The following is a 56,419-nucleotide window of genomic DNA, read 5'->3' on the forward strand; positions in this document are numbered from 1 at the left end:
CCCCACCTGGGGGGGGGCCCCGTTTGGGGGCCGGTCGGGGCCCCATAGCGGGACCAGCCTCCTGTTCGGCGGCCGGAAAGGGTCAGCCGCGGCGGCGGAAGGTCACCGGCTCCTCGACGTACGGCACCCACGCGGCACGCTCGTCCGGGGCGATGCGGCGCGGCTTCCCGGTCGCGGCGTCGACCACCACGATCGTCGTGACGGCCTTGACGTACGGCCGCCCGCCCGAGGCCGCGCCGAAGCGCGGGAACCCACCCGGGACGCCGTCGTGCACCTCGTAGCAGACCTCGAGGCTCGCCCCGCCGATCGTGCCGATCCACATCTCGACACGGACGGGCGTGCGCGTGAACGCGAGGGGCTGGAGGTACTCGATCTGCTGACCGGCGATCAGGGTGTGCGACGTTGCGTGCGGGCCGGTGTCGAGGATCGCCGTCGGCCACTCCTCGCCCAGCGCCGCGTCGTCATGCCGCCAGAACGCGGTGATACGCGCGTCCTCCAGCAGCCGGAGCATCGCGACGTTGTTGACGTGCTGGTAGGCGTCGAGGTCGGACCAGCGCAGAGGGACGGGCACGTGCAGACGAGTCATCCCGGCATCGTCGCACGGCGTCAGCGCAACCGGCCGCCGGCGGGGACATCTGCCCGGAGGGGGCCTCAGGACGCGGCGATCGACGCCGCCGTACGGCAGTCCGCGAGCGCGGCGAGCTCGTTGCCGACGGGCAGCCGCACCAGCCGGTCGCCCACGCGGGCGACGGCGTCGCGCAAGGCCTTGCGCACCCGCGCCGCCCGACGCCGGGCACCCCAGGCCGCGATCCCGCGGCTCACGAGGGCGAGCAGCAGCCCGCCCAGCAGCCCGCCGAGCGCGAGCAGCGTGGGCCACGGCACCTCGAGGACACCCCCGCCGGACGCGGTGAGGTCGACCGTGAGCACCGGAAGGATCAACGACGGCAGCCGGAAGTACTCCACCGCGGCCGCGGCCGCGAGCCACAGCAGGCCCGCGACGGCGACCACGAGCAGCAACCACTGCACCGCACCGGCCACGGCCCACCAGCGCGGGCGGCGTGCCGCCTCCAGGCGCGTGCCGACCACGGCCTGGTCGAGCTCGCCGGGCAGCCGGTCGATCGGCTCCTGGCCGCGCTCGCGGACGGCGAGCGCCCACGCGTCGGGCAGCTGGTCGGTGACCGAGTCGACGTACCGGCGCACGGCGGTGGCGGCCGCGGCGCGGACGGCCGGCCGGGCGGTGGGCAGCGAGCTGCGGATCAGCTCAGGACGGTCCTCGGCCGGGCCGTGCCCACCGCCCCCGGCCGTCACGACAGTGCCACCCGTGCCACCAGGGCCACCAGGGCCACCAGGGCCACCGCGGCGCAGGCCCAGACGACGCAGCGGGTCGCGTCGCAGGTGCGACACCCAGCGCGTAGGGGGCCAGCCCGTGGCCAAATGCGCGTCGCGGCGGTGCGTCGCGGCCACGGCGTCGACGACGGTCGGCACTCCCGCGGCGTCCTCCAGCGCGTCCACGAGATCCGTCGCCGCCCTCCCGGAAGCCGTGACGCGCGCCCCCGGCCCGCACGCCGCCTCGATGCGCTGCGCCACGGCGCGCAGGTCGGCGGTCAGCCGCGCGGTCGCCGCCTCGCGCCGCGCCGCGGCCTCGGCGAGCAGACCCTTGAGCTGGTCCACCCCCTGGCCGGTGCGTGCCGACAGCGCGAGCACCCGGGCGCCGTCGAGCCCGTCGGCGACGACGAGACGCCGCAGGTCGGCGAGCAGCGCGTCGACCTCGTCCGCCGCGAGGCGGTCCACCTGGTTGAGCACGACGACGACCACCTCCGCGCGACCCGCCAGCGGGCGCAGGTAGCGCTCGTGCAGGGCTGCGTCGGCGTACTTCTGCGGGTCGACGACCCACACCAGCAGGTCCGCCCGCTCGACGAGCCGCTCGGCGCGCACCCGGTGCTCGGTGACGACGGAGTCGTGGTCGGGCAGGTCGAGCAGCACGAGGCCCGTGGTGATGCCCGCGGGCGGCGACGTGCGCCTGAGCCGGGCAAGTCCCGTGCGCAGAGGGGTCGGCCGAGGTGGCGGGGCGGGATCGCTCGCCCCGGCGCCGTCGTCCAGCTCCGGCGCCTGCACCTCGTGCCGTCGCCGCACCTCGAGCCAGTCGAGCAGGGGGCCCGCCCCGTCCCCCCACACGGCCGCCACGGCGTGCGCCGTCGTCGGACGCCGCACGCCGACGGTCGCGACCGCGGACCCGGCGACGGCGTTCAGCACGCTCGACTTGCCGGACCCGGTCGCTCCCGCGAGCGCCACCACCGTGTGGTCGGCCGAGAGCCCGCCGCGCTCGCGGGCACGCTGGGCGACGGCGCGGGCGTCGTCGAGCAGCGGCACGTCCAGCCGGCCCTCGGCGGCACCGACGGCGGTCTCGAGCGCGGACGTCCGGTCGGCAAGGTCGATGTGCGCTCCGGTGCGGCTCACGACGCCCCGTCCTTGCGCCGCAGGACGCGGCGCCAGAAGCCTCGCCCGTGCGACGTCGTGTCCGCCGCGTCGTCGGCCGTGGTCACCGGCACGCCGTCGATCGTCGGCGGCGCCACCGTGCCCGCCCCGCGCAGCAGGCCACCGCTCCACGGACGGGTCGTGCCCTCGGGGTCGGGGCGCCCGGCCCGCTCGGCGCGCGCGGCCGCTGCGACGGCGCGGGCGGCCTCGCGCAGCCCGTCGCCGCCCGCGTCGGCGGTCCCGAGGGCGTCGAGCTGGGCCGTGTACCGCGCCGACTGACCCCGGAGCACCGCGTCCATGCGCCCGGACAGCCGCTCCTTGGCCTGGGCCGCGAGCCGGCGCACCGCCTCGTCGCCGAAGACCGCCTCCAGCACCTTCTGCGCGACGATCGCCGTCCCGCCGGCGATGCCGATCTCCGCGCCCGTGAGACCCGCGGTCGACGCGAAGACGAGCACCATGAGGCTCACCCCCAAGGCGTTGACCCCGAACGACACCGCGCGCGCCGTGCCCCGGCGCGAGGCCCCCTGTTCCCGCACGAGCGCCAGCACGTCGTCCTGCCAGCCGCGGATCTGGGCGGCCACCTCCTCGCGCAGCGTGGCCGGCGCGCGCGACAGGTCGAGCCCGCTCACGAGCGCGGCACCCGCGGCGTCCCCGCGCCACGCGGCGTGCGTCCGCTCGGCCGCCTGCTCTGCCGCATCGAGCACCACGGACTCGAGCCCGTGCGCGATGGCCTGCTCGACCTGCGGCCCCTGCTGGGGACGGGCCCGGAAGAAGCCCGCGACGGCGTCGCGCACGCGCCCTACGCCGGCCTCGAACGACCGGAAGAACTCCCCCGTACCGACGAAGTCCTGCCAGCGCGCGAGGACCTCGCCGCGCAGCAGAGCGCCGTCCGACGTCGCGGCCTCCACCTGGGCGAGGGCGTCGGCGTGGTGGCGGCGCACGACGTCGCGCAGCCGGGCGTCCGCCGCCTGCTGGGCGTCGGCCGCGTCGGCGAGGTCGACGGCGCGGCGCACGAGGTCGTCGACCACGCCGTCCCGGGTCGCCGCCACGACCCGGGTTCGAGCGTCCGGGTCGCCGCCCAGCCCCGAGAGCCAGGTCGCCACCTCGGCGACGGCGTGCTCGGGCAGGAGGCCGTCGACCAGCGCCCCCGAGCCCGCCTCGGTCGCCTCGGCGAGGACGAACAGCTCCGCGTCGCGCAGACCGCGCTCGCTCATCATCCGGCGCAGGTCCTCCGCCACCACCTCGGATCCCGGGTCGACCCGGTCCAGGACGATCGCGACCTGCGCCCGCCGCCGTGCCCCGGCCGCCAGCAGGTCCCACGGCACGGCGTCGGCGTACCGCGCGGCCGTGGTGACGAACAGCCACAGGTCCGCCGCGGCGAGGAGCTGCGCGGCCAGGTCGCGGTTGGCCACCTCCACCGAGTCGACGTCGGGCGCGTCGACCAGCGCCAGACCCTGGGGCAGGGCGTCGCTCGCCACCAGCCGCAGCGCGGCTGCGGCGGCGTGCTCCGGCGGAACGCCCGGGGCTCCGCCCGAGCCCGAGATGCGGGCCAACCCGGGCAGCACGCGGTCGGTGCTGAACCAGCGCGCGTCGAGGGGATGGTGCACGAGCACCGGAGCACGCGTCGTCGGGCGGAGCACGCCCGGCGCCGAGACCGGCTCGCCCAGCAACGAGTTCACCAGGGTGGACTTGCCCGCCCCCGTGGAGCCACCCACCACGACGAGCAGCGGGGCGCTCTCCGCCCGCAGCCGGGGCAGGAGGTAGTCGTCGAGCTGGTCCAGCGCCCGCTGCCGGTCCGTGCGGTCCGGGCCTGACCCCGGCGTCTCGAGCGGCAGCCGCAGCGCGGCGAGACGAGCGCGCAGGGACTCCAGCGCGGCCGCCAGCGGCGCGGTCCCGGACGGACCCTCGGGACCGTGCCCGGCGTCGTCCCTGTCCTGCGGGGCGGGCACGGGGTCCGGGTCGGTCATAGGCCCAGTGTGCCCATCAGGGACGATCCGTGCAGACCGGCCCGCCGGGCCGGGCGCCGTCGCGGGCGGGAGATCAGGCGAGCCGGCGCCGCAGCCACGCCACACACACCTCGCCCTGCGCACGCTGGAAGGCGCGCACGTGCGGGATGCCCGGGGGCGGCGGCTGGAGCGACGCGTGCACGAAGTACCCCGCGAGGGCCACCAGGTACGCCGTCACCGCGTCCTCGTCCGTCCCCGTCGGCAGAGGACGGCGCCGCAGCGCCTCCTCGGGCGGCGGCCCACCCTCCACCTGGACGGCGGGCAGCATGCCGACGAGGTCGCAGAAGCCTGCGCCCCGCCCCGGGTACGCCCAGTCGACGGCGACCGCACCGCCGCGCCCTGGCCCGCCGCAACCTGGCCCGTGGTCACCTGGCCCGTGGCCCCGCGCACGGCTCGGACCACCAGCGACGATCACCGCGTTGTCGCCGCGCAGGTCGCCGTGGACGAGCCTGTCGCCGGCCACCGCCGAAGCCGCGTCGCGCTCGATCGTCGAGAGCCGGTCCAGGTGCTCGGCCAGCCACGGGTCGAACGACGCGAGCCCCGCCGGCCGCTCGTCCGCGAGCCTCCCGGCACGGTCGACGGGCAGCTCGGAGGCGAAGTCGGGCAGCACCCCCACCTCGACCTCGTGCTCGCCTACCTCGACCGCGAGGTCGAGCACGGCACGCAGCTCGTCGTCCCGCCACGGCTGCGCCGGCACGCGGCCCTCGATCGCGTCGAAGGCCAGCACGACCCACTCCGGCCCCTGCGCGAGGCCGATCTCCGTCAGCCAGCGCAGGCGCGGGGCGGGCACGCCCTCGCCGAGCAGCGCCGACCGCTCCGCCTCCTGGCGGTACAGCCGTGCGGTGAGCTCGTGCTCCGTGGGAACCGCCTTGACGAAGACCGGGCCCCGGTCGGTACGCAGCGTGGACGCCAGCCCCTGGGAGTACCCGCCGTCATGGCTCGTCCAGCCGGTGACCGTCGCCCCGAGCCGCGCCTCGATCCCCGCGCGGACGCCGGCGGGCAGATCGGGCCAGGTGGGGCGGTCGCGGGTGGTCGTCGCGGTCATGGCCGAAGTATCCCGGGACCAGGCGGCCTCCCCCAGCCTTTTCCTGTCGGGGCGCCTGTCCGACGGCCGAGTCCGACCCCCGGCACGACCACCGGCACGACCACCGCAGCACGACGCCCCCGGCACCGTGAAGGTGCCCGGGGGCGTCGGGAGCAGGCTCGTCGCGGTCAGTCGCGCGTGAGCTTGCGGTACGTCACGCGGTGCGGGCGGGCGGCGTCGGCGCCGAGGCGCTCCACCTTGTTCTCCTCGTAGGAGGCGAAGTTGCCCTCGAACCAGTACCAGTTGGCCGGGTCCTCCTCGGTGCCCTCGTAGGCGAGGATGTGCGTCGCCACGCGGTCGAGGAACCACCGGTCGTGGGAGACCACGACGGCGCAGCCCGGGAACTCGAGCAGCGCGTTCTCGAGCGAACCGAGGGTCTCGACGTCGAGGTCGTTGGTGGGCTCGTCGAGCAGCAGCAGGTTGCCGCCCTGCTTGAGCGTCAGCGCCAGGTTCAGGCGGTTGCGCTCGCCACCGGACAGCACGCCCGCGGGCTTCTGCTGGTCCGGGCCCTTGAAGCCGAACGACGCGACGTAGGCGCGCGAGGGGATCTCGACGTTGCCGACCTTGATGAAGTCGAGCCCGTCGGAGACGACCTCCCACAGGGTCTTCTTCGGGTCGATACCGCCGCGCGACTGGTCGACGTAGGAGATCTTCACCGTGTCGCCGACCTTGAGCTCGCCGCCGTCGAGCGGCTCCAGGCCCACGATCGTCTTGAACAGGGTCGTCTTGCCGACGCCGTTCGGGCCGATGACGCCCACGATGCCGTTCTTGGGCAGCGTGAAGCTGAGGCCGTCGATGAGCTGGCGGCCGTCGAAGCCCTTCTGCAGGTTCTTCGCCTCGAGGACCACGTTGCCCAGGCGCGGGCCCGCGGGGATCTGGATCTCCTCGAAGTCGAGCTTCCTGGTGCGCTCCGCCTCGGCAGCCATCTCCTCGTAGCGGGCCAGTCGGGCCTTCGACTTGGTCTGGCGGCCCTTCGCGTTCGAGCGGACCCAGTCCAGCTCCTCCTTGAGGCGGCGGGCGAGCTTGGCGTCCTTCTTGCCCTGGACCTTGAGGCGCTCACCCTTCTTCTCCAGGTACGTGGAGTAGTTGCCCTCGTAGGGGTACAGGCGGCCGCGGTCGACCTCGCAGATCCACTCCGCGACGTGGTCGAGGAAGTACCGGTCGTGGGTGACGGCCAGGACGGCGCCCGGATAGGTGGCCAGGTGCTGCTCGAGCCACAGCACCGACTCGGCGTCCAGGTGGTTGGTGGGCTCGTCGAGCAGCAGCAGGTCGGGCTTCTCCAGCAGCAGCTTGCACAGCGCGACGCGGCGGCGCTCACCACCGGAGAGGACGCTCACGTCGGCGTCCGGCGGCGGGCAGCGCAGCGCGTCCATCGCCTGCTCGAGCTGGGAGTCGAGGTCCCAGGCGTCGGCGGCGTCGATCTCCTCCTGCAGCGTGCCCATCTCGGCGAGCAGCGTGTCGAAGTCCGCGTCCGGCTCGGCCATGAGGGCGGAGATCTCGTTGAAGCGGTCGATCTTCGCCTTGATGGGGCCGACGGCCTCCTCGACGTTCCCGAGGACCGTCTTCTCCTCGTTCAGCGGCGGCTCCTGCAGCAGGATGCCCACGGTGTAGCCCGGCGACAGCCGCGCCTCACCGTTGGACGGCTGCTCGAGGCCAGCCATGATCTTGAGGATGGTCGACTTGCCGGCACCGTTGGGGCCGACGACGCCGATCTTGGCGCCGGGCAGGAAGTTCAGCGACACGTCGTCGAGGATGACCTTGTCGCCGTGCGCCTTGCGCGCCTTGTACATGGAGTAGATGAACTCAGCCACTGGCTCTGCTTCCACCGTTCGATCGCACGGAGTTGTCTGCGGGGCCGGCGCGTCGTGCGCGCCGGGTCACCCGGGCTCCAGCGGGCGCGCTGGAGGACCGGCTACGCGGCCGGTCCCCCAGCCTACGCGACCCGACGCGGGGCTGCGCCGGGTCCGTCACGCGCGCGCCGGCTCCTGCTCCTCGGCGTCCACCCCGTCGGTGGTGCCTGCCGTGCCGGGGCCGGCGGGACTCGCGGAGGCGTCGGGGCCGGCCGTGGCCCACGGGTCCGGCGGCACGAGCGACGACGCGTCGTCGGGCACGGCGACACCGCGCTCGAGGCCTCCGGGCTCGTGGTCGCCCCGCTCCTGGTCGCCTCGGTCGGGACCGGCGTGCTTCTCGACCCTGGCAAAGCGCACCATGCCGCGGGTCGCGTCGACGCCGACCTGCTGGGCGTCGACGACCAGCCGGGACCGCCGCTCGGTGATCGTCGTGGTGCCGCCGCCCGGGAGCTCGTGCACGCGCTCCGTCTCCCACTCCTCGAGGCCGAGGCGCCCGACGACGACGACCGGGTCGCCCTTGCGCAGCGACAGGCTCACGTGCCGGGCCCGGTCACGGAACAGCTTGACCGTGAACCAGAGCGTGTCGCCGTCCTTCCACTCGCCGGTCCGGGGGTCCCGAACCCGCCGGGTGCTCGCGAGGCGGAAGGTGGTCCACTCCGTACCGTTCGCCGAGGTGGCCAGGGCAGGCTCCGTGCCCGCGTGGCCGACGACCGTGACGTTGACGTCGCTCATGCGTCCTCCTGTGCTCGGGGCCGGCGAGGTGCCGGCCGACCGGCCCAGGATCAGCCGCGCGAGCCCGCGGGCGCCGCCCCCGCCGTCCCCTCGGTGGACGACGTGCCGAGCGCGTCGGCTGTGGGCAGCCTCAGGGCCCCGGTGAGCGGTGCTGCGGCAGGAAGCTCCGTGGCCGCCTGCGCGAGCTCGCGCACCCTGCGGTGCTCCACCAGGAGCTTCTGCGTCGGCTCCCCCAGACCCTCGGTGAGCACCCGCTCGAGCGCGGCACGGCCCGCCGACGCGACGGCCTGCTCGCGCCGGCTCGCCAGCTTCCGGCGGGTGCCCACCCCGACGAGCGCCGCCACCGCGGCGCCCGCGGCCAGCAGACCGGCGAGGCAGAGGATCACCACGGGCCACGGGTCGGCGAGGTCGAGCACTCCGGTCATCGCCAGCACGCCGGCCACGGCGACGAGCACCGCGAGACCCGCCAGCGCCCAGGCCGTGCGGCGCAGCAGGCGCGCCCGCGCCGGCCCACGCACGTCGAGCGAGACCCCGCGCAGGGCGCCCGCCACCGCCGTCCGGAGCTGGTCGGCCCCTGCGACGGACTCCGCGAGCGATCGCTGCCAGCCCGGCCGCAACGAGGCACCGGCGCGCGTCAGCCAGCGCGCCCGCGACAGCGCCACGGCGTCACGGTCCGGCGGGGGCACCTCCGGGTGCCCGTAGCCGTTGCGCACCGCGTTGCCGACCTGGCTCGCCACCGAGCGGAGGCCGGTCGCCGCCACCAGCGCGTCCAGCTCGCGCTCGACGGCCGGCCCCATCTGCCACGGCACCTCGGCGGGCGTCTGCGCCAACAGGACCCGCGCCGCCGAGTCCAGCTCCGCGGCAGCACGCCCCGCGGCGACGGACCGGCGCGAGCAGGCCTCCTCCAGCAGCGACCGGAACTGCTCCACGCCCTCGCCGCTGCGCGCGGACACCTCCTGCACGACGACCCCGGTGAGGCCGTCGTCGGCCAGCAGCCTGCGCAGGTCGCCGACGAGGTTGACGCGCTGCGCCTCGGGGACCGTGTCGACCTGGTTGAGGAGGACGACCATCGACGCCTCCGACCCGACGGCGGACCGCAGGTAGCCGGAGTGCAGGGCGTCGTCGGCGTACTTCTGCGGGTCCACCACCCACACCAGCAGGTCGACCAGCGGCAGCACCCGGTCCACCACCTCGCGGTGGGCGGGCTCGACCGAGTCGTGGTCGGGCAGGTCGAGCAGCACCAGGCCGGCGAGCAGGCGCTCGTCGCCACCGTCGAGCTCCCCGCTCTGGACGATCCGTCGCTCGCGGTCGACGCCCACCCAGTCGAGCAGCGCCTCGGCGTCGTCGGACCAGGAGCACGCGGTGACCCGGGCCGTCGTGGGCCGCTTGACCCCGACGTCCGCGAAGCTCAGCCGGGACACCTTGTTGAACAGGCTCGACTTGCCCGACCCGGTGCCGCCCGCGAACGCGACGACCGTGTGGTCCACGCCGAGCGCGAGGCGCTCGCGCACCCCGGAGACCGCGGTCGACACCCGTCGGGACGTCTCGTCGTCGAGACGCGGCCCGGCGATGCTCAGGGCCTCGGCCAGGTCCTCGGTCCTGGCACGGAGCGTGGCGTCGTCGGATCGATGCCCGGTGGCGCTCATGTCAGTCTCCTCAGCTCGGCCAGCCGCACCCGGAGCCCGGCAGCGGCATCGTCCACGAGGTCCGTCGACCCCAGCTCGTCGAGCACCGCCTGCACCTCGGCGTCCACGACGCCGGCGGCGCGGTCGGCCAGGTCCTCGCGCAGGGTGGCGACGGGCCCGTCGGCCAGCGTGCCGAGCACGCGGGTCAGCACCCTGGCGGCGTCGTCGCTGCCCGCGGCCGCGGCGAGCAGGAGCGTCGCGAGCCCGTGCTGCCCGTACGCCTTCACCGCCGCCGCGAGCCGCGCCGCGTCCTGGGGCGGGGCGTCGCCGTCCTTCGCGGCCGCCGTCGCGACGAGGGCGTCGGCGCCGTCCGCCCACTCCTCGACGACGGGTGGCACCGACTCCTCGCGGGCGGCCGACCGTGCGGTCCCGTCGGGGGCCACCGACTCGCCGCCCTCCGGTGCCCCGGGGCCGGCGAGCACGCCCCGCAGACGTTCCTCCACCCGTGCCCCGGAGGCGACCAGGGTGCGGGCGGCGGCCGCGACGACGTCCCCGCGCAGGCCGTCGAGCGCCTCGGAACGTGCCCGCCCGGCACGGCGCGTGCTGCGCGCCCGGTCGCCACGGACCTTGACCCGGTCCACGCCGACCGCGCCCGACAGCTCGCGCCAGCGCGCCTCCACCGACGCGCCCGCCACGACACCTGCCCCCACGGCGTCCCGCGCGAGCCGCCGCGCGGCGGGGATCTCCCCCTCCACGGTGCGGCGCAGGGTGTCCGCGGCGTCGCGCTGCCGGTCGACGGCGTCCGCGAGCGACGTGACCCAGCCCGGCAGCGCGCCGAGCGCTCCCTTGAGGGTGCGCACGATGACCGCGCGGGAGCGGTCGGGGCCCGCGAGCAGCGAGAGCCAGCGCCGCACCGGTGCCACGACGGCGGGCTCGAGCATGCCCTCGTGCGGGCCCACGTCGGGGACGACGAACAGCGGGACGTCGGTCATGCCGTGCTCCCGCAGCCGCTGCAGCAGGTCCCCGCGGACGGTCGTCAGCGTCTCCTTCGGCACCCGGTTGAGCACCATCGCCACCGAGGCGCCGCGCTCGGTGGCCCGGGCCAGGGCCTGCCACGGCAGCGCGTCGCCGTAGCGGGCCGCGGTGGTCACGAAGAGCCACAGGTCAGCGCCCTCGAGGAGCTGCTGCGCAGTGGACCGGTTCTCCTGCACGAACGAGTCCAGGTCCGGGGCGTCCAGCAGCGCCGTGCCGCGCGGGACGGCCTCGTGCTGCACCACCCGGGACAGCTCCACGAGCGGGCCGGCGCTGAGCAGGTCCGCGTCCAGGGGGTGCACCGACAGGACCGGCTCGCGCGTCGTGGGTCGCAGCACGCCTGCCTGGGACACCTCCTCGCCGAGCAGCGAGTTGTACAGCGTCGACTTGCCCGCGCCGGTGGAGCCCGCCACGACGACCACCGCAGGCGAGGAGAGCTCCGCCATGCGCGGCAGCAGGTGCTCGTCGAGCTGGGCCAGGAGCCGGTCGCGCGAGGCCTCGGCGTCGGCCGCGCCCGCGACGGGGAGCGGGAGTCTCACCGCCGCGACGTCGCGGCGCAGGTCGCTGGCGACGTCGTGCACCGTGAGACCGATCTCCTCCGCGACGGCGGCGTCGGCTTGGCGTGCGGCACGTCGCGACGCACGCGTTCCCAGAGAAGGTGTCACGGGCACATCCTTGCCGGTGTCACGTGACCTGCCAAACGCGCGCGCCGCACGGGGGTGCGATCGCTCGCACAGCCCGCCGCCGAGCCGCCACCGAGGTGCCGCCGTCGTCGACGGCGGCCGCCTCCAGGACGCGCTCGTGGCCTGCCGTGGCCACTGCCCGCTGGGCTAAACTCTGCTCGCTTGCCTCCGTAGCTCAGTTGGATAGAGCGGGTCACTTCTAATGACCGGGTCGCGGGTTCGAATCCTGCCGGGGGCACCCATCTGTCGCAGCGGCGGAGCGACGACGCTCCACCTCGGATAAAGCCGTGCGCGCGGTGCACGGACCTCGGCATGATCTGTCCTGCACCGCGGTGACGCGCGACCGGCCCCATGCCGGTCGCACGGGTGGTCCCTGGCCCGGACCGACCAGCCCACGTCACGAAGGAAACCCGCTCACCATGAGTACCCCCGAGAACCTGCTTCTTGCGCAGGTCATCATGCGCGAACGCCACGACGAGGCGGAGCGCGAACGCACGTACCGACGACTGCGGGAGCAGCAGAAGCTGCGCCGCACGCCGCACGCCCGCCGGCGCCGCACCGGGATCGCCCGGTGGCTGCCCGGCAGGACCACCGCATGACCGTCCCCGCCGCACCGTCCGTCAGTCCGGGCGACGGCGGCCACGACCACAGGGCCCCGGTGCCCGGACCGCCTCCGCACGGAGCGCTCCGGAGCACCGGGGCCCTCGTCGTGCGCTGGCCTGTCGGCGGCGCGGCGCGAGGCGGGTGGACCGTAGGCTGGGGCCCGTGAGCGCGAACCCCAACGAACGCATCGTCTGGATCGACTGCGAGATGACCGGGCTGGACACGCGCGCGGACGCGCTCGTGGAGGTCGCCGCCGTCGTGACCGACTCCGAGCTGCGCGTGCTGGGCGACGGCGTCGACGTCGTCATCAGCCCGCCCGCACCGGCGCTGGAGCAGATGAACGACTTCGTGCGTGACATGCACACGACGTCGGGACTCATCACCGAGCTGGCCGGCGGCGTCACGCTCGCCCAGGCGGAGCAGACCGTCCTCGACTACGTCCGCGAGTGGGTGCCCGAGCCGGGCAAGGCGCCCCTGGCCGGCAACTCCGTGGGCACGGACAAGATGTTCCTCGACCGGGACATGCCCGAGCTCGTCGGCCACCTGCACTACCGCATCGTCGACGTCTCCTCCATCAAGGAGCTCGCCCGCCGCTGGTACCCGCGCGTGTACTTCGCCTCCCCGAAGAAGGACGGCGGGCACCGCGCCCTGGCCGACATCCTCGAGAGCATCGACGAGCTGCGGTACTACCGCGAGGCCCTGTTCGTGCCGCAGCCCGGCCCCGACACGAAGACGGCACGCGCCGTCGCGGGGCGCATCCACGAGACGTCCGTCACGCGCAGGCCCGAGGCGTCCTGACCGCCTCGCGGACCATGTACACTTTTCGACGGCCCGGTACTTCGGCATCTGCCCGAGTCACAGGGTCGTGGTGGCTATAGCTCAGTCGGTAGAGCGCCTGGTTGTGGTCCAGGAGGTCGCCGGTTCAAGCCCGGTTAGCCACCCCACCACGCACGAGGCCCGACCCCCCGGGGGGTCGGGCCTCGTCGCGTCTGCGGACCCTGCCGGATCGCCTGATCTGCGACAGGACCGGGAAAGTCGCTCGCGCGCGGCGCCCGGATGTGGTCGGCTAGGGCGGCGCCGGGAACGTCGACACCCCGGGTCTGGAGGCCGCGCCCATGATCGAGTTCCGCTCGGTGACCAAGACGTACCCCGACGGCACCGTCGCCGTCGCGGACTTCGACCTGGTGGTGCCACCGCACCGCACCACCGTCCTCGTCGGCTCCTCCGGCAGCGGCAAGACGACGCTGCTGCGCATGATCAACCGGATGGTCGAGCCGACGTCGGGCAGCATCGAGATCGACGGGACGCCGGTGGGCGAACGCGACCCCGTCAAGCTCCGCCGCAGCATCGGCTACGTGCTGCAGAACGGTGGCCTGCTCCCCCACCAGAAGGTGATCGACAACGTCACCACGGTGCTGCGGCTCGAGGGCACGCCCAAGACACGGGCCCGCGACCGCGCCCACGAGGTGCTCGACGTCGTCGGCCTCGACCGGGCGCTCGCGGAGCGGTACCCGAGCCAGCTCTCCGGCGGGCAGCAGCAGCGCGTCGGGGTGGCACGGGCGCTCGCCGCCGACCCGAACATCCTGCTCATGGACGAGCCCTTCGGAGCGGTGGACCCGATCGTGCGCGCGGAGCTGCAGACGGAGACGATCCGGTTGCAGCAGGAGCTCAACAAGACGGTCGTGTTCGTCACCCACGACATCGACGAGGCGTTCCTCCTCGGCGACCAGGTGGTCATCCTCTCCGCCGGCGCCCAGGTGGCCCAGGTCGGTTCCCCGAGCGAGATCGTCGAGAACCCGGCCAGCGACTTCGTGGCGAGCTTCATCGGGGTCGAGCGCGGCAGGCGGGCGCTGCGGCCGAAGTCCACCGCGCGCGGCACCGTCCTGGTCGACTCCGCGGGACGCACCCAGGGCGTGCTCGTCGAGGGCAGCCAGTGACCTGGGTCGCCGACAACCTCGACCTCGTCGGGCGGCTCACGGTCGAACACCTGCGCCAGAGCGCGGTGCCGATCCTGCTCGGCTTCGTGCTCGCGATCCCCGCCGGCTGGCTCGCGTTCCGGTTCCGGCTCACCCGCGGCCTGGTGCTCACCCTCGTCGGGCTGCTGTACACCATCCCGTCGCTGGCCCTGTTCGCCCTGCTGCCGCCGCTGCTGGGCATCAGCTTCCTGTCCGAGGTCAACCTCGTCGTCGCGCTGACGATCTACGCCGTCGCGATCATGACCCGGTTCGTGGCCGACGCCCTCGCCTCCGTCGAGCCCGCGGTGCGCCAGGCGGCGGTCGCCGTCGGGTACGGGCCGTGGCAGCAGTTCTGGCGGGTCGACCTGCCCCTGGCCGGGCCCGTCGTCCTCGCGGGGCTGCGCGTCACCGCGGTCTCCACCATCTCGCTGGCCACCGTCGGCATCCTCATCGGCATCGACAACCTGGGCTACCTGTTCACCAACGGGTACCAGCGCCAGATCGTCGCCGAGATCGGGGCCGGTGTCGTCGCCGTCGTGGTGGTCGCGCTGGTCGTGGACGGGCTGCTCGTGCTGCTCGGCCGGGCGGTCCTGCCCTGGACCCGGCGGGGGGTCGCCGCGTGAACCTCTTCGCCGACGCCATCGCCTGGATCTTCTCCCCCGACCGTGCCGCCGGCTCGCTCCCCCTGTCCCAGGCGGTCTGGACGCACCTGGCGTTCACCGCCGTGGCAGTCCTCGTCGCAGCCCTGGTCGCCGTCCCGGCCGGCTGGGTCATCGGCCACACAGGGCGTGGGCGCGAGATCGCCGTCGCCCTGTCCGGCGCCGCGCGGGCCGTGCCCTCGTTCGGGCTGGTGCTGCTGCTCGTGCTGGTCCTCGGCGTCACGCACAAGGTGGGGGCCGCCACGACGGCGTTCGTGCTCCTGGCGATCCCGCCGATCCTCGCGGGCGCGTACGCCGGGGTCGAGGCGGTGGACCGGCGGGTCGTCGACGGCGCCCGGGCGGTCGGCATGACGCCCGGCCAGGTGCTGGGCAGGGTCGAGGTGCCGTTGGGCCTGCCCCTGCTCATCGGCGGGCTACGCTCCGCGACGCTCCAGGTGGTCGCCACGGTGACGCTCGCCGGGTATGTGGGCAGCTGGGGCCTCGGGTTCTACATCGTGCAGGGCATCCAGCTGCGCGACTTCTCCCAGATCCTGGGGGCCGCACTCGTGATCGTCGTCCTCGCCGTCGTGCTGGACCTGGCGTTCGCGCTCCTGGAGCGCGCCGTGGTCCCCCGCGGTGTCGCCGCGGTCCGCCGCACCTGACCCGCTCCCCTCTCACCCGCTCCTCCTCCATCACCGGCGATCCCCGACCGGGGACGCCCCGCAGAAAGGCAGACACATGAGCACCACACGACGCTCCCTCGGCCTCGTCGCGGCGACCGCTGCCGCCGCCCTCGCCCTGGCCGCCTGCGGCGGCGGCTCCGACCCGCTGGAGCAGGACGACGGCGACAGCCCGGCCGCGTCCGGCACCATCGTGGTGGGCTCGCAGGCCTACTACTCCAACGAGATCATCGCCGAGATCTACGCCCAGGCCCTCGAGGCGGAGGGGCTCACCGTCGAACGGAACTTCAGCATCGGCCAGCGCGACGCCTACATGCCGGCGCTGGAGAGCGGTGAGGTCCAGCTCTTCCCCGAGTACACCGGGAACCTGCTGCAGTTCTTCGACCCGGAGACCACCGCGACGTCGCCCGACGACGTGTACGCGGCGCTGACCGACGCCCTGCCGGAGGGCCTGGCGGTGCTCGACCAGTCGCCCGCGAGCGACCAGGACTCCTACACGGTGACGGAGCAGTTCGCGACGGACCACGGGCTGACGAGCATCGCGGACCTCGCAGGCGTCGACGAGGAGCTCGTCCTCGGCGGCCCGGCGGAGCTCGAGCAGCGTCCCTACGGCCCGCAGGGGCTCAAGGAGGTCTACGGCGTGGACGTGGCGTTCGAGGCCACGGGTGACACGACGGTGCAGGACCTGGTCGCGGGCACGGTGAACGTGGCCAACGTGTTCACCGCCGACCCGCGCATCCAGACGGAGTCCCTGGTGACCCTCGAGGACCCCGAGGGACTCTTCCTCGCTTCGAACGTGGTGCCGCTCGTGGCCGACTCCGTCGCCGACCAGGTCGCGGACATCATCAACCCGGTCAGCGCGGCCCTCACGCCCGAGGGCCTCGTCGCCCTCAACGTGGAGTCGACCGTCGACCAGCGCTCCACCGAGGACATCGCGGCGGACTGGATCGCCGAGAACCTCGGCTGAGGCTCGTGGCGCGGCGGGTCAGCCCAGCCGCGCCACGATGGCGTCGGTGAACGCCTCGAGCGTGCCGGCGCCGCCGTCGTGCGTCATCCACAGCGACGGCTCGGTGAGCTCAAGCTCGATGACCAGCGGGGTGCCGTCGTCGCGGGTGACCAGGTCGACCCGGGCGTACAGGAGAGGTGCGGTGAGCCCGAGCGCCTCGGCAGCGACCTCGAGCGCCCGGGTCGCGACCTCGACCTGCTCCTGGGTCGCCTGCGCGGGCCCCATCTGCTCGCGCAGGTACGGCTGGTCGTTCCGCTGGCTGGGGCCGGTGAGCAGCGCCTCCTTGCGCACCGCGTGACGCAGCGTGCCGTCGACGAACACCAGGCCCGTCTCCCCGGCCGTGTCGACCGACATCACGTACGGCTGGATCATCACCGCGCGACCCGTGTCCAGGAGCTCGACCGCGTGCTTGATCGCCAGCGCCCGCGACTGCGCGCTCACGGGCTGGTAGCGGCCCGCGTCCTTCGCGCCGGCGCTGACCACCGGCTTGACGACGAAGTCGCCGAAGGCGGGCATGCGGGTGTGCACGGCCCGCTTGGACAGGTGCCGCTCCGGGTCCAGCCAGATGGTCGGGATGACGGGGACGCCGGCGTCCTCGAGGACGCGCAGGTAGCCCTTGTCCGTGTTCCAGGCGATGACGTCGGCCGGGTTCGCCAGGCGCGGCACGCGCTGCGTCCACGCGAGGAACTCGTCGCGGCGAGGCGAGTAGTCCCAGGTGGAGCGCACGACGACGAGGTCGAACGCCGCCCAGTCGATGTCCGGGTCGTCCCACACCACGGGCTCGGCACGCACGCCGCGCTCCGCGAGCGCGTCGAGCAGCAGGCGGTCGTCGTCGTCGAGATCGGGCAGTGCGGAGCAGGTCGCGAGTCCGACTCGCGCGTTGGTCGTGGTCACCCGCCGAGCCTAACGTCCGCCCTCGGCGCGGCGATCCGCGTCAGAGACGCACGAACTCCAGGTCCGTCGCCGAGCGGCCCGCTGCCGTCCCCTTCGTCTCGAAGCTCGTGAGCACGCGACCCTCGAAGCGCGGCGCCGCCGCACGCGGACCGTGCACGTTGCGGAAGTCGTCGCTCGCCTCGAGCACGTCGAGCATCTTGCCGGCGTACTCGGCCCAGTCCGTGGCGAGGCGCCACGTGCCACCGGGGCGCAGCACCCGGGCCGCGAGCGCCGCGAAGGCGGGCGTGACGAGCCGGCGCTTGTGGTGGCGGGACTTGTGCCAGGGGTCAGGGAAGAACACCCACAGCTCGTCCACGCTGGCCGGCGGCAGCGACGTCGCGAGCAGCTCCGCGGCGTTGGCCTCGACCAGGCGCAGGTTGCCGAGCTCGGCGGGCTCCCCCGCCTGCCGCGTCGCCGCGTGCCCGGCCCGCACGATCGTCTGCGCCAGCCCGGGCAGGTACACCTCCACCGCGAGGTGGTCACGCTCGGGGTGCAGGGTCGCGGCGTGCACCACCGCGTCGCCCTGCCCGGAGCCGATCTCCACGACGAGCGGCGCCGTCCGGCCGAACTCCGCGGCCGCGTCGAACTGCCACGCGGGGTCCACGGACGTCACCGCGACGTCCCGCGGGACGTCGACGACGTAGAGCTGCCGCCGGGTGTCCCAGGCCCGCTGCTGCCCCACCGTGAGGCGGGCGCTGCGGCGCACGAAGCTCAGGGGGACGCGGCGGTAGCGCGGCCCGTCCGGAGGGACGACGGCGTCCGAGGGGTCGAGGGCCGGGTCCGGGGAGCGGCCGGCGGCGGGTGAGGGGGTCGCGGGTTCGGGCACCTGTCAAGGGTAGAAGACGCCGGGGACGACGAAGCCCCGCCCGGCATGGCCGGACGGGGCGTGCGCGGTGCGCCATCAGGGACTCGAACCCCGAACCCGCTGATTAAGAGTCAGCTGCTCTGCCTATTGAGCTAATGGCGCGTGGTGCCAGACAGCGCCCGAGGCGACCCGGGCGGCGCTCGCATCACGAGACCCTCGCTGGGCGAGGGCCTCGTGGTGGTGCGCCATCAGGGACTCGAACCCCGAACCCGCTGATTAAGAGTCAGCTGCTCTGCCTATTGAGCTAATGGCGCTGGCGGGGTGAAACATTACCAGCAGCACGGCGTGCTCCGGTAACCGATGGCCGCCGGTGCCCCTGTGACCTGCGCGACAAGCGGCGGCGGCTCCCCGCGCCGCTACAGGTAGAGGCCCGTCGCGCCCGCGTCCTGGGCGGTCTGCGCCACGCCGTGCACGTCCCGTTCGCGCAGCAGGACGTAGTCGGTGCCGCCGAGGTCGACCTCGGCGCGCTCCTCCGGGTCGTACAGGACGCGGTCCCCCACGGCCACCTGGCGCACGTGCTCGCCCTTCGCCACGACCGCGGCCCATGCGAGCCGCTTGGGGCCGGCGGCGGTCGCCGGGATCACGAGCCCCGCCGTGGACTGACGCTCGGCCGAGTCCACCTCGGGCTCCACGAGGAGCCGGTCGTGCAGCATGCGGATCGGCAGCGGCGCGGTGCGCGCGGGAGCGGAGGACGGCGCTTCGGGAGTCACGGCTCCACGCTAGACGACGCGGCGCACTAGGCTCGACGGCGGCGGCGCGCCCGGCCGCGCCACGCCTCTGCCGCCCGATCTCCGACCGTCATCCCAGGAGCACCCCGTGACCCGTCTCGCCGTCGGCGACACCGCGCCCGACCTCACCCTGCCCGCCGTGCTGCCTGACGTGCTGCCTGACGTGCTGCCTGACGCGCTGCCTGGCGCGCCGACCGACCCCGCCGGTACGGGCACCACGACCGGGACCTTCTCGCTGGCCGCCGCACTGGCGGAGCCCGGCCGGCAGGGCGTCGTCGTGTACTTCTACCCGGCGGCGATGACGCCCGGCTGCACCACCGAGGCCTGCGACTTCCGCGACTCGCTGGCGGCGCTCCAGGGCGCGGGCTACGCCGTCGTCGGCGTCTCCCCCGACGGCGTGGACAAGCTCGCGACGTTCGCCGAGCGCGACGCGCTGACCTTCCCGCTCGCCGGGGACACGGAGCACAGCACGCTCGAGGCATGGGGCGCGTGGGGCGAGAAGAAGAACTACGGCAAGACGTACGTGGGAGTCATCCGCTCCACGGTCGTGGTCGCGCCGGACGGGACCGTCGCGCTCGCGCAGTACAACGTCAAGGCCACCGGCCACGTGGCGCGCCTGCGCAAGGCGCTCGGGCTGGACTGAGCACCGCGGGCTCCGGCGCGCCCGTAGAATGCCGGGGCGCGCGAGTGGTGGAATCGGTAGACACGCGGCACTTAGGCTGCCGTGCCCCTGGGCGTGCGGGTTCGAGTCCCGCCTCGCGCACCGCTGATCTGCACGGACCGCTTGCCACCGGTGCACGCCTGCGGCAGGGTGGGGTCCACTTGGGAGCGTTCCCACCCGCCGGCAGCGTCGCCGCCGCGGGCAGAGCGCGGACGACGAGGTGCCGCGCGCGAACTCCAGAGGTGTTTCGACGATGGCCACACACGGTCCCGAAGTGACACGTGTCATCACCCGCTCGACCACCGAGGGACCACCTCGGCCGCACCGACGACGACGGCGGATCACCGCCTCCACCGCCGCGCTCGCCCTCGCCGCCGCGGGCCTCACCGCGGTGCTCGCGCCGTCGGCGGCCGCCGACACGGTCCCCGTCGGGTCGGGCAGCTACACCACCGACACCGTCGGCGCGACGCCGCGGGGCTGCGACGCCGTCACCGCCGACCCCCGGGCCTTCGTCACCGACGACGCGCCCAGCACCCCGCTGCCCACCAACGACTGGTGGTCGTCGCTGGCGTTCAAGGTCTTCGACTGCGCGTTCAGCGGCCCGCTGCACGCGCACCCGGCCTCGTACCAGCCGTCGGCCGGCGGCCTCGGCATCTCCTACACCACCACGCCCTCCGTCACCGGGACGGGCGTCGGCATCTCCGAGTACCACTATCCCTACGCGCAGGACCTGCAGGCCGGCGTGACCGGACTGGCCGCCCCGGACGTCAAGGTGGACGACTGGACGGACTGGACCGTCTCGCCGAAGTGGGACGACGGCGCCCGCACCCTGCGGGCCACGATCGGACACGGCCTGCCGTTCGCCTGGTTCGAGGCGACCGGCGGGGACGCCCGGCTGACTGCCTCCGGGCAGGCCACGGTCTGGCTGGACGACGGCGCCCGGCTCGGGCTCACCGTCAACGGGCACGACTACCTGGCGTTCGCCCCTCCGGGCGCCCGCTGGACCGCCTCCGGCAGCACGTACACCGCGGCCCTGGGCGGCGACGGCTTCTTCTCCGTCGCCGTCCTGCCCGACGTCGACGACGCCGGGCGCGACTCCCTGGTGCCCGCCTACACGGCCGCCGCCTACTCCCCCGTGACCGGGACGCGCGCCGACTACGACTACGACGAGGCCGCGGGCGAGGTCGTCACGACCTACGGGTTCACCACGAGCCCGTGGCCCGGCACCTCCGGCGGCGACGGGACCGTGGCGGCGCTCTACCCCCACCAGGGGGCCCACCTGCGCGGGGCGAGCCCGGCCGGGCCCACCTACACGTCACCGCGCGGCGACATGCCCGTGCTCACCGGCGTCGAGCAGTTCACGACGGTGACGCCGTTCGGCCCGGTCCTGCCGGAGGTGCCGGCGGTCGCGACGTCCGACGGCGCCGACCGCGCGACGCTGGAGGCCTACCTCGACCAGGTGGCGGACGACCCGCTCGACCGCCGCGGCCCCGACACGTACTGGACCGGCAAGGCGCTCGGCCGGGCGACCCGCATCGTGGAGATCGCGGACCAGCTCGGTCGCACCGCCCAGCGCGACGCCGCCCTCGACGCCGTCCGCGGCGTCCTCGACGACTGGCTCACCGCCGAGTCCGGGGAGACCGAGGGCGTCTTCGCCTACGACGACGACTGGGGCACGCTCATCGGCTACCCCGCGTCGTACGGCTCGGACACCGAGCTCAACGACCACCACTTCCACTACGGCTACTACATCGCGGCGGCCGCCACGCTCGCGCGGTTCGACCCGCAGTGGGCCGCGGACTACGGCGGCATGGTGGACCTGCTGATCCGCGACGCCAACGGTTACGACCGGGACGAGACGCGCTTCCCGTACCTGCGCGACTTCGACATCTACGCCGGGCACGACTGGGCGTCCGGCCACGGCGCCTTCGCCGCCGGCAACAACCAGGAGTCGAGCTCGGAGGGCATGAACTTCGCCGGCGCCCTCGTCCAGTGGGGCGAGGCGACGGGGAACACCGAGGTCCGCGACGCGGGGGCGTACATCTACGCGACCCAGTCCGCCGCCATCCAGCGCTACTGGTTCGACACCGACGGCACCACCTACCCCGAGGGGTTCCACAACCCCGTGGTGGGCATGGTCTGGGGCGACGGCGGCTCCTACTCCACCTGGTTCAGCGGTGAGGCGGAGATGATCCAGGGCATCAACATGCTGCCGATCACGGGCTCCCACCTCTACCTGGGGTCCGACCCGGCCGCCGTCCGCGAGGCGTACGCCCACCTGGAGTCGGTCAACGGCGGCCCGCCCACCGTGTGGCAGGACATCCTGTGGAGCCAGCTCGCGCTCGGCGACGGCGACGGCGCCCTGAGCCGGCTCACCGGCTCGTCGTACACGCCCGAGGAGGGCGAGACGCGCGCCCACACGTTCCACTGGGTGCACAACGTCGCCGCGCTCGGCACGGTGAACACGTCGGTGCGGGCGGACCACCCCCTCGCCGCCACGTTCGACGGCGACGGCGGGCGCACCCACGTCGCGGCGAACGTCACGTCCCAGGACGTCACCGTGACGTTCTCCGACGGCGCCGTCGTCGAGGTACCGGCCGGGCAGACCGTGGCCACGGGGGCGCACAGCTGGAGCGGCGGCAGCGCCGCCGGCGGCCCCACCGACCCGACGGACCCCACCGACCCGACGGACCCCACCGACCCGACCGACCCGACGTGCCAGGGCGAGCCGGCGCCGTCCGTGCTGCACCCCGCCGCCGGCGGCGTGCTCGCCGCACAGGCGCCCGCCACAGGCACGCTCACCGTCGCCCCGGCCGGCGGCGCCACCCACGACGGGACGCCGCACGACCCCCTCGTCCTGGAGGCGAACGGCCTCACGGGCGCCTACGACGGCGGGGACACCGGGTTCTCGCTGCCGGTGGACGCCGGCACCGCCGTCGCGCACGCCGTCCAGGCGCGCGTGTCCTACGACCTCACGGGCGACGGGAGCGTGGACCGCACCGAGACGTACCGGTACTTCGCGACCGACCCCGTGGGAGGGACGGAGACGTACACCACCGCGGCGGGGCTGCACTCGCAGTCCGGAGCGCTCGGCGACCTGTGCGGCGGCACGGTGCGCCTCGAGCTGTGGAGCGCACTGGGAACCCGGCCGCTGGAGGTGACCACGGGCGGGTCGTCGACCCTGACGATCCCGTTCGGCTGAGCACCGGACCGCACGACGCCGCCGCCCCGGGAGACCATGCTGGTTCCCCGGGGCGGCGGCGTGCGCAGCGGCCGTCAGGCCTGCGGCCGTCAGGCCTGCGGAGCGCCGTCGTTCGCGGCGGCCATCTGCGCGCGGACCTCGTCCATGTCCAGGCCCTTCACGGCCTCGACGACCTGCTTGAGCGCGGGGCCCGGCAGCGCGCCGGCCTGGTTGAACACGAGCACGCCCTCGCGGAACGCCATGAGCGTCGGGATCGCGGTCACGCCCGCGGCACCGGCGATGCGCTGGTGCGCCTCGGTGTCGATCTTGGCGTGCACGATGTCGGCGTTCTCCTGCGAGGACTTCTCGAACACGGGCCCGAACTGCTTGCACGGCCCGCACCACTCAGCCCAGAAGTCGACGAGGACGATGTCGTTGTCGGTGATGGTCTTCTCGAACGTGTCGTCGGTCAGCTCGACGGTAGCCATACGGTGTCCTTTCGTGGGGAGTCTCCTTGCGACAGCGTCGCGTCCGGCCGAGGTATTCCCGTTCTCGTCGAGCGCACCCAGGCAGGGCTGGTAGAAACGACGGTGTGACTTTCGCCGCCGAGTACCCCGAGGACGACGAGTACTTCCACCAGCCCGAGCAGCAGTCGGGCTGGCTCACGCCGGAGGACCTCGCCGTCGTGCGCGCCCAGCTCCCGATGGTCTACGTCGACGCCGTCCCCGTCCGCGTGGACGACTCGGGCGACGTCGTGGCCGTCGGCCTGCTGCTGCGGGTCACACCGCTCGGCACGATGACCCGGGCGCTCGTCTCCGGCCGCGTGCTGTTCCACGAACGGGTCCGCGACGCGCTGCTGCGCCACATCGAGAAGGACCTCGGGCCGGTGGCGCTGCCGCAGGTGCCGGCGTCGCCGCAGCCGTTCACCGTGGCGGAGTACTTCCCGACCCCCGGCATCACGCCGTACCACGACCCCCGGCAGCACGCGGTCTCGCTCGCCTACGTGGTGCCCGTCACCGGGGACTGCCGGCCGCAGCAGGACGCCCTCGACCTGGCGTGGCTCACTCCCGAGGAGGCGTGCAGCGACACGGTGCAGGCCGAGATGATCCACGGCCAGGGCACGCTCGTGAAGCAGGCGATGGCCTGGGCGGGCCGGCTCAGCTGAGGTCGAGCACGGGCCAGTCCGCCAGGTCCGCGCGCATGCGGCGGTCGTGCGTCGCCACGACGACGGCCGCGGGCGTCACGACGAGCGCCCGCGTGAGGGCGTCGACGAGGTCGACGGACAGGTGGTTCGTCGGCTCGTCGAGGACGAGCAGGTGGGGGGCGTGCAGCAGCGCCCGGGCGAGCTCGAACCGCCGGCGCTGACCTGCCGAGAGCTCCGCCAGGGGTCGCTCCAGGTCCCCCTCGCTCAGCAGCCCGAGGGCGGCGACGGGCACCACGTGGTCCGGGTCGAGCTCGCCGCGGTCCAGCAGGGCGAGCGCCTCGGCCGCGTAGGCGTCGAACGCCGACGGCGGACCCTCCTCGCCCTCCTCGCCGTCCCCCACGACCGCGGGCTCCGGACGCCGGTACTCCTGCGCGACGACGCCGAGGCGCGCTCCGGCGACCACGCTCCGGACACCGCGGTCCAGACGCACCCGGCCCGCGAGCGCCGCGAGGAAGGTGGACTTGCCCGCCCCGTTCGGCCCGACGACGAGCAGGCGGCCGGAGGGCGGCACCGCGACGCGGGTCCCCGGCAGGTCGAGCCGGGTGCCGCCGTCGTCGGCGAGCACGCGCGGGGAGCGCACCTCGACCAGCGGGTGTGCGGGGTTCCAGCCGGGCGACATCGCGGGCAGGTCGGGGAACGCCAGCTCCAGCGGCGGGACGGGCACCTCGACCGCCTCGGCCTCCAGCTTCTGCACGAGCCGGTCCGCGGCCTTGACATGGATGCGCGCGCGGGTGGCGCGACGATGCTTCTGCGAACCCTTGGGCGGGCGCCACTCGTCCGACAGCCCCTCGTAGGAGGCGTCGAGCCGCTCGGCGAGGACCCGGGCCCGCTGCTGCTCCGCGCGGTACCGCTGCCGCCAGCGGTGCAGCGCCTGGTTCTTGGCGAACCGGTACGCGAGGTAGCCGGGCTGGCCGTACAGCACCGGGCGGCCGTCCATGGAGGGGTCCAGGTCGAGGATCGCGGTGGCGACGTCGTCGAGCAGCTCGCGGTCGTGGGTGACGATGACGACGCCGCCGTGCCAGGCGACCAGCTCGCCGGTGAGGAACTCGATCGCGGCGTCGTCGAGATGGTTGGTGGGCTCGTCGAGCAGCAGCAGGTCCGCGCGCTCGGCGAGGCGGCACGCGAGCCGCACCCGGTAGCGCTGCCCCACGGACAGGGTGTCGAGCCGCCGCGCGGGGTCCCGCACGGCCCCGAGCCGTGTCAGGGCGACGTCGACGCGCCGGTCGGCGTCCCACACCGCCAGGTGCTCGGCCCGCGCCAGGATGCCGGACAGCTCGGCGAGGTCGCCCGAGTCGTGGTCGAAGCGCGCCGCGGCCCGTTCCAGCTCGGCCGCCAGGGCGCGCAGCCCCGCGAGGGTGGCGCGCACCAGGTCGCCCACCGTCGCCTCTTCGGCGGCGTCCAGCTCCTGCTCGACGAGGGCCACGCCGCCCGAGCGGCGCACCTCGCCCGCCGCGGGGGCGAGCCGGCCGGCGAGCAGGTGCAGCAGCGTCGTCTTGCCGGAGCCGTTCTCCCCCACCACGCCCAGCCGGACGCCGTCGGAGACCCGCAGGTCCAGCCCGCCCAGCACGGGGCGGCCGGGATAGGCGAAGGCGAGGTCGGTGGCGACGAGTTGCACCTGGCAACCCTATCGACGTCCCGACCTCGCCCTCGTCCCGCCCGCCGCGCTACCCCGCGGCACCCACCGGTCTCACTCGGCGGCCCGGGTGGCCGACCGCGCGACCTGCCGCGCGGCCGGGTACCGGATCCGCTCGACCATCTCCTGGACGTGCTCCGAGGGTGGACGGGTCGCCTTCGACACCACGATCGTCACGATCAGGTTGACGAGCGCGCCGATCGCGCCGACACCCTCCGGGCTGACCCCGGCGATGTGCTCGTGCGCCTGGGTGCCGAACACCTCGAGCGTGTAGATCATGTACGTCCCGGTGAGCGCGAGGCCCGCGATCATGCCCGACACCGCGCCGATCGCGTTGGCCCGCTTCCAGAAGATGCCGAGCAGCAGCATCGGGAAGAACGTCGACGCGGCCAGACCGAAGGCGAAGGCCACCACCTGGGCCACGAACGCCGGCGGGTTGATGCCGAAGTAGATGGAGACCAGCACGGCGAGCCCCATCGCGATGCGGCTGACCAGCAGGCGCCGGCGCTCCGAGGCGTGGTGGTCGACGTACCGGAAGTACAGGTCGTGCGACGCCGACGACGAGATCACCAGGAGCAGGCCCGCCGCCGTCGACATCGCGGCGGCCAGGCCGCCGGCGGCGACCAGGCCCACGATCGGTGCGGGCAGGCCCGCGATCTCCGGGCTGGCGAGCACCAGGATGTCGTTGTTGAGGAACATGTCGGCCTGGCCGGCGGCGAAGTCGTCGGCGCTGTTGGTGATGGTGCCGATCGTCTCGGTGCCCTCGGCCACGGAGACGAGCCCCGTCGCCTGCCAGTTCGCCACCCAGCTCGGTAGCGCGCTGGTGGACACGCCCTGCACCCCCTGGAGCATGTTCAGCTTGGTGAACGCGCCCACGGCCGGAGCCGTCGTGTAGAGCAGGCCGATGAAGATCAGCGCCCACAGCGCCGAGTACCGGGCGCCCCGGACCGTCTTGGTCGTGTAGAACCGGATGATCACGTGCGGCAGGCCCGCGGTGCCGATCATGAGCGACATGGTCACGAGGAACACGTCGATCTGCGGCCTGGCCGTGAACGCCTCCGTGAAGACGGCCATGCCGAACTCCTGGCCTATCGCGTCCAGCTCCGCCAGGATCTGCCCGAAGGAGACCTGCGGCACCGCGATGCCGGTCATCGTCTGGGCGACGGCCCAGGCCGGGATGAGGTAGGCCACGATGAGCACCGTGTACTGCGCCACCTGGGTCCAGGTGATGCCCTTCATCCCGCCGAACACCGCGTACGCGAAGATCACCACGGCCGCGATCGCGACGCCGCCGGCCTGCGGCACCTGCAGGAACCGGGAGAAGACGATCCCGCCGCCCGCCATCTGCCCCACCACGTAGGTGAAGGACACGATGATGGCCACCAGCGCCGCCACCGAGCGCACGGTCTCGGAGTACCGGTCGCCCACGAACTCGGGGACGGTGAACTTGCCCCACTTGCGCAGGTACGGCGCCAGGAGCAGGGCGAGCAGCACGTAGCCGCCCGTCCAGCCCATGAGGTACACGGAGCCGTCCGACCCGAGGAAGGCGATGAGCCCCGCCATCGAGATGAACGACGCCGCCGACATCCAGTCGGCGGCGACCGCGGCGCCGTTCGCGACGGCCGGGATGTTCTGCTCGGCGACGAAGAAGCCCTTGGTCTCGCGGACCCGGCTGCGCCACGCGATGTAGATGTAGACGGCGAAGGACAGGGCGACGAAGACGAGCGCCCAGGTCTGGATGTCGCTCATGACCGGCTCCCGTCATCGTTGCGCTCGCTGACGCCGTACTCGTCGTCCAGCCGGTCCATGCGCAGCGCGTAGACGGCGATCAGCACGATGAACACGTAGATCGAGCCCTGCTGCGCGAACCAGAAGCCCAGCGGGAAGCCCGCGATCACGACCTGGTTGAGCTGCTCGACGAAGAGGATGCCGCAACCGAAGGAGACCACGAACCAGATGGCCAGCAGGACCACCATGAGCCGCAGGTTCTTCGACCAGTACTCCTTGCGCCACCCGTTGCCCTCGCCGCCCGGCGGCGGCGCCCCAGGCACCTGTTCCTGCTCGCTCTGCGCCATGCCGGACGCTCCCTTCGTCGCGATCCGCCCCGGGCGCCGTTGCCCGGGACGCGTCCAGTCCCACGTACTGCCACGTACCGCGAGCCAACTGCAGCCGCGCGCGCCGGCACAAGGGGACAACCCCGGGCGGCGGGACTGACGTCGCGAACGGTCGTCGGGCGTCCCCGGACGGGCCGCCACCGCCCTCGGGACCGCTCGCGGGCCCTGACCGACCGTTCGCGAGCCCAGCCGGACCGTTCGCGACGCGGGCGGTCGCACTGCGCGCCCGCGCCCCTACGATCGGGCCCATGGCCTCGACGACGAGCGCACCGGCGACCCGCAAGCGCGTCCTGCACCCCGGCAGCCCCGGGATGCTCGTGGGCGGGCTGCTCATCGTCGTGGGGTCGCTGCTGCCCTGGATCTTCGTGGCCGGGCTCACCATGTCCGGGAGCCTGCCGCTCAAGCTCTGGCTGCTGAGCTCCGGGTGCCTCGCCGTGGCGGGAGCGCTCGTCCCCCGGCGGTGGTTCGCGATCGTGCACTGCGCGCTGGCGGGGCTGACCGCGGGCGTCCTGGTCGCCTGGCAGCTCGCTCTGCTGATCCGCATCAGCGCGACGACCGACGCCTGGGGAGCCGCGCTGCCGAGCATCGGGCTCGTCATGGTCGGCGGCGGCGCCGTCGTGACCCTGGCCACCGCCGTCCGGCTGGTGCGCGCGCCCGGGCAGCCGCACCCCTGAGGCCCTGGCGCCGGGGCGCACGCCCTCCGTACTGTGCACCCATGGACGACGACGTCGACGCCCAGGACACCCCCGCGGAGGTGGACGCGACCTTCCGCACGCTGCGGCGGGTGGGCGTCGGGTACTTCGTCGTGTTCCTCGTCGCCGTCATCGGGTTCCCCGCCCTGTCGCTCACCCTCGACTGGTGGTCCGAGAGCCGTGTCCTGGGGGGCATGAGCCCCGGCTTCCTGCTCGCGGCCCTCGGCCTGTACGTCTTCTTCGCCGTGCTGGGGGTCGCCGCGGCGCGGCTGTCCACGGCCGTCGAGGCCCGGATGCTGGGGGGCACCGCCGACGAGCCGGACGACGCGCACGACGACGCGACCGGCCACCTCCCGGGCCGCGGGCCCGGTACCTCGCCGGACCATGGTCCGAGCCACGCGCCGAGCAGTGCCCCGGGCCGCGCGCCGAGCGTCGCCCCGAGCCACGGGCCGGGCGCACGGCCCGGCCGTCGGGCGCACCTGTGAGCAGCCCGGAGCTCGTCGTCCTCGGGGCGGTCCTCGCCCTCGTGGCGGCCGTGGCCGTGCTGGCGCGGCCCCGCGGCGCGTCGACGGTGGAGTTCTACCTCGCCGGCCGGGGCGTCGGCACGGCGACCAACGCGTGGGCCATCTGCGGCGACTACCTGTCGGCCGCGTCGTTCCTCGGCGTGGCGGCCGCGGTCTACGTCTCGGGGGTCGACGGCGCCTGGTACGCGGTGGGCTTCGCCGCGGGGTTCGTGCCCGTGCTGCTGTTCGTCGCCGCCCCGCTGCGCCGGTTCGGGGAGTTCTCCATCCCCGACTTCCTGGGCCGGCGCCTCGGCTCGGAGCGGGTGCGGCTCGTCGCGGTCGGCGTCGTCCAGCTCGTCATCCTGTGCTACCTCGTCCCGCAGGCGGTCGGCAGCGGGATCACGTGGGAGCTGCTCGTCGGGTCGGGCGTCGCCGGGCTCGACCCCTACACCTCCGGGGTGCTGATCTCGACCGCCGTCGTCGCCCTCCTGGTCGCGTTCGGTGGCATGCGCGGCACCACCTGGACGCAGGCCGTCCAGTTCCTGCTCATCCTCGGCGCCCTGGTGTGGCTCGCTGCGACGGTCGTCGCCGAGGGGTTCCAGTACGGCAGCGCCGTGCAGGGGCTGTCCGCCGAGCCGCTCGCGAACCCGTCGGCCGGGCCGGACGGGACCTCGCTCGTCACCGGCCAGAACCAGGTGCGCCCCACCGAGCCCGCGTCGTTCGGCGAGCCCGGCACGCGGTACGGCGGCCTGGGCCAGTTCGCGCTGGTGGTGACCCTCGCCCTGGGCACCGCCGGCCTGCCCCACGTCATGAACCGGTACTTCACGAGCCCGACGGGCACGGCGGCCCGCACCACCACCGCCTGGGTGCTGTGCCTCGCCGGGGCCTTCTACGCGCTGGCGGTGATGCTCGGCACGGCCGCCCGCCAGCTCCTGCCCGGCGCGGTCGACGACCATCCGTGGCTCGCCGAGCTCACCGTGGACGGGATCCTCGTGGTGCCCGAGCACGCCCTGCCGGTGCTGGGACGCCTGTACGGCGGCGAGGCGGGCCTGGGCGTCATCGCCGCGGGCGCCCTCGTCGCGGTGATGTCCACCGTGGCGGGCCTGCTCCTGGCGTCGGCGGCGTCGTTCGGCCACGACGTCTACGAGCGGCACATCAACCCGCGCGCCACCCAGCGGCAGGCGGTGCTGGCCGGGAGGCTCACGACGCTGGTCGTGGCGTGCCTCGCGGCGGTGCTCGCCCTGGCCCTGCAGCCCGCGTCGTTCTCCGCGGCGATGCCGTCCGTGGTGGCGACGATGGTCACCTGGGCCTTCGCCGTGGCCGGCTCCGCGCTGACCCCCGTCTTCGTCCTCACCATCTGGTGGCGCGGCACGACGGCGACCGGCGCCGTCGCGGGGATGACCACCGGCGTCGTCGTGGCCACGGCCGTGTTCGTCGCCGGGGCGCTCGCCGACGGCGGGCTGCTGCGCGAGGTCATGGTCACGCCCACGCTGCTCGCCGCGCCCGCGGCGGCCGCCGTCGCCGTCGGGGTGTCGCGGCGCACCCGGCCGCCCCGCGACGTCGAGGCCTCGTGGGTACGGATGCACGGTACGGCCGCCGACCGGCGCGCCGAACGTCTCGCCCGGCTCACCCTCGACGACGCGCGCGGCCCGCAGGGCCGGGGGGTGCACCGTGCGCGCCGGTAGCGGGACCCTGGCGGTGGTCCTCGCGGGGGCCTGGGGCGTCGTCTACCTGGCCACGCAGGTGCTCGTCCACCCGCCGCTCGGTGCGGCGGCGACGGTGGCCGCCGGCGTGGGGCTGAGCACCGCCGTCGTGCTCGGCTACCCCTCGGCGCTGCGCGGGCCGCGCGCCACCCGCCGCGCGGCGCCGGCGCGGCCGGCTCAGGACCGCGCGCCCGAGAACCGGCCGCTGAGCATGGCGGGCCGCTCCATGCCGCTGCGCAGCGGACTCACCCCCGACGCCGCGCGCCGCACGGCGCAGCTCCTGCGGCCGGCGCTCGGCGGTGACGCCATCGCCATCACCGACACCCGGCAGGTGCTCGCGTTCGTCGGCCCCGGCGCCGACCACCACCACGTCGGTGCCCCGGTGCAGACCCGGGCCTCGCGCCGGGCGATCGACAAGGGACGGACCGTCGTCGTGTCGGGCCGCAAGGACGTCGGCTGCCCGGACCCCGCCTGCCCGCTGCGCACCGCCGTCATCGCGCCGCTGGCGATCGGCGACCGCGTGGTCGGTGCGCTCAAGGTGTTCCGCACCCGCGACCAGCCGGCGTCCCGGGTGCTGGTCGAGGACATGGCCCGCATGCTCTCCCTGCACCTCGAGCTCGCCGAGATGGACCGCGAGCGCCACCTCGCCGCCGACGCGCGGCTCGACGCCCTGCGGGCGCAGATCAACCCGCACTTCCTGTTCAACACGCTCAACACGATCGCCTCCAAGTCGCGCACCGACCCCGACGAGGCGCGCCAGCTCCTGCTGCGGCTGTCCGACTTCTTCCGCTACGCCGTGCGTCAGGAGGGGCACTACGCAGAGTTCGCGCAGGAGTACTTCTTCGTGCGCACCTACCTCTCGCTCGAGCAGGCGAGGTACGGCGACCGGCTGCGGGTGCGCTACGACATCGACCCGCAGGTCCTCACGACGCGCGTCCCCGTGCTGGTCATCCAGCCGCTGGTCGAGAACGCCGTCAAGCACGGCATCGCGGACAAGGTCGCCGGCGGGACGATCCGCCTGCGCGCGCGGGTCGACCCGCTGACGCGCACCACCTGGATCCGGGTGAGCGACGACGGCGCGGGGATGGCCCCGGCGACGATCGCGCGTCTCACGGGCGCCGGGCGCCGCGGCGCCGGGGCGGCACACGGCTCCGACGCCCCCGAGGACGGTCCCGCCGACCGGCACACGGGCGTGGGCCTGCGCAACATCTCCCAGCGGCTCGAGTCCCTGTACGGCGAGCGGTACACGCTGGACGTGCGGTCCACGGCGTCGAGCGGCACCGTGGTCGAGCTCCGGATCCCCCTGCGATGACGACACGAGCGGAAGTGACACCGAGGTGACCGCGACGACCCCGACCCGGCCCCGCGCACTGATCGTGGACGACGAGGCCCCCGCCCGGGCCGAGCTGCGCTACCTGCTCACCGAGCTGGGACAGGTGCAGGTCGTGGGCGAGGCGACCAACGGCGAGGAGGCGCTGCTGCTGCTCGGGTCGCTCGACTACGACCTGGTGCTGCTCGACGTGCGCATGCCGGGCGGCTCGGGGCTCGAGGTCGCCGCCGCGCTGCGGACCCTTCCCCGCCGACCGCAGGTCATCTTCACCACCGCCTACCCCGACCACGCGGTGGACGCGTTCGACCTGGCCGCGGCCGACTACCTCGTCAAGCCGTTCGACGCCGACCGGCTGCGGCGCGCCACCGCGCGCGCGCTCGCCCACCTCGACGCGCCCGAGACGGCGCGCCCCACCGCCCAGCACGCGACCGCCCCTGTCAGGGGCGACCGGGACGTCGAGCCGCTGGCGCGCATCCCCGTGCCCAAGGACGGCCGCACCGTGCTCGTCGACGGCGCCTCGATCGTGTACGCGAGCGCCGCCCGCGGCTACTCCTACCTCAAGCTCGCCGACGAGCGGCTGCTCGTGAGCTACTCGCTCAACGAGCTCGAGCGCCGGCTGCGGGGGCACTTCTTCCGGACGCACCGTTCCTACCTGGTCAACCTCGACCACGTGCGCGAGCTCGTGCCGGACTTCCAGGGCTCCCTCGTGGTGGTGATGGCGGACCGGCAGCGCAGCCGCGTCGAGGTCTCGCGGCGGCACGCCCGTGAGCTGCGGCGGCGGCTCGGCATCTGAGCGCCGGCGCCCGGCGGCGGGACGTCCGACGGGCCCGCGGGCGTCTCCGCAGGCGCCGGGCGGGCGGACGCCGGCGGCTAGGGTGGGCGTCATGACTTCCCCCGCTTCCCCCGACGCCGTCGTGCGCGCCGACGGCCGCGCTCCCGACCAGCTCCGCGACGTGCGCATCACTCGCGGCTGGCTCGACCACGCCGAGGGCTCCGTCCTCGTCGAGTTCGGCCGGACCCGCGTGCTGTGCGCCGCGTCGTTCACCGAGGGCGTGCCGCGCTGGAAGAAGGGGTCGGGCGAGGGCTGGGTCACCGCGGAGTACGCGATGCTCCCGCGCGCCACGAACGACCGCAGCTCGCGCGAGTCCGTCAAGGGCAAGATCGGCGGGCGCACGCACGAGATCTCGCGGCTGATCGGCCGGTCGCTGCGCGCCGTGGTCGACGTCTCCGCGCTGGGCGAGAACACCATCGTGCTGGACTGCGACGTGCTGCAGGCCGACGGCGGCACCCGCACGGCCGCGATCACCGGCGCCTACGTGGCCCTCGCCGACGCCGTCGCGTGGGGCGCGCGGCACGGGCACGTCACCGGCGGCAAGCAGGTGCTCACCGACTCCGTCGCCGCGGTCAGCGTCGGCATCATCGACGGCACGCCCATGCTCGACCTGCCGTACGTCGAGGACGTCCGGGCCGAGACGGACATGAACGTCGTGACCACCGGCGCGGGGGCCTTCGTCGAGGTGCAGGGCACGGCCGAGCACGCCCCGTTCGACCGCGCGGAGCTCGACGCCCTGCTCGACCTCGCGGTCGGCGGGACCGCGGAGCTGACCCGGCTCCAGCTCGAGGCACTCGCGCGCGACCTCGACCGATGACCGGGCCGGCCGACGTCGTCGCGGTACCCCCGGGGGCCCGGCTGGTCCTGGCCACCCACAACCGCGGCAAGCTCGCCGAGCTGCGCGCCATCCTGCGTGCTCAGCCCGGCCTGGACGTGCTGCCCGACGACGCGGTCGTCTCCGCCGCGGACCTGGACGCGCCTGAGCCGGTCGAGGACGGCGTCTCGTTCGTCGAGAACGCGCTCATCAAGGCGCGCGCGCTGTCCGCGGCGACGGGCCTGCCCGCCGTCGCCGACGACTCCGGTCTGTCGGTCGACGTGCTGGGCGGGGCGCCGGGCATCTTCTCCGCCCGCTGGGCGGGCCGGCACGGCGACGACGCGGCGAACCTCGCCCTGCTCCTCGCCCAGCTCGGGCAGGTGCGCGCCGAGCACCGCGGGGCGGCGTTCGTGTGCGCGGCGGTCCTGGTGACCCCGGACGGGCGCGAGGAGGTGTGCCTGGGCGAGATGCCCGGCACGCTGACGACGGCCCCCCGCGGGGAGAACGGCTTCGGGTACGACCCGATCCTGGTGCCGGCCGAGCAGCCGGCCGCCGCCGACGGCGCCCCGGGCGAGCGGACCGGCGCGGAGCTGTCGTCGGAGGAGAAGAACGCGATCAGCCACCGCGGCAAGGCGTTCCGGGCTCTGGCCCCCGCCCTCGCGAGCGCCCTGTCCGCCCGCCCCTGACATCCCCGTGGTGTTGTGAGCGACTGGAGGCGGGGCGGTAAGTGCGCGTCAGGCGGTGCGGCGCCGGGCGGCGAGGGTCGCCAGCGCGCGCCAGCCGAGCAGGGTCACGCCGAGGAACGCCGCCGTGACGAGCGCGAACGGCACCGCGAACCCGCCGCCGAAGACCGGGCGCAGCAGCAGGCCGAGGGCCACGGTCGCGAACCACACCGCCACGCCGGTCGGCCACACCTGCGCCGGCGCGCGCCACGCACGGGTGGCGAGCCAGCCCACCGCGAGCCCCACGAGGAACGGCACGCCCACCAGGGCGACGTGGCCCGGCGAGGCCGCCGAGCCGTGGTTGGCCGTCCCCACCAGGGTGAAGGCGAGCACGCAGACGAGGTCGCAGACGACGGCAGGCCACACGGGGAGGGTTCGCACGGGGGCGAGGCTACCGCTCACAGCTCGTGCACCCCGCCGGCGACCGCCACGTCGAGCGGGCCGTCGTACTCCGAGCGCGCCTCGGCGAGCGCCACCTGCGGGTCGCTCCACGGCTGGAGGTGCGTGAGCAGCATCCGCCCGACGCCGGCACGCGCCCCGATCCGGCCCGCGCGGCGGCCCGTGAGGTGGATGCCGCGCTCGACGGCGTCGTCGCGGCCCTCCTCGAAGGCGGCCTCGGCGAGCAGCAGGTCCGCCCCGCGGGACGACTCGACGAGCGTCTCGCAGTGGTCGGTGTCACCGGTGTAGACGAGCGTCGCCCGCTCCCCCGCGCGCAGGGACGACGGCCCGGTCACCCGGATCCCGTACGCCTCGACCGGGTGGAAGACGCGGAACGGCTCGAGCTCGAGGGGCCCGAGGCGCACCGGCACGCCCGGCTGCCAGACCCGCACGTCGTACTCGCCCGCCATGGACTCCCCCAGCTCGAGCCCGTACATCTCGCCGACCCGCGTGGCCGTGGTCGAGGGCCCGTAGACCGGCAGGTGCTTGTCGACGCCGGTGCGCACCGCGCCGTGCTCGGGGTGGTAGCGCAGGTACACGTACAGCCCCGACAGGTCCGCGCAGTGGTCCGGGTGGAGGTGGGAGAGCCCCACGGCGTCGAGCGCGAGCGGGTCGACGTGCCGCTGCAGCGCGCCCAGCCCCCCGTTGCCGAGGTCCAGGACGACGTTCCAGTCGCGCACGTCGTCCCCCGTGCAGCCGGCCGCGGCGGCGAGCGCGGCGGGCACCTGGACGAGGTAGGTGGAGGCGGGCGAGGCGGGCCCGGGAAAGGAGCCGGCGACGCCGACGGTCACGAGTCTCATGCGGCCTCCACGAGCGACACCTCGGGGCCGAGGAACCTCCGTGCGAGCTGCTCGAACGGCTCCGGGCTGCCAGTGGCCAGGAAGCGGTGCTCCGGCGCGGGGGCGTCGGGCGACCGCTCGAGCCCGTGCGAGACGAGGGTGCGGAAGACGTCCTTGGCCGTCTCCTCCGCGGAGGAGACGAGGGTGACGCCGTCGCCCATGACGTACGACACGACGCCCGTCAGCAGCGGGTAGTGGGTGCAGCCGAGCACCAGGGTGTCGACGCCCGCCGCCTTGACCGGGTCCAGGTAGCGGTGCGCGACCTCGAGCACCTCGGGTCCCGACGTCACCCCCCGCTCCACCAGCGGCACGAACTCCGGGCACGCCTGCGTGGTGATCTCCAGGCCCGGCGTGACGTGGAACGCGTCGTCGTACGCCTCGGAGTCGATCGTCGCCTTCGTGCCGATGACGCCGATCCGGCCGCTCTTGGAGGCCACGACCGCGCGGCGCGCCGCGGGCTTGATCACCTCGATCACGGGGATGCCCCGGCGCACCGTGTACCGCTCGCGCGCGTCAGGCAGCGCGACCGCCGTCGCGGAGTTGCAGGCGATGACGAGCATCTTCACCCCGTCGTCGACGAGGCGGTCCATGACGTCGAGCGCCATCGCGCGCACGGCGGCGAGCGGCTTGGGCCCGTACGGGCTGTTCGCCGTGTCGCCGATGTACAGCAGCTGCTCGTGCGGGAGCTGGTCGAGGATGGAGCGCGCGACGGTCAGGCCGCCCACACCGCTGTCGAAGATCCCGATGGGCGCGTCGTTCACGGCTGGAAGCCTAGTCGCGACGAGCCGTCAGCAACCGGCGAAGTGAGCGGGGACACGGCGTGGCGCCCGCCACAGCGCAGGTCAGCGGCCTGCGCGCAGGTCCGCGAGCAGCTCGTCCATCAGCGACTCCTGCGCGAACCCGGCGGCCACGAACACCCCGCCCCAGTAGCGCCGCTCGTCGGGAGCCAGGACGAAACCGCCGTCGCCGAGCTCCCCCGGGCCGGCGTCTACGCCGTCGTCCGGGCCGCCGTCGTCCGGGTGGTCGTCGTCCGGGTGGTCGTCGTCCGGGCCGTCGTCGTCCGGGTCGACGAGGCCGGCGACCACCTCGTCGTGCAGCGCCGTCACGTCGTCGTCGTCCTCCAGCGCGAGCCGTTCGGCGAGCACCAGCCGCACGTCGGTGAGCGCTCCGGCGAAGTCCTCCGCGTCCTGACGCTCGACGAGCACCTCGTCGGTGCCGGTGCCGCCCTGCGGGTCGAGCGCCTGGGCGAACGCCTCCAGCCGGGCGGCCTTGCGGGCCGCGAGGTCGGTCTGGGTGAGGTGGCGGAACTCGGCGGCGACGTCGGGGTCGTCACGGTGCGCGTCCGGGAGCAGGCGCTGCACGGCCGGGTCGTGGGGCACGCGCGCGACCCCCGTGAAGGCGACGCCGTCCGACAGCTCCAGGTCGGGGCCGATGCCCGACTCCGCCCGCAGGAGCTCGGACACGTCGCGGGCCACCCGGGCCAGCACCTCGCGCTCGACGGCGTCCCACCGGGCGACGTAGCCGGCGGGCGCGGCGCGGAACGGCGTCATGCCGCACCCCCGTCCGGGTCGCCCGACGAGCGCATCGTGGCCCACAGCCCGTAGGAGTGCATCGCCTGCACGTCGACCTCCATGCGTTCGCGCGGTCCCGTGGAGACGACCGCCCGGCCGTCGTGGTGCACCTGCAGCATGAGCCGCTCCGCCTTCGCCTGGGGGTAGCCGAAGTAGCTCTCGAACACGTAGCTGACGTACGACATGAGGTTGACCGGGTCGTTCCACACGATCGTCACCCAGGGGTCGGCGACGCGGGCGTCCGCCTCCTCCTGGGTCAGCTCCTGGGTCTGTTGCTGGGTCACCGTTGCCGTCATCGTCTGCACCCCACCCGTCCAGCCTAGGTGCACGCGCCCTCACCAGCCCTCACCAGCCCTCACCAGCCCTCACCCTGGACCACGACGTCCGTACGGTGGGCCTCGTGGTGCCCTGACGGTCCCGAACCCCTACCGTGTCCCCATGATCGACGCGCACCGGGACGGCGTGGCCCCGAAGCCGGCGGGCCGCCTCGTGGTGCCCGACTCGCTTCCGGCGGCCCCGCTCCCGTTCCTGCGGCCCTCCGTGGCCCTCCTCACGGACCGCTACGAGCTCACCATGCTGCAGGCCGCGCTCGCGGACGGCACGGCGCACCGGCACTGCGTCTTCGAGGTCTTCACCCGGCAGCTGCCCGCCGGGCGCCGGTACGGGGTCCTCGCGGGCACGGGGCGGGTGCTCGAGGCCCTGGGGCAGTTCCGGTTCGGTGACGAGGAGCTCGCGTTCCTGGAGCGGGCCGGCGTGGTCGACGACCGCACCCTCGACTTCCTGCGGGGGTACCGCTTCACGGGCTCGATCACCGGCTACGCGGAGGGAGAGGTGTTCTTCCCCGGCTCCCCGCTGCTTCAGGTCGAGGGCACGTTCGCCGAGGCCGTGCTGCTCGAGACGCTGGTGCTGTCGATCCTCAACTACGACTCCGCCGTCGCGTCAGCGGCCTCCCGGATGACCAGCGCGGCCGTCGGCCGGCCCGTCCTGGAGATGGGGTCGCGGCGCGCCCACGAGCAGGCGGCCGTCGCCGCTGCCCGTGCCGCGGTGGTCGCCGGGTTCACCGGCTCCTCGAACCTCGAGGCGGGGCTGCGCTACGGCGTGGAGACGATCGGCACCGCCGCGCACGCGTTCACCCTGCTGCACGACGACGAGCGTTCGGCGTTCGAGTCGCAGGTCGCGTCGCAGGGTCCGGGCACCACGCTGCTGGTCGACACCTACGACGTGCGACAGGGCGTCCAGAACGCCGTCGCCGCGGCCGGCGGTGCGCCGGGGGCCGTCCGGCTCGACTCCGGCGACCTCGGGGTCCTCGCCGTGGAGGTGCGCCGCCAGCTCGACGAGCTCGGCGCCACCGGCACGAAGATCGTGGTCACCTCCGACCTGGACGAGCACGCCATCGCCGGGCTCGCCGCCGCGCCGGTCGACGTCTACGGCGTCGGCACGTCCGTCGTCACCGGGTCCGGCGCCCCCACCTGCGGCATGGTCTACAAGCTCGTGGCCCGCGCCGACGCGTCCGGGGTGCTCCAGCCGGTGGAGAAGACGTCCGCGCACAAGCGCAGCCAGGGCGGGCGCAAGGCCGCCGCCCGCCGGTACGACGCGGACGGCCGTGCCGTCGAGGAGGTGCTGGTCACCGGTCCCGACGACCTGGTGTCCACCTGGTCCCCCGAGGACGGTGCGGGGCGGTCCGACGCCGACCACACGACCGACACCTCGCCCGACGCGCCCCGTGACGAGCTGCGCTCGCTGCTGGTGCCCCTCGTGGTCGAGGGCGCCGTCGACTCGCGCTGGGTCGGCGCGTACGGCGTGGCCAACGCGGCCCGTCACCACCTGGCCGCGCGGTCCGAGCTGCCGCGCGGTGCGCGGCGGCTGTCCGCCGGCGACCCGGCGCTGCCGACCGTCGAGCTCACGCTGTCCTGACGCCCGGCACGACGTCCCGCCGGCGCCCGCCACGCGTGGCGGGCGCCAGTGCTACTTCTTGCCGACGAACCAGCCCCGCACCATCGCCACGCGCGCGGTGAGCTGGTCGGCCGTGGCCAGCGGGACCTCGGGGCCGCCGCACCGCCGGCGCAGCTCGGTGTGCACGGACCCGTGCGGCACCCCGGACTTGCGGGCCCACGCGGAGACCAGCTTGGAGAGCTCCTTGCGCAGCTCTGCGGCGCGCCGGTGCTCCGTCTCGGAACGCTCCAGGGCGTCGGCGCCGGAGGCGTCCGCCCCGCCGCGTCCGCGCGAGTGCTGCGCCTGACGCTGTCGCAGCAGCGTCGTCACCTGGTCGGCGTCGAGGAGGCCGGGCAGGCCCAGGAAGTCCAGCTCCTCCGCGGAGCCGACGGCGCCGCCCATGCCGAACTCGCCGCCGTCGAAGAGCACGCGGTCGAACGAGGCCTGCGCCTCCAGGGCCTCGAAGGACCCCGTGAGCTCGCCCGACGCCTTCTCCTCCTTGTTCGCCGCCGCGAGCAGCGCCGCCTCCGGGTCGTACTCGATGCCCTGCTCCTCGGCCGTGGCGGGCCGGTCGAGCGCGTGGTCGCGCTCCAGCTCCATGCCGTTCGCCAGCTCCAGGAGCAGCGGCACGCTAGGCAGGAACACCGACGCCGTCTCGCCCCGCTTGCGCGCCCGCACGAACCGGCCGACCGCCTGCGCGAAGAACAGCGGCGTGGAGGTGCTCGTGGCGTAGACGCCCACGGCGAGGCGCGGCACGTCCACCCCCTCGGACACCATCCGCACCGCGACCATCCACCGGTCCTCGCTCGCGGAGAACTCGTCGATGCGGGCGCTCGCCCCGTCGTCGTCCGACAGGACGACGGTCGGGCTCCTGCCCGTGAGCCGGGCCAGGTGCCCCGCGTACGCACGCGCGTCGGTCTGGTCGGACGCGATCACCAGGCCGCCCGCGTCCGGCACCGCCCGGCGGACCTCGGTGAGCCGCTTGTCCGCCGCAGCCAGCACCGACGGGATCCACTCGCCGTTCGGGTCGAGCGCGGTGCGCCACGCCTGCGCGTGCATGTCCTTCGTCATGTCCTCGCCCAGGCGGGCGCTGACCTCGTCGCCGGCGCGCGTGCGCCAGCGCATCTCGCCGGAGTACGTCATGAACAGCACGGGGCGCACGACGTGGTCGCGCAGCGCCTCGCCGTAGCCGTACGAGTAGTCGGCCCGGGAGCGGCGGATCCCCTCGGCATCGGGCTCGTACGTGACGAACGGGATCGACGCCGTGTCCGAGCGGAACGGCGTCCCGGTGAGCGCGAGGCGCCGGGTGGCGTCCTCGAAGGCCTCGCGGACGGCGTCGCCCCAGCTCAGCGCGTCGCCACCGTGGTGCACCTCGTCGAGGATGACGAGCGTGCGCGCGGCCTCGGTGCGGGCACGGTGCAGCGCGGGCTTCGCCGCCACCTGGGCATAGGTGAGCGCGACCCCGTCGTAGTGGGAGCCGTGCCGGCCCTGGCTGTTCTTGAACGACGGGTCGATGCGGATGCCGACGCGCGCCGCGGCGTCCGCCCACTGGTGCTTGAGGTGCTCCGTGGGCGCGACGATCGACACCCGCCGCACGGCGCCGGACTCCAGGAGCTCGGTCGCGACGCGCAGCGCGAAGGTCGTCTTGCCGGCGCCGGGCGTCGCCACGGCGAGGAAGTCGCGCGGCGCCCGCTCGCGGTACAGCTCGAGGGCCTCCGCCTGCCACGCGCGCAGGTTCGACGCCGTCCCCCAGGGGGCGCGCTGCGGGAACGCCGGGCTGAGGTGGGACGCCGCCGCGGACGACGGCGACTGCGGGAGCGGCTTGGCCGCGGGCTCGGCCGCGGCGGCGAAGAGGTCGAAGCCGTCGGGATCGGAGGAGGACTCGGGCTCGGGAAGTGGCTGGACGCTCACTTGCCGGAGTCGCCCTCGCCGTCCTGCGGCTCGCGCAACCCGTCGTAGATCTCCTTGCAGACGGGGCACACGGGGAACTTCGACGGGTCTCGGCCCGGCACCCACACCTTGCCGCAGAGCGCGATCACGGGCTTGCCCGACATCGCGGACTCCATGATCTTCTCCTTGCGCACGTAGTGCGCAAAACGCTCGTGGTCGCCCGGCTCCGCCGTCTGCTCCCGGGTGTCCGGACGCTCGAGGACGCTCGTCGACGACCCCGTGTCCTGGGAGGGGTCGGCAGGCGGCGCGGAGAGGGGATCGCTCATGACCCGAATTCTACGACGCGCCCCCGACGCCACCGGGGCGCTCGCCCCCGCGAGGTGCGACACACCTCGCGAGGGCGGACGCCTCACAGGCCCTGCCACCCGGGCTTGCTCTCGAAGGTCTGGCGGTAGTAGTCGCCGAGCTGCAGTCGCGAGGCGGCCGCGTCGTCGACCAGGACGGTCGCGTGCGGGTGCATCTGCATGACCGTGGCGGGCCACATCGCGGAGATCGGCCCCTCGACGAGCTGGTGCACGGCCTCCGCCTTGTGGGGCCCCGTGGCCAGCAGCACCAGGTGGCGGGCGTCCATGATCGTGCCGAGACCCTGCGTGAGGCAGTGCGTCGGGACCCGGTCCACGTCGTCGTCGAAGAACCGCGCGTTGTCGAGCCGCGTCTGCCGGGTGAGGGTCTTGATCCGGGTGCGCGACGCCAGCGAGGAGCCCGGCTCGTTGAAGGCGATGTGCCCGTCGGTGCCGATCCCGAGGATCTGCAGGTCCACGCCGCCCGCGTCGGCGATCGCGGCCTCGTACGCCGCGCAGGCCGCGGGCAGGTCGTCGGCGAGGCCGTCGGGCCCCTGCACGGCACCCGGCCCGAGGTCGACCCGCGACGCGATCTCGGTGTCGATGACGTTGCGGTAGCGCTCGGGGTGGTCGGCGGCGAGGCCGACGTACTCGTCGAGCATGAACGCCCGGACGCGGGCGAACGACAGCCTCTCCTGCTCGTGCCGGCGCGCCAGCTCGTCGTAGACCTTGAGCGGGCTCGACCCCGTGGCCAGGCCCAGCACCGTGGCCGGGTTGCTGCGTACCAGCGACTCGATCGCGTCGGCGGCCAGCACGGCCAGCTGCTCGGCGGGGGCGATGACGACTTCCATTCAGGGCTCCAGTCTCTCGACGCCGGGACAAGGGTGCCCCGACGTCCGTGCGGCACTCGTCCGGCCCCATGATCGCAGGTCGGACGACCCGCCTGCCTGCGGCGGGACGGTCGGTCAGTCGTCCTGCGTGACCACGGTCGGACGGTTGAGCATCGGCGTCAGGCGCGCGTCGAACTCCTCGGCGAGAGCCGCGACGTCACCGCCGGCGGCGATGCGCCGGAAGAGCTCCTCGTAGACGCCCTCGTCCTCGATCGCGGCCCAGCCCGGCGCCGCCGGTGTCAGCTGGGACGCCGCCGCGGTCCGGGTGAGCGTCCGGCCGAACCGGTCGCCCTCCATGAGGTCCTGGAACGTCGAGTTCCCCGGCCCGAGGCCGGCCCCGGCGAGCCGCTCCTGGAACCCGTCCGAGAAGACGACCCGCAGCAGGTTCTCCGAGAGCTCCGGGCTCGGCGACGCCGCCGAGATCGCGATGTTCGACCCACCCGCGAAGACCGGCGCGACGCCGCCGTCGACCCCGGGCAGGGCGAAGATGTCGAACTTCGAGGTGTCGGCCATCCCGTCGCGGAACTCCTCGCCGGTCTTCTCGTCGGCGACGAGGTCACCGATGGACCAGCGCGCCCAGGCGGGGGCCATGATGGTCGCGGCCGCCGGCGGGGCGTCCTCGACGCCGTCGTTGAGGAAGTCCCAGTAGGCGACGTCCTTCTCCGTGGACGGCAGGTAGGACGCCTCGTCGTAGACGTCCTGCCACATCTCGAGGCCCTTGACCGTCTCCGGCGTGGACAGCGTCGAGACCCACCGGCCGTCCTCGCGGACCGCCAGCTCGCCGTCGTTCGCGAACACCCACGAGATACCGTTGCGCCAGTCCTGGCCGCCCATGGCGAAGCCAGCCCGCGTGTCGTCGGTGAGCTGCTTCACGGACTCGCCGAACTCGGCGAGGGTCTTCGGCACCTCGAGGCCCGCGGCCGACCAGACGTCCTTGCGGTAGAAGACGTAGCGCGAGCCGAAGTAGTACGGCAGCGCGTAGTGCACGCCGTCGACGGCGCCCACCTCCACGAACGACCGGAGCAGGTCGTCACCGCCGAGGTCCTCGTACAGCTCCGGCGAGATCTCCCGGAACGACCCGGACGTGGTGAACGCCGGGGACTGGGTGTTGCCCACCTCGACGACGTCCGGGGTCCTGGCGGGGTCGCCGAGCGACTCGGTGAGCCGGTCCACGACGTCGCCCCACTCCTGCTGCTCGATCGTCAGCGTGGCCCCCGGGTTCTGCACCTCGAACTCCTCGACGAGGTACTCACGCAGCTCCGGGCCCGTGTCGGTGCCGACGAGCCACAGGACCAGGTCCCGGTCCGGGGCGGCGTCCGCGGGGTCGGCCGGCCCGCACCCGGCCAGCAGCAGGGCGGTCGTCCCGACCCACGCGCCGGCCGACATCGCGGCCCGGGTGCGTCGCTGAGGCTGCATGCTCGGATCGTCTCCTCTTCAGATGGTGATGGCTGGTGCGTCGCCGCGGACCGCGGCGACCTGGCGTCCCACGACGGCGGCTCCCACGGCGCCGACGGGTACCCCGACGGGGGCCAGCCGTACCCGGTCCGACAGGTGCAGCGAGGCCAGGAACGCGGAGGACGCGGACTCCCGTTCGAGCGCCTCCCGGACGGCGACGAGCAGCGGGTCGCCGAGCTTGGCCACGCCACCGCCCAGCACCACGCGGGGGACGTCGACGGTCAGCACGAGCATCCGCACGGCCGCGGCCACGGCGGAGGCGTAGCGGTCCCGCGCCTCGCGCGCGCCCGGTTCCCCGGCCGCGGCGGCCTCGAACAGCTCGACCGGCGCCGGACGGCCCGTGCGCGCGGGCCACAAGGCCGCGACAGCCGAGCCGGACGCGTAGAGCTCCAGGCAGCCCCGCTGGCCGCACGGGCACACGGGCCCGGCGGGGTCGACGGGCACGTGCCCGATCTCCCCCGCCGCACCACCGACGCCGCGGCGCAGCCGTCCGTCGAGGACGAGCCCCGCGGCCAGGCCGGTACCCAGCGCCAGGAACGCGAGGTCCACCCCGCCGTGCCCGGCACCCTCCTCCCCTGCCGCGAGGGCGAGGTGCGCGGCGCCGAGCGCGGCGGCGTTCAGGTCGTTCTCCACCCCGACGGGCACGCCGCCGAGCTCGTCGGCCAGGAGCTGCGCCAGCGGGAGCGCCGCGCCGTCCACGCCGACGTTGACGGCGTGCCGGACCGTGCCGGCGACAGGGTCCACGAGGCCGGGCATGCCGACCCCGACGCCCGCCACGTCCTCGATCGGCACGCCCGCCCGGAGCGCGACGCCCCGCACCGCCCGGGCAGCCCCCGCGACGACGCCGCGGGGGCCTCGCTCGGTGACCAGGCGCGTCCGGGCGACGACCTCGCCGTCGGCGTCGAGCAGGACGGCGAGAGTCTTGGTCCCGCCGATGTCGAGCCCTGCCGTGGGGCCGGGCGCGGGCAGGGTCCCGGTCATGGCTGCTCCGTCCACGTCAGCCCTTCACCGCCCCGGCGACCAGGCCCGAGGTCATCCGCCCCTGCACGAACAGGAAGAACACGATGACCGGGACCGCGATGAGCGTGGAGGCGGCCATGACCTCGGCCCAGTCGATCCCCCGGTTCACGGACGCCGACAGGAAGCTGCGCAGCCAGATCGGCAGCGTCTGCCGCGACTCGGCGGGCAGCACGACCAGCGCGGTCGTGAACTCGTTCCACGCCTGGAGGAACGCGTACACGCCGGAGGCGACCAGCCCGGGGGCGAGCAGCGGGAACGTGATGCGCAGGAACGCCTTGGTGCGCGACAGCCCGTCGACCATCGCGGCCTCCTCGAGCTCGGCCGGGACGCCCGCGACGAACCCGCGCAGCATCCAGATCGTGAACGGGACCAGCATGGCGGTGTACAGGATCGAGACACCGAGCACCGAGTTGAGGCCGAGCACGGGCGCGCTCTCCCCCACGCCGGAGAGCATCTTGTACTGCGCGATGAACAGGCCCTCGGCGGGCAGCATCTGGATGAACAGCACCGCGAGCACGAAGCTCGTGCGCCCCCGGAAGCGCCACCGGCTGATGGCCAGCGCGGCGAGGAACGCGAACGTCAGGACGAGCACGATGGTGACGCCGGTGATCATCAGGCTCATCCGGAGCGCACCGACGAACCCGGAGTCGGACAGCACCCCGGTGAAGTTCGCCAGCGTGAAGTGCGACGGCCAGAAGCTCGGCGTCGACGCCATCAGGCGCGCGTTCGGGGTCACCGCGGACAGCAGCATCCAGTAGACGGGGAACAGCCAGACCAGGGACACGACGATCCCGAGCACGCTGAGCAGGATCTTGCCGACCCGCGGGCGGCTGCGCCTGGCGGCGGCCGGGCGGGGGGGGACGACCGTCGGGGGCGCGGCCGGTGCGGCGTCGGTCACGGCGCTCATACGGCGTCCTCCTTCATGAGGCTGCGCACGTACGGCGCGGAGAGCAGCACGGTGAGCAGCAGGACGAAGATCGAGACGGCGGCGGCACCGGAGAAGTCCTGGCTGCCGATGCCGAGCTCGTAGATGAAGTTGCCGAGCAGGTTCGTCTCGGCCACGGGCGCACCGGCGTCCTGCAGCAGCCGGATCTGTGCGAACACGCGCAGGTCCCAGATGATCTGCAGCAGCAGCACGATGGCGAGCACGGGACGCACCAGGGGCAGCAGGATCCGCCAGAGGATCTGGGTCGGGCCGGCGCCGTCGAGCCGGGCCGCCTCCAGGACCTCCTCGGAGACCTGCGTCAGGCCGGCGTAGATCGACATGGCCACGAACGGGACCGACATCCACACGATGACGATCGTCGCGACACCGAAGAACGTCAGGGGCTGCGCCAGCCACGCGTAGCCCGCGTAGCCCTCGAAGCCCAGCTCGACCAGCAGCCAGTTGACCACGCCGGTGCGGTAGTCGAAGAGCCACCGGAAGACCGTCACGGCGGCCACGAGCGGCGTGGCCCAGGCGAGCAGCAGCACGACCTGCAGCACGATCCGCACCCCGGAGTGCACGGCGCGCATGAGGAGCGCCAGGCCCAGGCCGATGGCCACGGTGAGGAACGCGTTGACCAGGCAGAAGGCGATCGAGCGGGCGACGACGGCCCACAGCCGGTCGTCGGTGAAGATGCGCACGTAGTTGTCGAGCCCCACGAACGTGGGCGGCGCGCCGAACTGCTGCATCAGGCCGAACTGCTGCAGCGACGTCACGACCTGCCAGTACACGGGGTAGCCGAGCCCCACGAGCAGGATCGCGACGGCGGGCAGCAGCAGGAGGTAGGGGGTGGTCGGCCGGCGCCGACGACGGATCGCGACGCGCGGTGCGCCGGACGACGTGGTGGGGGCCGCGGCGGCGGCCGAGGGGGTCGGCGTGCTGGTCATGCGGTCCTCCTTCCCGGGTCGTGGGGACGGGCGGGGCGGCACCCGCGGGGGGTGGGTGCCGCCCCGCCCGTCAGGTCAGGGAGCTCGTCGGACTCAGCCCGCCTGGCCGTTGAGCATCGGCGTGATCTTCTCGTCGTACTCGGCGGCGAGCGCGGTCACGTCACCGCCCTCGGCGATCTTCTGGAAGAGCTCCTCGAGGACGAGCGCGCCCTCGACGGCCGCCCAGCCCGGCGCGGGCGGGGTCAGCTTGGAGGCCTGGGCCGTGGCGACGGTGACCTCGCCGAACTTGTTCGGGTTGCCGTCGGCGTCGACCGTCATGAGCTTGTCGAAGTCGGCGTTGGCCGGGCCGAGACCCGCCTGCGCGAGCAGCGTCTGGTACTCGTCCGAGTAGATGATGCGCATCAGGTTCTCGGCGAGCTCCGGGTGCTGCGACTGGGCCGAGACGGCCATGTTCGAGCCGCCGGCGAACACCGGGGCGACGCCGCCGTCGACGCCCGGCAGGGCGAAGATGTCGAACGTGGAGTCGTCCGCCATGCCGTCGCGGACCTCCTCGCCCTTGTCGTTCTTCGTCAGGTCGCCGATGGACCAGCGGGCCCAGCCCGGGGCCATCATCGTGGCGGCGTCGGGCGCCTCACCGTCGGTGCCGTCGTTCAGGAAGTCCCAGTAGGCGACGTCCTTCGCGGTCGCGGGCAGGTTCGAGGCGCCGAAGACGTCCTGCCACTGCTCGAGGCCCTTGACGGTGTTCGGGTCCGACAGGGTGGAGGTCCACTGGTCGCCGTCCTTGACGGCGAGCTCGCCGCCGTTCGCGAAGACCCACGAGATGCCGTTGCGCCAGTCCTGGCCGCCCATGGCGAAGCCGGACTGCTTCTTGGTCGTGAGCTCCTTGACGGAGTCCCCGAACTCGCCGAGCGTCGTCGGGACCTCGAGCCCCGCCTTCGTCCAGATGTCCTTGCGGAAGAACATGTAGCGCGAGCCGTAGTAGTAGGGCAGCGCGTAGTGCGTGCCGTCCACGGAGCCCGCCTCCACGAAGGACGCCAGCAGCTTGTCGCCGCCCAGCTCCTCGTACAGCTCGGGCGAGATCTCGCGGAACGCGCCGGCGGTGGTGAACGTCGACGACTGCGTGTTGCCGATCTCGACGACGTCGGGCGTGTTCGCGGCGTCGGGCAGCGCGGTCGTGAGCTTGGTGACGAGGTCGGCCCAGTCCTGCTCCTCGATCGTCAGCGTCGAACCGGGGTTCTCCTCGGCGAACGTGTCCACGAGGTAGGCCCGCAGGTCGTCGTTGGTGTCGGCGCCGGCGAGCCACAGGGTGATGTCGGCGGGCTCGGGCGTGCCGTCGGCGGTGGTCGAGCCGCCGTCGTCGTCGGCGGTGCCGCACGCCGTGAGGGCGAGCGCCAGGGTCATGCTCGCCGCCAGGCCGGTGGCGAGCGTTCGGGTCCTCTTCACTTCGGCTGTTTCCTCTCGCTGGGGAGCTCGGCGACGCGGTCGTCGCGCCGCCGGGTATGACGTCTTCGTTGTCGTGCGGCAGGGCCCGCGGTGCGGGCCGCTGCCGTCAGGAGATGCCGAGCTGGGCGGCCAGCACCAGGACGGCGGCACCGGCCAGGACGACGTCCTCGTCGAGCGTCGCCATCCGCAGGCGCAGGCCGACGGCGGTGATCGGCATGGTCCGCTCGGTCATCACGCGCAGCGCCTCGGTGCGCAGGGCCCCGTCGAGCAGCTCGGGCGGCCCGCTGAGCAGCACCTCGGCCAGGTTGAGCGCGCCGACCACCGGGGCCAGCGTGACGCCGAGGGTCCGCCCGACGGCGCCGAGCGCCTCGTCCGCGGCCGCCGCGTCGAGACCCTCGACGGCGCGTCGCATCGCCGGGACCGACAGCACGGTCTCCAGGCAGCCGCGCCGCCCGCAGGCGCACGGCTCGCCGTCGTCCCGCACGGTGACGTGCCCGAGCTCCCCGGCGGCGTCTCCCGCGCCGTGCACCCGGGAGCCGTCGACCATGACGCCGGCGCCGACGCCTTGGCCGATGGTCAGGACGAGCATGTTCCCGGCCGCGGCCCCGTAGGTGTACTCCGCGAGCGCGGCGGAGTTGGCGTCGTTGGCCACGTGCACCGGCAGCGCCAGCCGCTCGGTGAGGATCGCGGCCAGGGGGAGGTCCTCCCACTGCCGGTTGGGCGCTTCGACGACCTGCCCGTGCGCGTCGATGACGCCGGGCGAACCGACGCCCACCCCGATCACCGGCCGGGTGGCCGACGCGAGGAGGCTGCGGGCGAACCGGGTGAGCAGGTCGACGAGGTCGTCGCCGACGGTGCCGTCGACCGGCAGGGCACGCCGCACCACGGCCTCGCCGGTGAGCGTCATGACGGCGCCGCGCATGACGGCGTCGTCGGACAGGTCGACGGCGACGATCTGGTAGGCGTCGGTGCGCATGCCCACGAGGATCGCGGGCTTGCCGACCCGCTTGCCCGGCTGCACGCCGAGCTCCTCCACGAGTCCTTCGGCGAGGAGCACGTTCACCAGGTCGGAGATGGTCACGCGGGTCAGCGACGTGGCGCGGGCCAGGTCGGCCCGCGAGGTGGGACCCTCGTGGAACAGGTGCTGCAGGACGAGAGACCGGTTGTGTGCCCGGGCGTGCTCGGGCAGGACCTTCGAGGTGGCCCGGAGGCCGGCACCCAGACCTCTTTGTGCGGTGCGCGTCGTCGGCGTGGACATGTTTGTTAGTACAGCGTCTTAACTGTCCTGTTGTCCAATCCCCCTCTGGGTTCGTTACCCGATCGTGACCGGTCTGCCGCCCTGCGCGGGCAGGCACGGTCACCCCGCGGGCGGGCAATGTCACGGTCGCAGCACGGTCAGGTCACGATCGCGCGCGTGACCTGCACCGACGATGAGGCCCCCCTACGCTCGTGGCCATGCCCTCCGCACCTCGCCGGTCATCGACCCGCGCCATGACCACCGCCTGGCTCGCCGGGGCACTGCTCTTCGTCCTCGCGGCGTGCTCGGGCTCGGGGGCGGACGGTTCCGGCGGCACGGCCGAGATGTCGTCCGACGGAGCCGCCGTCGAGAGCTTCGACGGGGCCGCGGACTCCGGCGCCGCCGCGCTCGGCGAGGGCACGGCGGGGGCGGCCGGGGCCGTCGTCGACCGGGAGATCATCACGACCGGCCACGCGACCGTCGTCGCCGAGGACCCGGCCGCCTCCGCCACGCAGCTCGCGCGACTCGTGGCGGAGGCGGGCGGCCGCGTCGAGCAGCGCAACGAGACGGCGTCGACCGACGACGAGCCCGGGTCCGCCTCCCTGACCCTCCGCGTGCCCTCCGACCGCATGACCAGCGCCGTCGAGGCGCTCGGCGACCTCGGGGAGGTCACGGACGTCCGGACGGACACGGTCGACGTCACGGGCCAGGCCCAGGACCTCGACGCGCGCGTCATGGCGCTGACCGCCTCCACGGACCGCCTGCGCGGGCTCATGGCCGAGGCCGGCAGCACCGAGGACCTGCTCCAGGTGGAGCAGGAGCTCTCCCAGCGCCAGGCCGACCTGGACTCGCTCACCGCGCAGCGCCAGCGCCTCGCCGACGAGGTCTCGATGTCCACGCTGACGGTCGACATCGTCGCCGAGCCCGTCGCGGCCGCCGAGTCACGCGGCGGGTTCTTCGGCGGCCTGGCGTCCGGGTGGGCCGCCCTGGTCACCACGCTGCAGACGGTCGTGCTCGTGCTGGGCGTCCTGCTCCCGTGGCTGGCGCTCGCCGGGCTGGGCTACCTCGTCTACCGCTGGCTGCGAGGCCGCGTGCGGGACGCCGGCAGCGCCGGGCCGGGCACGGCGCCCGCCGACGGGCCCGACGGCCCGCCGGCGGACGACGACCCGGCCGGCGAGCGCGACCTGCCCCGCGAGTCCGTGGACGCCGGCCGCTAGGGCGTTCGCCGCCCACCGGCGACGCGGGCCGGGCCGACGCTCATTGGGCGCTACGGCGCCGCGGGCTCCGAGCGCTACGACGCCGCGGGCTCCGCTCCTGCCGTCCCGGCTTCCGACGGCTCGTCGACCCAGCCACCGACTCCGGCCCACCCGCCCGCGGCGAGCTCCGCGTCCAGGTCCCGCGCGAAGCCCTCGACCCCCGGCCGCCGCTGCCACGGGTGCGGACCGGCCAGGGGCCGGTACTCGACGCCGTAGGCGGCCAGGCGGGGCAGGTGCGCGTCGCGCAGGCGCCGCACGAACTCGCCCGAGGCCGCACTGCCAGGGGCACGCTCGGCGGCGTCGCGCGCCGCCGGCAGCCATACCGCCTCCGCGAACGCCGCCAGCCGCGGGAACGCGGCGTAGTCCACCCTGCGCGCGGAGTCCAGGTGCTCCGTCCAGACCTGCGCCTGCGCTCCGAGGACGTCGCCGACGCCCGGCCCGTCGAGGTCGGGACGAGTGGCGCGGAACGCCGCGGGCAGCGGCTCGAACCCGTACACGTCCTCGACCGTGCGCACGAACCCCACGGGCACGGGCTCGTCGGGGCCGTCCGACGCCCGGTGGTCGAGATACGTCATCTGCTCGGGGGCGAGCACGACGTCGTGCCCCGCGGCCAGCGCGTCGGCGGCCACCGCCCAGCCTCGCCAGCACGTCACGATCGTGTCGGTCGGCAGCTCAGGGCTGAACCCCTCGTCCCACACCACGGCGCGGCGGCCGCGCGTGCCCAGGTGCTCGGCCAGCCGGGCCAGGAACCAGCCGTGCAGGCGGCCGACGTCGCCGGCGCCGTCCGGCGTGCGGTACCCGAGGCTCGCCGCCCGGGCCACCAGGTCCGGACGCTCCGCCCACGCGGTGGTAGGCACCTCGTCGCCGCCGATGCCCACGTAGGGGCCGTCGAAGACGTCGCACACCTCGTCGAGCACGTCGCGAAAGAACTCCAGCGCCTCCTCGGTGGGCGCCAGCACGTCGTCGCTGATCCCCCAGGTGGTCCGCACCTCGCGGTCGCCGCCGCGTGCCGCCAGGTGCGGGTACGCGGTCAGCACCGCCTGCACGTGACCGGGCACGTCGATCTCCGGCACCACGGTCACGCCACGCTCCCGCGCGTAGGCGACGATCTCGCGCAGGTCGTCGTGGGTGTACCAGCCGCCGTGGGGGGTGCCGTCGCCCGAGCCCGTGCGCCAGGTGCCGACGGTCGACTCCCGACGCCACGAGGCGACCTGGGTCAGCAGGGGGTGCCGCCGGGACTCGAACCGCCAGCCCTGGTCGTCGACGAGGTGGAGCTGCAGCACCGTGAGCCGGTGCGCCGCGGCCAGGTCGACGAAGCGCAGCACGTCGGCCTTGGGCAGGAAGTGGCGCGCGACGTCGAGCAGGACGCCGCGCCAGGCGAAGCGCGGGGCGTCCCGCACCGTGCAGGCCGGCAGCTCGGGCTCGCCGCCGACCGCGGCGCGGCGGTAGGCGCCGGGGCCCGCGAGCTGGCGCAGCGCCTGGGCGGCCGCGTGGGCCCCGGCCAGGTCGGCGGCCGCCACGCGGACGCGTCCCGACGGGTCACCCACGTTCAGCCGGTACCCGCCCGTCGGCAGGCCGTCGTCGACGACGAACGTGACGTCCGCGGCGTCGTCGAGCACGCCGTCCACCCGGACCGGGACGATCTCCAGGCCGAAGGACTCCTCGGTCACGCGCCGCCACCACCGCGCGGCCGGGGCCAGCGCGGGCGCGGCGGCGACGGCCGCCCGGTGCGGCAGCAGGACGGTGCCCTGGCCGAGCACCACGGACACGGGGGCGGGCAGCAGACCGAGCGCTGTGATGTCCGACACGGCGATCACCCTAGCCATCTCGGGACCGTGCCGGGAGCCCCGGCCGCCATCGGAACGACGTCCGGGCCGCGCCGGCGGCACGACGGCCGCACGACGACGGGCACGACGGCCGCACGACGACGGGCACGACGGCCACACGACGACGGGCACGACGAAGGCCTCACCGGCGAGAGCCGGCGAGGCCTGGTCGTAGGGGTGGAGCTGCCGGGAATCGAACCCGGGTCCGGTGGCGCTTTTCGAAGACTTCTCCGGGCGCAGTCTGCTGTGCTTTTCTCGGCCCCCGCACTCACGCAGACAAGGTGCGGACGGGCCCAGTCATCTAAAAGTCCCCGTAGTCCCGATGACGTGGGCTACGAGCAGTGGCTCTCTAGACGACGCCGGTGACCGGGGCGAGAGCATCCCCGGACCGACGGACTTCGGAGCTCGCTCAGGCGGCGAGGGCGAAGTCGGTGCGCTTGTTATCGGCACCTATGTGTTTGCAGGCAGCGTTGACGAGATGAGCCTGCATCCTCGGCCCGCTTCTCATCGAAGCACGACCACCGTCGAAACCGATCAGCCCCTATGGATTTTTCAACGTGCGGGCCTGTGACAGCCCTTGCCGACGCTGCGCGCCGACCTCCTCATGCTAGTGCGTCAACCGCGCCGGGCGCGAACCTATTCCGGCCGGCCGCGGCGGGCCGCGTCAGCCCAGCATCTCCTTCTGGCGCATGGCGCGGCGCGCCTCGCGCATGTCCTGCTGCTCGCGCAGGGTCTGCCGCTTGTCGTACTCCTTCTTGCCGCGGGCCAGGGCGATCTCGACCTTGGCCCGGCCGTCGAGGAAGTACAGGCGCAGCGGGACGAGCGTGTGGCCCTTCTCGCGCGTCTTCGACTCCAGGCGGTCGATCTCCTCGCGCCGCAGCAGGAGCTTGCGCCGGCGCCGCGGCGCGTGGTTGTTCCACGTGCCCTGGAAGTACTCGGGGATGTGCACGTTCTCGAGCCAGGCCTCGCCGCGGTCGATCGTCGCGTACCCGTCGGTGAGCGACGCGCGGCCCTGGCGCAGGGCCTTGACCTCCGTGCCCGACAGGACGATGCCGGCCTCGAAGACGTCCTCGATCGCGTAGTCGTGACGTGCCTTCTTGTTGTTCGCCACGATCGTGCGCGGGTCCGTCTGCTTCTTGCCGGCGCCCTTGGCCATGGTCTCCTCCCGGTTCTGCGCGATCTCGGTCGCGACGTCCCAGGATACGGGAGCACCCCGGAGGCACCAGCCTTTTCCGCGTCAGTTCAGCCAGCCGCCCATCGGATCGGTCGTGCTGCCGTTGACGTACACCTCGAAGTGCAGGTGGCACGCCGCCGACGTCCCCGTGGATCCCGAGTAGCCGATCACCTCGCCCTTGTCCACGTACTCCCCCACGCTGACGGTGTCGTAGGACAGGTGCAGGTAGCGGGTCATCACGTTCTTGCCGCGGTGCGTGCCGTGGTTGACGAGCACGTTGTTGCCGCCGCCCGACGAGAAGTGCGCCTGCTCGACGTACCCGCTCTGGGAGGAGTAGATCGGCGTGCGGCAGTAGCTGCGGATGTCGGTGCCGGCGTGCAGCCGCCAGTAGTGCAGGGTGGGGTGGAACCGCATGCCGTACGAGCTCGTCACCACGTGGTAGTTCGTGGGCCAGCCCAGGAACGGCCCGGAGGACGAACCGCCGCCACCGCCCGAGCCCTTGCCGGACCCCTTGCCGTCGCCCCGCGCCTTGGCCGCGGCGGCCTCCTTGCGGCGCTGCTCGGCCTCGGCCTTGCGGCGCTGCTCGGCGATCCGCGCGTCACGGGCCTTCTGCTTGGAGATGATCTCCTTGAGCTGGCCCTCGAGGGCGGCGCGCTGCTGGTCGTTCTCCTCGAGCTCGGCGATGGCCTCGTCACGCTGCGCCGCGATCGAGGCCTTGAGCTTCGTCTGCCGCGCGATGAGCTGCTCCACCTCGGCCTTGCGGTCGGCGGCAGCACGCTCGGCCTTCTGGGCGGCGACGACGTTGGCGTCCGCCTCCTCCTTGAGCAGCGCGACCGTGGCGCGGATCGCGTCGAGCCGGGCCTGCTGGTTCTTGGCGACCGCCTCGGCGTCCTGCAGCTCGGTCAGGGTGCGCGCCTGGCTGCGGGCGGCCGACGACGACACCGCGAACTCCTCGAGGAACTCCTGCGTCGACTGCGCGCCGGTGACGATCCCGATCGTGCTCGGGTCGTCGCCGTTGCGGTACGCCTGCCGGGCCATCTCGACGACGTCGGCCCGGACCTCCTCGACCTTGCCCTCACCGGCGTCGAGCTGCGCGGCGACGGACGCCTCCTCGCGCTCGGCGTCCGCCAGGCGCTGGGCGAGAATCTCGGCCTTGCGCCGGGCCTCTTCGAGCGCCGCCCGGGCCTCGGCCAGCTCCGCCTGGGCGACGGGCAGCCGCGCCTCCACCTCGTTGAGGTCGAGCACCGCCTGGCGGTACTTGGCGTTGGAGTCCTCCAGCTCGTGGGACAGCTCGTCGCGCTCGCGCTCCTTCGCGCGCTGCTTCGCCTCCGCGGCGGCACGCTGGTCGTCCAGGTCGTCCGCGGTCGCGGTCGCCGCGCCGGTCAGCCCGCCGGTGAGCAGGAGCGCGGCGGCGAGCAGCACGCCCACGACGCGTGCGCGTCGCCGGGCGCCCGGGGTCACGATCTCGGGGGTTCCCATCTGTGCCTCACACCCTCGTGTAGCGGTTGAGCGTCACCACGGACGACACCACCGCGAGGAGCACGGCGATCCCGAGCAGCAGCGGCGCGACGGCGAGGACGTCGCTCACGTCGACATAGGCCACCCAGTCGACGGACTCCTGCAGCCAGTCCGTGATCAGGTACTGCACGGCCAGCCACAGCCCTCCGACGGCGAGGAGCGCCCCGACGACGGCGGCGATCGCCCCCTCGAGCATGAACGGCAGCTGGACGAAGAGGTTGGACGCACCCACCAGACGCATGATGCCCGTCTCGCGGCGGCGGGACACGGCGGAGAGGCGGATCGTCGTCGTGATCAGCAGGGCCGCCGCGAGCAGCATGACGCCCGCCAGCCCCGCCGCCATCATGGACGCGCGGCCGAGCGCCACGAAGAGCGGTTCGAAGACGGCCCGCTGGTCCTCGACCACCTCGACGCCGGCACGACCCTCCAGCACGTCGTCGACCACCTGGTACTGCTCCGCGTCGACCAGCTTGAGCCGGAACGAGGCCTGCATGTCCTCCGCGGTGAGCTGCGTGCCCTGGTAGCCGTCCGGGTAGACCTCGGTGAACGCCTCGAAGGCCGCCGCCTTGCTCTCGAAGTAGGTGGTGGCGACGACGTCGGCCAGCTCGGTGTCGATGACCTGCTCGATCGCCGCGACCTGGTCCTCGGTCGCCTCGCCGTCCGCGCAGGTGGGCGCCGTCGAGCCGGTGGGGCACAGGAAGACGGAGACCTCGACCAGGTCGTACCAGTCGCCCTTGAGCTTGGTCACCTGGGTCTGCAGCAGCGCGGCCGCCCCGACGAAGGTGAGGGACACGAACGTCACGAGGATCACGGACACGACCATCGACGCGTTGCGCCGCAGGCCGGACAGGACCTCGGTGAGGACGAACTGCAGCCGCACGCTCAGGCCTCCCGTCCGGCTCGGACGTGCTCGTGCTCCCGCAGCACCTGGCGCACGACGTCGTCCGCCGAGCCCGTCGCACGGTGCGGCGCCTCGTCGGCCGGCACGTCGGCGGGCACCTCGGCCAGCACGTCGGCCCGCGCGTCAAGGGTGGGCTCGCCCTGCGCGACGGCCCGGGCGGCGGCCTCCTCCGCGGCGCGCTCGGCCTCGAGGTCGGCGGGCTCCGGCGTCACGTGGACCCGCGGCAGGGCCTGCGGCAGCACCTGGGGGGTTCCGCGGCCGGGGGCGTCGAGCACCGGTGTCTGGCCCACCGCGGGCAGGATCGACTCGCGGTGGCCGTACACGGCGTCGATCTCGTCGCGCACGACGGAACCGGTCGAGAGCTCGACGACGCGCTTGCGCATCTCGTTGACGATCTCGTCGTCGTGGGTGGCCATGACCACGGTCGTGCCGGTGCGGTTGATGCGGTCCAGCAGACGCATGATGCCCAGCGACGTCGTGGGGTCGAGGTTGCCGGTCGGCTCGTCGGCGAGCAGGATCTGCGGGCGGTTGA

At 74.0% G+C, this 56,419-nt stretch carries 51 protein-coding genes, 5 tRNA genes, 1 other RNA gene and 1 pseudogene (1 of these 58 running past the window's edge); 21 read left to right on the plus strand and 37 right to left on the minus strand.

Annotated features, from left to right (window positions below; all coding sequences use genetic code 11):
- Window positions 1-82 precede the first annotated feature (82 nt).
- From LEP48_RS08260 to LEP48_RS08295, 8 genes are all read right to left on the minus strand, one after another.
- Window positions 83-586 (minus strand): acyl-CoA thioesterase, encoded by a 504-nt coding sequence (locus LEP48_RS08260; RefSeq protein ID WP_225565102.1) that lies wholly within the window; start codon window positions 584-586, stop codon window positions 83-85.
- A gap of 65 nt (window positions 587-651) precedes the next feature.
- Window positions 652-2,457, minus strand: coding sequence for a dynamin family protein (locus tag LEP48_RS08265; protein WP_225565103.1), 1,806 nt, complete (start codon window positions 2,455-2,457; stop codon window positions 652-654).
- A complete protein-coding gene (locus tag LEP48_RS08270; protein ID WP_225565104.1) occupies window positions 2,454-4,442 on the minus strand; it encodes a dynamin family protein in 1,989 nt (662 codons plus the stop codon). Before LEP48_RS08270 ends, LEP48_RS08265 begins: the two co-directional genes overlap by 4 nt.
- A gap of 73 nt (window positions 4,443-4,515) precedes the next feature.
- Entirely contained in the window at window positions 4,516-5,526 is a 1,011-nt protein-coding gene (locus LEP48_RS08275) for a phosphotransferase (protein WP_225565105.1), read from the minus strand.
- 167 nt (window positions 5,527-5,693) lie between these two features.
- On the minus strand, window positions 5,694-7,376 hold the full coding sequence (ettA, locus tag LEP48_RS08280; RefSeq protein WP_225565106.1) for an energy-dependent translational throttle protein EttA: 1,683 nt from the start codon (window positions 7,374-7,376) through the stop codon (window positions 5,694-5,696).
- A gap of 156 nt (window positions 7,377-7,532) precedes the next feature.
- A complete protein-coding gene (locus LEP48_RS08285; protein ID WP_225565107.1) occupies window positions 7,533-8,147 on the minus strand; it encodes a single-stranded DNA-binding protein in 615 nt (204 codons plus the stop codon).
- 50 nt (window positions 8,148-8,197) lie between these two features.
- Window positions 8,198-9,793, minus strand: coding sequence for a GTPase (locus LEP48_RS08290; RefSeq protein ID WP_225565108.1), 1,596 nt, complete (start codon window positions 9,791-9,793; stop codon window positions 8,198-8,200).
- The gene (locus LEP48_RS08295; protein WP_225565109.1) at window positions 9,790-11,469 is read right to left on the minus strand and encodes a GTPase; all 1,680 of its coding nucleotides are present in this window, start codon (window positions 11,467-11,469) and stop codon (window positions 9,790-9,792) included. The genes LEP48_RS08290 and LEP48_RS08295 overlap by 4 nt, the downstream gene beginning before the upstream one ends.
- Before the next feature lie 182 nt (window positions 11,470-11,651).
- Between LEP48_RS08295 and LEP48_RS08300 the strand changes: the two genes are divergently transcribed.
- The 8 genes from LEP48_RS08300 (at window position 11,652) to LEP48_RS08335 (ending at window position 16,330) form a co-directional block, all read left to right on the plus strand.
- Window positions 11,652-11,725, plus strand: a tRNA-Arg gene (locus LEP48_RS08300).
- Window positions 11,726-11,906: 181 nt separating this feature from the next.
- Window positions 11,907-12,086 carry a hypothetical protein gene (locus LEP48_RS08305; protein ID WP_225565110.1) on the plus strand — a complete coding sequence of 60 codons (180 nt, stop codon included), beginning with the start codon at window positions 11,907-11,909 and terminating at the stop codon, window positions 12,084-12,086.
- A gap of 166 nt (window positions 12,087-12,252) precedes the next feature.
- The gene (orn, locus tag LEP48_RS08310; protein WP_225565111.1) at window positions 12,253-12,888 is read left to right on the plus strand and encodes an oligoribonuclease; all 636 of its coding nucleotides are present in this window, start codon (window positions 12,253-12,255) and stop codon (window positions 12,886-12,888) included.
- A 70-nt stretch (window positions 12,889-12,958) separates the two neighbouring features.
- Window positions 12,959-13,034: transfer RNA gene (locus LEP48_RS08315), tRNA-His, on the plus strand.
- 171 nt (window positions 13,035-13,205) lie between these two features.
- Window positions 13,206-14,027, plus strand: coding sequence for an ABC transporter ATP-binding protein (locus LEP48_RS08320; protein WP_225565112.1), 822 nt, complete (start codon window positions 13,206-13,208; stop codon window positions 14,025-14,027).
- Window positions 14,024-14,668: an ABC transporter permease gene (locus tag LEP48_RS08325; protein ID WP_225565113.1), complete on the plus strand. Its 645-nt coding sequence runs from the start codon at window positions 14,024-14,026 to the stop codon at window positions 14,666-14,668. Before LEP48_RS08320 ends, LEP48_RS08325 begins: the two co-directional genes overlap by 4 nt.
- Window positions 14,665-15,345, plus strand: coding sequence for an ABC transporter permease (locus LEP48_RS08330; RefSeq protein WP_225565114.1), 681 nt, complete (start codon window positions 14,665-14,667; stop codon window positions 15,343-15,345). The genes LEP48_RS08325 and LEP48_RS08330 overlap by 4 nt, the downstream gene beginning before the upstream one ends.
- A 76-nt stretch (window positions 15,346-15,421) precedes the next feature.
- Window positions 15,422-16,330 (plus strand): ABC transporter substrate-binding protein, encoded by a 909-nt coding sequence (locus tag LEP48_RS08335; RefSeq protein WP_225565115.1) that lies wholly within the window; start codon window positions 15,422-15,424, stop codon window positions 16,328-16,330.
- 18 nt (window positions 16,331-16,348) lie between these two features.
- Here the strand turns inward: LEP48_RS08335 and LEP48_RS08340 are convergent, their stop codons facing one another.
- The 5 genes from LEP48_RS08340 to LEP48_RS08360 form a co-directional block, all read right to left on the minus strand.
- Window positions 16,349-17,263, minus strand: coding sequence for an ATP-grasp domain-containing protein (locus LEP48_RS08340; protein WP_225565116.1), 915 nt, complete (start codon window positions 17,261-17,263; stop codon window positions 16,349-16,351).
- 40 nt (window positions 17,264-17,303) lie between these two features.
- Complete coding sequence (gene trmB, locus LEP48_RS08345) at window positions 17,304-18,128, minus strand: tRNA (guanosine(46)-N7)-methyltransferase TrmB (protein WP_225565117.1); 825 nt, start codon at window positions 18,126-18,128, stop codon at window positions 17,304-17,306.
- Window positions 18,129-18,196: 68 nt separating this feature from the next.
- Window positions 18,197-18,269, minus strand: a tRNA-Lys gene (locus LEP48_RS08350).
- Window positions 18,270-18,345: 76 nt separating this feature from the next.
- A tRNA-Lys gene (locus LEP48_RS08355) sits at window positions 18,346-18,421 on the minus strand.
- Between the two features lie 102 nt (window positions 18,422-18,523).
- The gene (locus LEP48_RS08360) at window positions 18,524-18,820 is read right to left on the minus strand and encodes a GroES family chaperonin (protein WP_225565195.1); all 297 of its coding nucleotides are present in this window, start codon (window positions 18,818-18,820) and stop codon (window positions 18,524-18,526) included.
- A 163-nt stretch (window positions 18,821-18,983) separates the two neighbouring features.
- Here LEP48_RS08360 and LEP48_RS08365 point away from each other — a divergent pair, with 163 nt between their 5' ends.
- From LEP48_RS08365 to LEP48_RS18775, 3 genes are all read left to right on the plus strand, one after another.
- Complete coding sequence (locus LEP48_RS08365) at window positions 18,984-19,538, plus strand: peroxiredoxin (protein ID WP_225565118.1); 555 nt, start codon at window positions 18,984-18,986, stop codon at window positions 19,536-19,538.
- Window positions 19,539-19,576: 38 nt separating this feature from the next.
- Window positions 19,577-19,658: transfer RNA gene (locus LEP48_RS08370), tRNA-Leu, on the plus strand.
- Between the two features lie 172 nt (window positions 19,659-19,830).
- Window positions 19,831-22,758: a glycosyl hydrolase gene (locus tag LEP48_RS18775; RefSeq protein ID WP_225565119.1), complete on the plus strand. Its 2,928-nt coding sequence runs from the start codon at window positions 19,831-19,833 to the stop codon at window positions 22,756-22,758.
- A gap of 89 nt (window positions 22,759-22,847) precedes the next feature.
- On the opposite strand, the gene trxA is transcribed toward LEP48_RS18775, so the two are convergent.
- Window positions 22,848-23,225 (minus strand): thioredoxin, encoded by a 378-nt coding sequence (gene trxA / locus LEP48_RS08380; protein WP_225565120.1) that lies wholly within the window; start codon window positions 23,223-23,225, stop codon window positions 22,848-22,850.
- Window positions 23,226-23,329: 104 nt separating this feature from the next.
- Between trxA and LEP48_RS08385 the strand changes: the two genes are divergently transcribed.
- The gene (locus LEP48_RS08385) at window positions 23,330-23,902 is read left to right on the plus strand and encodes an NUDIX hydrolase family protein (RefSeq protein ID WP_225565121.1); all 573 of its coding nucleotides are present in this window, start codon (window positions 23,330-23,332) and stop codon (window positions 23,900-23,902) included.
- Here the strand turns inward: LEP48_RS08385 and LEP48_RS08390 are convergent.
- The 3 genes from LEP48_RS08390 to LEP48_RS08400 all read right to left on the minus strand — a co-directional run bounded on the left by LEP48_RS08390 (window position 23,895) and on the right by LEP48_RS08400 (window position 27,649).
- Entirely contained in the window at window positions 23,895-25,556 is a 1,662-nt protein-coding gene (locus LEP48_RS08390; protein ID WP_225565122.1) for an ATP-binding cassette domain-containing protein, read from the minus strand. The genes LEP48_RS08385 and LEP48_RS08390 overlap by 8 nt on opposite strands.
- Before the next feature lie 72 nt (window positions 25,557-25,628).
- The gene (locus LEP48_RS08395) at window positions 25,629-27,323 is read right to left on the minus strand and encodes a sodium:solute symporter family protein (protein ID WP_225565123.1); all 1,695 of its coding nucleotides are present in this window, start codon (window positions 27,321-27,323) and stop codon (window positions 25,629-25,631) included.
- Window positions 27,320-27,649 (minus strand): DUF4212 domain-containing protein, encoded by a 330-nt coding sequence (locus LEP48_RS08400; RefSeq protein WP_225565124.1) that lies wholly within the window; start codon window positions 27,647-27,649, stop codon window positions 27,320-27,322. Before LEP48_RS08400 ends, LEP48_RS08395 begins: the two co-directional genes overlap by 4 nt.
- Window positions 27,650-27,936: 287 nt before the next feature.
- Between LEP48_RS08400 and LEP48_RS08405 the strand changes: the two genes are divergently transcribed.
- The 7 genes from LEP48_RS08405 to rdgB all read left to right on the plus strand — a co-directional run bounded on the left by LEP48_RS08405 (window position 27,937) and on the right by rdgB (window position 34,248).
- Window positions 27,937-28,362 carry a hypothetical protein gene (locus LEP48_RS08405; protein WP_225565125.1) on the plus strand — a complete coding sequence of 142 codons (426 nt, stop codon included), beginning with the start codon at window positions 27,937-27,939 and terminating at the stop codon, window positions 28,360-28,362.
- Window positions 28,363-28,403: 41 nt separating this feature from the next.
- Complete coding sequence (locus LEP48_RS08410; protein WP_225565126.1) at window positions 28,404-28,865, plus strand: hypothetical protein; 462 nt, start codon at window positions 28,404-28,406, stop codon at window positions 28,863-28,865.
- Window positions 28,862-30,568, plus strand: coding sequence for a sodium/solute symporter (locus LEP48_RS08415; protein ID WP_225565127.1), 1,707 nt, complete (start codon window positions 28,862-28,864; stop codon window positions 30,566-30,568). Before LEP48_RS08410 ends, LEP48_RS08415 begins: the two co-directional genes overlap by 4 nt.
- The gene (locus tag LEP48_RS08420) at window positions 30,555-31,898 is read left to right on the plus strand and encodes a histidine kinase (RefSeq protein ID WP_225565128.1); all 1,344 of its coding nucleotides are present in this window, start codon (window positions 30,555-30,557) and stop codon (window positions 31,896-31,898) included. The genes LEP48_RS08415 and LEP48_RS08420 overlap by 14 nt, the downstream gene beginning before the upstream one ends.
- A 25-nt stretch (window positions 31,899-31,923) precedes the next feature.
- Window positions 31,924-32,709, plus strand: a complete 786-nt coding sequence (locus LEP48_RS08425) for a LytR/AlgR family response regulator transcription factor (RefSeq protein ID WP_225565129.1) — start codon at window positions 31,924-31,926, stop codon at window positions 32,707-32,709.
- A 91-nt stretch (window positions 32,710-32,800) separates the two neighbouring features.
- Window positions 32,801-33,565: a ribonuclease PH gene (rph, locus tag LEP48_RS08430; protein WP_255640924.1), complete on the plus strand. Its 765-nt coding sequence runs from the start codon at window positions 32,801-32,803 to the stop codon at window positions 33,563-33,565.
- Window positions 33,562-34,248 carry an RdgB/HAM1 family non-canonical purine NTP pyrophosphatase gene (gene rdgB, locus LEP48_RS08435; RefSeq protein WP_225565130.1) on the plus strand — a complete coding sequence of 229 codons (687 nt, stop codon included), beginning with the start codon at window positions 33,562-33,564 and terminating at the stop codon, window positions 34,246-34,248. Before rph ends, rdgB begins: the two co-directional genes overlap by 4 nt.
- Window positions 34,249-34,296: 48 nt before the next feature.
- Here rdgB and LEP48_RS08440 read toward each other — a convergent pair whose 3' ends face one another.
- The 5 genes from LEP48_RS08440 to clpS all read right to left on the minus strand — a co-directional run bounded on the left by LEP48_RS08440 (window position 34,297) and on the right by clpS (window position 37,428).
- Complete coding sequence (locus tag LEP48_RS08440; protein WP_225565131.1) at window positions 34,297-34,665, minus strand: DUF3054 domain-containing protein; 369 nt, start codon at window positions 34,663-34,665, stop codon at window positions 34,297-34,299.
- Between the two features lie 17 nt (window positions 34,666-34,682).
- The gene (locus LEP48_RS08445) at window positions 34,683-35,522 is read right to left on the minus strand and encodes an MBL fold metallo-hydrolase (protein ID WP_225565132.1); all 840 of its coding nucleotides are present in this window, start codon (window positions 35,520-35,522) and stop codon (window positions 34,683-34,685) included.
- Window positions 35,519-36,322 (minus strand): glutamate racemase, encoded by an 804-nt coding sequence (gene murI, locus LEP48_RS08450; RefSeq protein ID WP_225565133.1) that lies wholly within the window; start codon window positions 36,320-36,322, stop codon window positions 35,519-35,521. Before murI ends, LEP48_RS08445 begins: the two co-directional genes overlap by 4 nt.
- Window positions 36,323-36,403: 81 nt before the next feature.
- Window positions 36,404-37,111, minus strand: a complete 708-nt coding sequence (locus tag LEP48_RS08455) for a DUF2017 family protein (RefSeq protein WP_225565134.1) — start codon at window positions 37,109-37,111, stop codon at window positions 36,404-36,406.
- Window positions 37,108-37,428: an ATP-dependent Clp protease adapter ClpS gene (gene clpS, locus LEP48_RS08460; RefSeq protein ID WP_225565135.1), complete on the minus strand. Its 321-nt coding sequence runs from the start codon at window positions 37,426-37,428 to the stop codon at window positions 37,108-37,110. Before clpS ends, LEP48_RS08455 begins: the two co-directional genes overlap by 4 nt.
- 142 nt (window positions 37,429-37,570) lie before the next feature.
- On the opposite strand from clpS, the gene LEP48_RS08465 reads away from it, so the two are divergent.
- Window positions 37,571-39,046 carry a nicotinate phosphoribosyltransferase gene (locus LEP48_RS08465; RefSeq protein ID WP_225565136.1) on the plus strand — a complete coding sequence of 492 codons (1,476 nt, stop codon included), beginning with the start codon at window positions 37,571-37,573 and terminating at the stop codon, window positions 39,044-39,046.
- A 51-nt stretch (window positions 39,047-39,097) separates the two neighbouring features.
- On the opposite strand, the gene LEP48_RS08470 is transcribed toward LEP48_RS08465, so the two are convergent.
- From LEP48_RS08470 to LEP48_RS08510, 9 genes are all read right to left on the minus strand, one after another.
- Window positions 39,098-40,975, minus strand: a complete 1,878-nt coding sequence (locus tag LEP48_RS08470) for a DEAD/DEAH box helicase (RefSeq protein WP_225565137.1) — start codon at window positions 40,973-40,975, stop codon at window positions 39,098-39,100.
- Window positions 40,972-41,280: a DUF3039 domain-containing protein gene (locus LEP48_RS08475; RefSeq protein WP_225565138.1), complete on the minus strand. Its 309-nt coding sequence runs from the start codon at window positions 41,278-41,280 to the stop codon at window positions 40,972-40,974. The genes LEP48_RS08470 and LEP48_RS08475 overlap by 4 nt, the downstream gene beginning before the upstream one ends.
- 83 nt (window positions 41,281-41,363) lie before the next feature.
- Complete coding sequence (gene nagB, locus LEP48_RS08480; RefSeq protein ID WP_225565139.1) at window positions 41,364-42,146, minus strand: glucosamine-6-phosphate deaminase; 783 nt, start codon at window positions 42,144-42,146, stop codon at window positions 41,364-41,366.
- Window positions 42,147-42,260: 114 nt separating this feature from the next.
- A complete protein-coding gene (locus LEP48_RS08485; RefSeq protein ID WP_225565140.1) occupies window positions 42,261-43,601 on the minus strand; it encodes an extracellular solute-binding protein in 1,341 nt (446 codons plus the stop codon).
- 18 nt (window positions 43,602-43,619) lie between these two features.
- Window positions 43,620-44,621, minus strand: a complete 1,002-nt coding sequence (locus tag LEP48_RS08490; protein ID WP_225565141.1) for an ROK family protein — start codon at window positions 44,619-44,621, stop codon at window positions 43,620-43,622.
- A gap of 16 nt (window positions 44,622-44,637) precedes the next feature.
- Entirely contained in the window at window positions 44,638-45,567 is a 930-nt protein-coding gene (locus LEP48_RS08495; RefSeq protein ID WP_225565142.1) for a carbohydrate ABC transporter permease, read from the minus strand.
- The gene (locus tag LEP48_RS08500; RefSeq protein WP_225565143.1) at window positions 45,564-46,532 is read right to left on the minus strand and encodes a carbohydrate ABC transporter permease; all 969 of its coding nucleotides are present in this window, start codon (window positions 46,530-46,532) and stop codon (window positions 45,564-45,566) included. Before LEP48_RS08500 ends, LEP48_RS08495 begins: the two co-directional genes overlap by 4 nt.
- A gap of 93 nt (window positions 46,533-46,625) precedes the next feature.
- Window positions 46,626-47,975, minus strand: coding sequence for an extracellular solute-binding protein (locus tag LEP48_RS08505; RefSeq protein WP_225565144.1), 1,350 nt, complete (start codon window positions 47,973-47,975; stop codon window positions 46,626-46,628).
- 106 nt (window positions 47,976-48,081) lie between these two features.
- Window positions 48,082-49,233 (minus strand): ROK family transcriptional regulator, encoded by a 1,152-nt coding sequence (locus tag LEP48_RS08510; protein ID WP_225565145.1) that lies wholly within the window; start codon window positions 49,231-49,233, stop codon window positions 48,082-48,084.
- Window positions 49,234-49,430: 197 nt separating this feature from the next.
- On the opposite strand from LEP48_RS08510, the gene LEP48_RS08515 reads away from it, so the two are divergent.
- Window positions 49,431-50,429, plus strand: coding sequence for a DUF4349 domain-containing protein (locus LEP48_RS08515; protein WP_225565146.1), 999 nt, complete (start codon window positions 49,431-49,433; stop codon window positions 50,427-50,429).
- A gap of 74 nt (window positions 50,430-50,503) precedes the next feature.
- On the opposite strand, the gene LEP48_RS08520 is transcribed toward LEP48_RS08515, so the two are convergent.
- The 6 genes and pseudogenes from LEP48_RS08520 to ftsE form a co-directional block, all read right to left on the minus strand.
- Entirely contained in the window at window positions 50,504-52,276 is a 1,773-nt protein-coding gene (locus tag LEP48_RS08520; protein ID WP_225565147.1) for a beta-N-acetylhexosaminidase, read from the minus strand.
- Between the two features lie 193 nt (window positions 52,277-52,469).
- Window positions 52,470-52,836: a transfer-messenger RNA gene (gene ssrA, locus LEP48_RS08525) on the minus strand.
- A gap of 122 nt (window positions 52,837-52,958) precedes the next feature.
- Window positions 52,959-53,450, minus strand: coding sequence for an SsrA-binding protein SmpB (gene smpB / locus LEP48_RS08530; protein WP_225565148.1), 492 nt, complete (start codon window positions 53,448-53,450; stop codon window positions 52,959-52,961).
- An 81-nt stretch (window positions 53,451-53,531) separates the two neighbouring features.
- On the minus strand, window positions 53,532-54,947 hold the full coding sequence (locus LEP48_RS08535) for a M23 family metallopeptidase (RefSeq protein ID WP_225565149.1): 1,416 nt from the start codon (window positions 54,945-54,947) through the stop codon (window positions 53,532-53,534).
- 7 nt (window positions 54,948-54,954) lie between these two features.
- Window positions 54,955-55,866 carry a permease-like cell division protein FtsX gene (gene ftsX, locus LEP48_RS08540; RefSeq protein WP_225565150.1) on the minus strand — a complete coding sequence of 304 codons (912 nt, stop codon included), beginning with the start codon at window positions 55,864-55,866 and terminating at the stop codon, window positions 54,955-54,957.
- Window positions 55,867-56,201: 335 nt separating this feature from the next.
- Window positions 56,202-56,419 (minus strand): annotated as a pseudogene (gene ftsE, locus LEP48_RS08545) (cell division ATP-binding protein FtsE) (its annotated part continues 460 nt past the right edge of the window); the annotation flags it as partial.

It is taken from the genome of Isoptericola luteus (assembly GCF_020297055.1).
In the GTDB taxonomy this organism is placed as follows: domain Bacteria; phylum Actinomycetota; class Actinomycetes; order Actinomycetales; family Cellulomonadaceae; genus Isoptericola; species Isoptericola luteus.

Bases quoted from the DNA above. Each gene is read 5' to 3' on its own strand.
- LEP48_RS08490 (WP_225565141.1), bottom strand. From the start codon at position 44,621: ATGACCGGGACCCTGCCCGCGCCCGGCCCCACGGCAGGGCTCGACATC.
- nagB (WP_225565139.1), bottom strand. From the start codon at position 42,146: ATGGAAGTCGTCATCGCCCCCGCCGAGCAGCTGGCCGTGCTGGCCGCC.
- LEP48_RS08455 (WP_225565134.1), bottom strand. From the start codon at position 37,111: ATGACGCCGTTCCGCGCCGCGCCCGCCGGCTACGTCGCCCGGTGGGAC.
- LEP48_RS08515 (WP_225565146.1), top strand. From the start codon at position 49,431: ATGCCCTCCGCACCTCGCCGGTCATCGACCCGCGCCATGACCACCGCC.
- LEP48_RS08320 (WP_225565112.1), top strand. From the start codon at position 13,206: ATGATCGAGTTCCGCTCGGTGACCAAGACGTACCCCGACGGCACCGTC.
- LEP48_RS08260 (WP_225565102.1), bottom strand. From the start codon at position 586: ATGACTCGTCTGCACGTGCCCGTCCCTCTGCGCTGGTCCGACCTCGAC.
- LEP48_RS08510 (WP_225565145.1), bottom strand. From the start codon at position 49,233: ATGTCCACGCCGACGACGCGCACCGCACAAAGAGGTCTGGGTGCCGGC.
- LEP48_RS08410 (WP_225565126.1), top strand. From the start codon at position 28,404: ATGGACGACGACGTCGACGCCCAGGACACCCCCGCGGAGGTGGACGCG.
- LEP48_RS08495 (WP_225565142.1), bottom strand. From the start codon at position 45,567: ATGAGCGCCGTGACCGACGCCGCACCGGCCGCGCCCCCGACGGTCGTC.
- LEP48_RS08395 (WP_225565123.1), bottom strand. From the start codon at position 27,323: ATGAGCGACATCCAGACCTGGGCGCTCGTCTTCGTCGCCCTGTCCTTC.
- LEP48_RS08485 (WP_225565140.1), bottom strand. From the start codon at position 43,601: ATGCAGCCTCAGCGACGCACCCGGGCCGCGATGTCGGCCGGCGCGTGG.
- LEP48_RS08475 (WP_225565138.1), bottom strand. From the start codon at position 41,280: ATGAGCGATCCCCTCTCCGCGCCGCCTGCCGACCCCTCCCAGGACACG.
- trxA (WP_225565120.1), bottom strand. From the start codon at position 23,225: ATGGCTACCGTCGAGCTGACCGACGACACGTTCGAGAAGACCATCACC.
- LEP48_RS08535 (WP_225565149.1), bottom strand. From the start codon at position 54,947: ATGGGAACCCCCGAGATCGTGACCCCGGGCGCCCGGCGACGCGCACGC.
- LEP48_RS08290 (WP_225565108.1), bottom strand. From the start codon at position 9,793: ATGAGCGCCACCGGGCATCGATCCGACGACGCCACGCTCCGTGCCAGG.
- smpB (WP_225565148.1), bottom strand. From the start codon at position 53,450: ATGGCCAAGGGCGCCGGCAAGAAGCAGACGGACCCGCGCACGATCGTG.
- LEP48_RS08465 (WP_225565136.1), top strand. From the start codon at position 37,571: ATGATCGACGCGCACCGGGACGGCGTGGCCCCGAAGCCGGCGGGCCGC.
- LEP48_RS08275 (WP_225565105.1), bottom strand. From the start codon at position 5,526: ATGACCGCGACGACCACCCGCGACCGCCCCACCTGGCCCGATCTGCCC.
- LEP48_RS08305 (WP_225565110.1), top strand. From the start codon at position 11,907: ATGAGTACCCCCGAGAACCTGCTTCTTGCGCAGGTCATCATGCGCGAA.
- rph (WP_255640924.1), top strand. From the start codon at position 32,801: ATGACTTCCCCCGCTTCCCCCGACGCCGTCGTGCGCGCCGACGGCCGC.
- LEP48_RS08405 (WP_225565125.1), top strand. From the start codon at position 27,937: ATGGCCTCGACGACGAGCGCACCGGCGACCCGCAAGCGCGTCCTGCAC.
- LEP48_RS08285 (WP_225565107.1), bottom strand. From the start codon at position 8,147: ATGAGCGACGTCAACGTCACGGTCGTCGGCCACGCGGGCACGGAGCCT.
- LEP48_RS08335 (WP_225565115.1), top strand. From the start codon at position 15,422: ATGAGCACCACACGACGCTCCCTCGGCCTCGTCGCGGCGACCGCTGCC.
- LEP48_RS08400 (WP_225565124.1), bottom strand. From the start codon at position 27,649: ATGGCGCAGAGCGAGCAGGAACAGGTGCCTGGGGCGCCGCCGCCGGGC.
- LEP48_RS08270 (WP_225565104.1), bottom strand. From the start codon at position 4,442: ATGACCGACCCGGACCCCGTGCCCGCCCCGCAGGACAGGGACGACGCC.
- LEP48_RS08360 (WP_225565195.1), bottom strand. From the start codon at position 18,820: ATGCTGCACGACCGGCTCCTCGTGGAGCCCGAGGTGGACTCGGCCGAG.
- LEP48_RS08500 (WP_225565143.1), bottom strand. From the start codon at position 46,532: ATGACCAGCACGCCGACCCCCTCGGCCGCCGCCGCGGCCCCCACCACG.
- LEP48_RS08445 (WP_225565132.1), bottom strand. From the start codon at position 35,522: ATGAGACTCGTGACCGTCGGCGTCGCCGGCTCCTTTCCCGGGCCCGCC.
- rdgB (WP_225565130.1), top strand. From the start codon at position 33,562: ATGACCGGGCCGGCCGACGTCGTCGCGGTACCCCCGGGGGCCCGGCTG.
- clpS (WP_225565135.1), bottom strand. From the start codon at position 37,428: ATGACGGCAACGGTGACCCAGCAACAGACCCAGGAGCTGACCCAGGAG.